This window comes from Microtetraspora sp. AC03309 (assembly GCF_020826795.1).
Taxonomy (GTDB): domain Bacteria; phylum Actinomycetota; class Actinomycetes; order Streptosporangiales; family Streptosporangiaceae; genus Microtetraspora; species Microtetraspora glauca.
In genome coordinates this window covers 114,671-160,775 of sequence record NZ_JADDIL010000007.1, presented here as the reverse complement: position 1 = coordinate 160,775, position 46,105 = coordinate 114,671, and the positions used below count along the sequence as shown (strand labels likewise).

39 protein-coding genes (1 of these 39 only partly in view) are annotated in these 46,105 nt (G+C 70.8%); 24 read left to right on the top strand and 15 right to left on the bottom strand.

The genetic code is table 11. From position 1 onward, the window contains the following. Positions 1–172: 172 nt before the first annotated feature. The 3 genes from hutI to IMZ11_RS06070 form a co-directional block, all read right to left on the bottom strand. A complete protein-coding gene (gene hutI, locus IMZ11_RS06080; protein WP_061257581.1) occupies positions 173–1,381 on the bottom strand; it encodes an imidazolonepropionase in 1,209 nt (402 codons plus the stop codon). A 782-nt stretch (positions 1,382–2,163) separates the two neighbouring features. Continuing rightward, a complete protein-coding gene (gene hflX / locus IMZ11_RS06075) occupies positions 2,164–3,567 on the bottom strand; it encodes a GTPase HflX (protein WP_228638307.1) in 1,404 nt (467 codons plus the stop codon). Positions 3,568–3,654: 87 nt separating this feature from the next. Next, complete coding sequence (locus IMZ11_RS06070) at positions 3,655–6,993, bottom strand: AfsR/SARP family transcriptional regulator (protein WP_228638305.1); 3,339 nt, start codon at positions 6,991–6,993, stop codon at positions 3,655–3,657. Between the two features lie 162 nt (positions 6,994–7,155). Here IMZ11_RS06070 and IMZ11_RS06065 point away from each other — a divergent pair, with 162 nt between their 5' ends. Further along, on the top strand, positions 7,156–8,529 hold the full coding sequence (locus IMZ11_RS06065) for an FAD-binding protein (protein ID WP_308066755.1): 1,374 nt from the start codon (positions 7,156–7,158) through the stop codon (positions 8,527–8,529). Positions 8,530–8,624: 95 nt separating this feature from the next. On the opposite strand, the gene IMZ11_RS06060 is transcribed toward IMZ11_RS06065, so the two are convergent. Further along, positions 8,625–9,305, bottom strand: a complete 681-nt coding sequence (locus tag IMZ11_RS06060; RefSeq protein ID WP_228638303.1) for a DUF4097 family beta strand repeat-containing protein — start codon at positions 9,303–9,305, stop codon at positions 8,625–8,627. A gap of 156 nt (positions 9,306–9,461) precedes the next feature. Between IMZ11_RS06060 and aceB the strand changes: the two genes are divergently transcribed. The 9 genes from aceB to IMZ11_RS06015 all read left to right on the top strand — a co-directional run bounded on the left by aceB (position 9,462) and on the right by IMZ11_RS06015 (position 19,863). Then, entirely contained in the window at positions 9,462–11,048 is a 1,587-nt protein-coding gene (gene aceB, locus IMZ11_RS06055) for a malate synthase A (protein WP_228638301.1), read from the top strand. A 377-nt stretch (positions 11,049–11,425) separates the two neighbouring features. Next, positions 11,426–12,883, top strand: coding sequence for an FAD-linked oxidase C-terminal domain-containing protein (locus IMZ11_RS06050; protein WP_228638299.1), 1,458 nt, complete (start codon positions 11,426–11,428; stop codon positions 12,881–12,883). Beyond that, positions 12,883–14,253: an FAD-binding oxidoreductase gene (locus IMZ11_RS06045; RefSeq protein WP_228638297.1), complete on the top strand. Its 1,371-nt coding sequence runs from the start codon at positions 12,883–12,885 to the stop codon at positions 14,251–14,253. The genes IMZ11_RS06050 and IMZ11_RS06045 overlap by 1 nt, the downstream gene beginning before the upstream one ends. Before the next feature lies 1 nt (position 14,254). Beyond that, entirely contained in the window at positions 14,255–15,493 is a 1,239-nt protein-coding gene (locus IMZ11_RS06040; protein WP_228638295.1) for a (Fe-S)-binding protein, read from the top strand. A 403-nt stretch (positions 15,494–15,896) separates the two neighbouring features. Next, positions 15,897–16,631 carry an IclR family transcriptional regulator gene (locus IMZ11_RS06035; RefSeq protein ID WP_228638292.1) on the top strand — a complete coding sequence of 245 codons (735 nt, stop codon included), beginning with the start codon at positions 15,897–15,899 and terminating at the stop codon, positions 16,629–16,631. A 37-nt stretch (positions 16,632–16,668) separates the two neighbouring features. Then, a complete protein-coding gene (locus IMZ11_RS06030; RefSeq protein ID WP_061257590.1) occupies positions 16,669–16,884 on the top strand; it encodes a DUF2277 domain-containing protein in 216 nt (71 codons plus the stop codon). A 268-nt stretch (positions 16,885–17,152) separates the two neighbouring features. Then, the gene (locus IMZ11_RS06025) at positions 17,153–17,815 is read left to right on the top strand and encodes a hypothetical protein (RefSeq protein ID WP_228638290.1); all 663 of its coding nucleotides are present in this window, start codon (positions 17,153–17,155) and stop codon (positions 17,813–17,815) included. A 348-nt stretch (positions 17,816–18,163) separates the two neighbouring features. Beyond that, entirely contained in the window at positions 18,164–18,799 is a 636-nt protein-coding gene (locus tag IMZ11_RS06020; RefSeq protein ID WP_228638288.1) for an RNA polymerase sigma factor, read from the top strand. Further along, positions 18,796–19,863 (top strand): CU044_5270 family protein, encoded by a 1,068-nt coding sequence (locus IMZ11_RS06015; protein ID WP_228638286.1) that lies wholly within the window; start codon positions 18,796–18,798, stop codon positions 19,861–19,863. The genes IMZ11_RS06020 and IMZ11_RS06015 overlap by 4 nt, the downstream gene beginning before the upstream one ends. Before the next feature lie 205 nt (positions 19,864–20,068). On the opposite strand, the gene IMZ11_RS06010 is transcribed toward IMZ11_RS06015, so the two are convergent. Together IMZ11_RS06010 and IMZ11_RS06005 are read right to left on the bottom strand one after the other, a co-directional pair. Further along, positions 20,069–20,851 (bottom strand): HNH endonuclease family protein, encoded by a 783-nt coding sequence (locus IMZ11_RS06010; RefSeq protein ID WP_228638284.1) that lies wholly within the window; start codon positions 20,849–20,851, stop codon positions 20,069–20,071. Between the two features lie 283 nt (positions 20,852–21,134). Further along, positions 21,135–22,523: a benzoate/H(+) symporter BenE family transporter gene (locus IMZ11_RS06005; RefSeq protein WP_228638282.1), complete on the bottom strand. Its 1,389-nt coding sequence runs from the start codon at positions 22,521–22,523 to the stop codon at positions 21,135–21,137. 86 nt (positions 22,524–22,609) lie between these two features. On the opposite strand from IMZ11_RS06005, the gene IMZ11_RS06000 reads away from it, so the two are divergent. After that, entirely contained in the window at positions 22,610–23,272 is a 663-nt protein-coding gene (locus tag IMZ11_RS06000) for an XRE family transcriptional regulator (protein ID WP_228638280.1), read from the top strand. 86 nt (positions 23,273–23,358) lie between these two features. Here IMZ11_RS06000 and IMZ11_RS05995 read toward each other — a convergent pair whose 3' ends face one another. From IMZ11_RS05995 to miaA, 3 genes are all read right to left on the bottom strand, one after another. Beyond that, the gene (locus tag IMZ11_RS05995; protein ID WP_228638278.1) at positions 23,359–25,692 is read right to left on the bottom strand and encodes a tetratricopeptide repeat protein; all 2,334 of its coding nucleotides are present in this window, start codon (positions 25,690–25,692) and stop codon (positions 23,359–23,361) included. Between the two features lie 32 nt (positions 25,693–25,724). Then, positions 25,725–26,543 (bottom strand): diaminopimelate epimerase, encoded by an 819-nt coding sequence (gene dapF / locus IMZ11_RS05990; protein WP_228638276.1) that lies wholly within the window; start codon positions 26,541–26,543, stop codon positions 25,725–25,727. 159 nt (positions 26,544–26,702) lie between these two features. After that, positions 26,703–27,686 (bottom strand): tRNA (adenosine(37)-N6)-dimethylallyltransferase MiaA, encoded by a 984-nt coding sequence (miaA, locus tag IMZ11_RS05985; RefSeq protein WP_374462197.1) that lies wholly within the window; start codon positions 27,684–27,686, stop codon positions 26,703–26,705. Between miaA and IMZ11_RS05980 the strand changes: the two genes are divergently transcribed. Next, the gene (locus IMZ11_RS05980; RefSeq protein WP_061257596.1) at positions 27,685–27,900 is read left to right on the top strand and encodes a hypothetical protein; all 216 of its coding nucleotides are present in this window, start codon (positions 27,685–27,687) and stop codon (positions 27,898–27,900) included. The two genes, miaA and IMZ11_RS05980, sit on opposite strands and share 2 nt — an antisense overlap. An 83-nt stretch (positions 27,901–27,983) precedes the next feature. On the opposite strand, the gene IMZ11_RS05975 is transcribed toward IMZ11_RS05980, so the two are convergent. Next, positions 27,984–28,511 carry a methylated-DNA--[protein]-cysteine S-methyltransferase gene (locus tag IMZ11_RS05975; protein WP_061257597.1) on the bottom strand — a complete coding sequence of 176 codons (528 nt, stop codon included), beginning with the start codon at positions 28,509–28,511 and terminating at the stop codon, positions 27,984–27,986. Between the two features lie 106 nt (positions 28,512–28,617). On the opposite strand from IMZ11_RS05975, the gene IMZ11_RS05970 reads away from it, so the two are divergent. Beyond that, complete coding sequence (locus IMZ11_RS05970) at positions 28,618–29,541, top strand: ribonuclease Z (protein ID WP_228638272.1); 924 nt, start codon at positions 28,618–28,620, stop codon at positions 29,539–29,541. Between the two features lie 280 nt (positions 29,542–29,821). Here IMZ11_RS05970 and IMZ11_RS05965 read toward each other — a convergent pair whose 3' ends face one another. Both IMZ11_RS05965 and IMZ11_RS05960 read right to left on the bottom strand, forming a co-directional pair. Beyond that, on the bottom strand, positions 29,822–30,616 hold the full coding sequence (locus IMZ11_RS05965; RefSeq protein WP_228638270.1) for a class III extradiol dioxygenase subunit B-like domain-containing protein: 795 nt from the start codon (positions 30,614–30,616) through the stop codon (positions 29,822–29,824). Between the two features lie 293 nt (positions 30,617–30,909). Beyond that, positions 30,910–31,521 (bottom strand): hypothetical protein, encoded by a 612-nt coding sequence (locus IMZ11_RS05960; protein ID WP_228638267.1) that lies wholly within the window; start codon positions 31,519–31,521, stop codon positions 30,910–30,912. 411 nt (positions 31,522–31,932) lie between these two features. Between IMZ11_RS05960 and IMZ11_RS05955 the strand changes: the two genes are divergently transcribed. Then, a complete protein-coding gene (locus IMZ11_RS05955; protein ID WP_228638266.1) occupies positions 31,933–32,913 on the top strand; it encodes a hypothetical protein in 981 nt (326 codons plus the stop codon). A 327-nt stretch (positions 32,914–33,240) separates the two neighbouring features. On the opposite strand, the gene miaB is transcribed toward IMZ11_RS05955, so the two are convergent. Further along, positions 33,241–34,728, bottom strand: a complete 1,488-nt coding sequence (gene miaB / locus IMZ11_RS05950; protein WP_228638264.1) for a tRNA (N6-isopentenyl adenosine(37)-C2)-methylthiotransferase MiaB — start codon at positions 34,726–34,728, stop codon at positions 33,241–33,243. A gap of 319 nt (positions 34,729–35,047) precedes the next feature. After that, entirely contained in the window at positions 35,048–35,893 is an 846-nt protein-coding gene (locus tag IMZ11_RS05945; RefSeq protein ID WP_228638262.1) for an SDR family NAD(P)-dependent oxidoreductase, read from the bottom strand. A gap of 125 nt (positions 35,894–36,018) precedes the next feature. Here IMZ11_RS05945 and IMZ11_RS05940 point away from each other — a divergent pair, with 125 nt between their 5' ends. The 6 genes from IMZ11_RS05940 (at position 36,019) to IMZ11_RS05920 (ending at position 41,797) form a co-directional block, all read left to right on the top strand. After that, positions 36,019–36,954, top strand: a complete 936-nt coding sequence (locus IMZ11_RS05940) for an RNA polymerase sigma-70 factor (RefSeq protein WP_255706076.1) — start codon at positions 36,019–36,021, stop codon at positions 36,952–36,954. Positions 36,955–37,231: 277 nt separating this feature from the next. Next, positions 37,232–37,666, top strand: coding sequence for an amino acid permease (locus tag IMZ11_RS45020; RefSeq protein ID WP_374462184.1), 435 nt, complete (start codon positions 37,232–37,234; stop codon positions 37,664–37,666). Next, on the top strand, positions 37,651–38,328 hold the full coding sequence (locus IMZ11_RS45015) for an amino acid permease (RefSeq protein WP_255706059.1): 678 nt from the start codon (positions 37,651–37,653) through the stop codon (positions 38,326–38,328). Before IMZ11_RS45020 ends, IMZ11_RS45015 begins: the two co-directional genes overlap by 16 nt. Continuing rightward, positions 38,325–38,861 carry a GPP34 family phosphoprotein gene (locus IMZ11_RS05930; protein WP_228638257.1) on the top strand — a complete coding sequence of 179 codons (537 nt, stop codon included), beginning with the start codon at positions 38,325–38,327 and terminating at the stop codon, positions 38,859–38,861. The genes IMZ11_RS45015 and IMZ11_RS05930 overlap by 4 nt, the downstream gene beginning before the upstream one ends. A 92-nt stretch (positions 38,862–38,953) precedes the next feature. Beyond that, complete coding sequence (locus IMZ11_RS46090; RefSeq protein ID WP_228638255.1) at positions 38,954–41,152, top strand: histidine kinase; 2,199 nt, start codon at positions 38,954–38,956, stop codon at positions 41,150–41,152. 3 nt (positions 41,153–41,155) lie between these two features. Further along, positions 41,156–41,797: a response regulator transcription factor gene (locus IMZ11_RS05920; protein WP_228638253.1), complete on the top strand. Its 642-nt coding sequence runs from the start codon at positions 41,156–41,158 to the stop codon at positions 41,795–41,797. A gap of 178 nt (positions 41,798–41,975) precedes the next feature. Here IMZ11_RS05920 and IMZ11_RS05915 read toward each other — a convergent pair whose 3' ends face one another. Beyond that, complete coding sequence (locus IMZ11_RS05915) at positions 41,976–42,620, bottom strand: hypothetical protein (RefSeq protein ID WP_228638251.1); 645 nt, start codon at positions 42,618–42,620, stop codon at positions 41,976–41,978. Positions 42,621–42,830: 210 nt separating this feature from the next. Between IMZ11_RS05915 and IMZ11_RS05910 the strand changes: the two genes are divergently transcribed. From IMZ11_RS05910 to IMZ11_RS05895, 4 genes are all read left to right on the top strand, one after another. Beyond that, complete coding sequence (locus IMZ11_RS05910; protein ID WP_228638249.1) at positions 42,831–43,586, top strand: amino acid ABC transporter ATP-binding protein; 756 nt, start codon at positions 42,831–42,833, stop codon at positions 43,584–43,586. 59 nt (positions 43,587–43,645) lie between these two features. After that, on the top strand, positions 43,646–44,506 hold the full coding sequence (locus IMZ11_RS05905; RefSeq protein WP_061257605.1) for a glutamate ABC transporter substrate-binding protein: 861 nt from the start codon (positions 43,646–43,648) through the stop codon (positions 44,504–44,506). Between the two features lie 80 nt (positions 44,507–44,586). Next, complete coding sequence (locus tag IMZ11_RS05900) at positions 44,587–45,255, top strand: amino acid ABC transporter permease (RefSeq protein WP_228638247.1); 669 nt, start codon at positions 44,587–44,589, stop codon at positions 45,253–45,255. Beyond that, positions 45,252–46,105, top strand: the 5' portion of a protein-coding gene (locus IMZ11_RS05895) for an amino acid ABC transporter permease (RefSeq protein WP_228638245.1). Its footprint extends 16 nt past the window's final position; 854 of the gene's 870 nt are visible here — the first part of the coding sequence; it begins with the start codon at positions 45,252–45,254; its stop codon lies beyond the right edge, outside the window. The genes IMZ11_RS05900 and IMZ11_RS05895 overlap by 4 nt, the downstream gene beginning before the upstream one ends.

Below are 46,105 nucleotides of genomic sequence, written 5' to 3'. Positions count from 1 at the left end.
GCCCCTGCCCCTGCCCCTGCCCCGAAGGCGAAGGTCTCCAGGAATCGCCTGGAGGAACGGACGGCGCCCGATTGGCCGGTGCCCACCGTGGCACGCGGGCCCGAGCACACCGCGGCCACTCCGCCGCACGTCGACGCGGCTCAGAGCGGGAACGGCGGGCGAGGGCCCCGGGTCACTGGACGGGAGTGCCGCCGCGCCACACCCTGCGCGGCTTGAGTCCGAACGACCAGGCGAAGGCGCCCTCGTGGTCGGCGTCCCACTGGACGATGTCGGCGAGCCGCCCCGGCGCGAGGACCCCGCGATCCGGTGCGCCAAGGACCTGCGCTCCGCCGAGCGTCGCGGCACGCAACGCGTCGCCCACGCTCATCCCGAACGCGGCCACCGCGAGGCTGATCACGAGCGACATCGAGGTGATGCCGCAGTGGCCGGGGTTGTGGTCGCTGCCGAGCGCGATCGGGACGCCCTGGGCGAGCATCCGCCGCACCGCGGGGAGCTGGCCGTGCTGGAGTGCGGTGCCGGGGCACACCACGGCGGGCACGCCGTACCGCGCCATCAGCGCGATGTCCTCGTCCGCGGTGTGATGCAGGATGTCGGCCGAGGCGCAGCCCATCTCAGCCGCGAGCTGGACCGCGCCGCGTCTGCTGTACGAGCCGGCGTGGATGCGGGGCATGAGCCCGACGTTGCGACCGGAGGCGAGGACCCAGCGGGCCTCGTCGGTGCCGAAGTGCCCCTCGTCGCAGTAGACGTCGACGCTGTCGGCCCCTGCCGCCGCCGCGTCGGCGCACCATGCGGCGGCCGCCTCGACGTAGTCCCGCTGGCGGCCGAAGTATTCCGGCGGGACGACGTGGGCGGCCAGGAACGTGACGTGCACCCGCGGCATCATCGGCTCTTTCTCGAGCTCGCGGAGCAGCCGCACGTCGGCCAGCTCGCCGTCGCGGGTGAGGTGGTATCCCGTCTTGGCCTCGACGGTGGTGGTGCCGCCCAGGAGCCATTCGCGCAGCCGCTCGCGGACGCCGTTGCAGAGCGTCCAGGGGTCGGTGCCGCGCGTGACGGTGATCGTCGAGAGGATGCCGCCGCCCGCCGCCGTGATAGCGGAGGGCGTCGAGCCGCCGGACCGCATCGCCATCTCGGCGTACCGGTTCCCGGCGTAGACGGGATGGGTGTGCGCGTCGATCAGTCCCGGGGTGACGAGCGCGCCGCCGAGGTTCTCGACGTGGTCGACGTCGACGATGTCGTCGACGACGCCGGGGACGCTCTGCGGGAGGTCCGCGGCACGGCCCACCCAGGCGATGCGGTCGCCGTGCACCAGGATGGCGGCGTTGCTGCACACATCATGGCCGGTCCAGAGCCGGCCGATGTTGGTCAGGAGGCGAACGGTCATCCGACCACCTGCTTTGAGGCCGGGGACAGCGAGCAGTCACCGCTCGCGGGCGATCCGCCCGCCGGGTCCACTCGGTGTCCGGAGGTCATCGGGGGTCTCCTGCCTCATCGCGCACTGCGTGCGATGGACCCTACCGCCAGGATCGAAATCCCAGGCGATTTCAGTCCAGTTACGTTATTTCACAGGTCGGCTTGCTGTACAGGGGTATTGAGAAGAACGCCGGTTCGCCTCTGTGGCCTCGGGATGGCCACGCCGTATCCCCGTCACATCCGGCCCCGTCTCAGCAGCTCAGAGACGGCGATCACGCTGGTCCCCCACGCGTAACAGCACTTAACGGTGTCACCATGTTACCCGCGCAGTATCTCTCGTAAGGCTTGCCAAATGATAGCAAGGTCAACGGGAATGGGCTAGCATTTCGGTTTTTCGCCCTTTAAGTCCTGCTTTTGCGCCAAATATCCAATAAGTCACGAAATGTCGAGACTGTGACTGGAGTGCATCCTGTGGCGGCAGCGGACAACGATAGCGGTCCCGGAAACGGTCACTCCCCGCATTCATCCCGAGGATGGGTGCGGGGAGCGACGACTGCGATGAGGGCCCGTTGGTGCGGGCAGCCACGCACGCGATAAGAGGCCGTTGGTGCGGGCAGCCACGCACGCGATAAGAGGCCGTTGGTGCGGGCAGCGACACCCGCGATAAGGGGCCGTTGGTGCGGGCGCCGACACCCGCGATAAGGGGCCGTTGGTGCGGGCGCCGACGCCCGCGATAAGGGGCCGGTGCCGAGATCAGACCGTCTCGACCGGCTTGGCCACCCGGTCGAGCTCGGCGTACAGGTCGCCGAGGACGCGAGCGTGCAGGATGGTGCCCTCGCCGGTGTGCTCCAGGGAGAGAACCTCGCCCTCCTCGTGCGCCCGCGCGACCAGGTCGCCCCGCTCGTACGGCACCAGCACGCGCACTTCGTGGTCGAGCCGCGGCAGTTCACGCTCGATCAGCGCCATGAGGTCGCGCATGCCGGAGCCGGTCCGGGCGGAGACGACGACGCTGTGCCGTTCCTTCATGGTCAGCCGGGCGAGCACGACGGGATCCGCCGCGTCGGCCTTGTTGACGACCACGACCTCGGGCACGTCCAAGGCGCCGTCGATCTCGGACAGGACCTCGCGGACCGCGGCGAGCTGGGACTCGGGGTCGGGATGCGAGCCGTCCACCACATGCAGGATCAGGTCGGCCTCCGCGACCTCCTCCAGCGTCGAGCGGAACGCCTCGACCAGCTGGTGCGGCAGATGCCGGACGAATCCGACCGTGTCGGCCAGCGTGAACAACCGGCCCTCGGGCGTGCGCGCCTTGCGCACCGTCGGGTCCAGGGTCGCGAACAGTGCGTCCTCGACCAGGACGCCGGCGCCGGTGAGCCGGTTGAGCAGCGACGACTTGCCGGCGTTGGTGTAACCCGCGATCGCCACGGCCGGGACCTGGCGGCTGCTCCGCCGGGAGCGCTTGGTCTCCCGCGCGGTCGACATCTCCTTGATCTGCCTGCGCAGCTTGGCCATCCGCTCGCGGATCCGCCGCCTGTCCAGCTCGATCTTGGTCTCACCGGGGCCGCGGCCGCCGATGCCGACGCCGCCCGCGGCGCGACCACCGACCTGACGGGACAGGTTGCCACCCCAGCCTCGCAGGCGGGGCAGAAGGTATTGGAGCTGGGCGAGCTCGACCTGGGCCTTGCCCTCGCGGCTCTTGGCGTGCTGGGCGAAGATGTCCAGAATCAGGGCGGTCCGGTCGATGACCTTGACCTTGACGATCTCCTCCAGCTGCCGCAGCTGGCCGGGGGTGAGCTCGCCGTCGCAGATCACGGTGTCGGCGCCGGACGCCGCCACGATGTCGCGCAGCTCGACCGCCTTGCCCGAGCCGATGTAGGTCGCGGGGTCCGGCCGGTCGCGCCGCTGGATCAGCCCCTCGAGAACATCGGATCCGGCGGTCTCGGCGAGAAGCTTCAGCTCCTGGAGCGAGTTCTCCGCGTCGACGATGGTGCCGCCGGTCCACACGCCCACCAGGACGACCCGCTCGAGCCGCAGCTGGCGGTATTCGACTTCGGTGATGTCTTCGAGCTCTGTCGACAGACCCGCCACGCGCCGGAGCGCTTGGCGCTCTTCAAGTTCGTAATCGCCGACGGCGAGGTCTTCGGGCTCGTTGCGCATATATGTCATCTCTACTAGACCAACACGTAGACACCCCTGGTGTCTTCCCCACGATGGTGACACGCCCGCCGCCGGTCATGCACCCCCTTATCCGCCCAGGTCAGGTTGTCCGCCCAGGTCAGCGAGGAGTCGCCGGCTCTCGCTCGACCAGTGCTCCAGTCCCAGCCGGTCGTGGACCTCCGCTGCCAGGTGGGCGTGGCGCAGGGCCGAGTCCCGGTCGCCCGTCGCCACCGCCAGCCTGGCCAGCGCCTGATGGATCGACCCCCACCCCGCGGTTCCGCTGCCGTTCACCGCCAGCCGGTCCGCGTACGGCAGCAGCAGCCCGTACAGCGACGCCGGGTCGGGGACGCCGAGCTCGGCCGTCACGTACGACCAGATGACGGCGGCGAACTCTCCGGACCAGTCCTCGGGGACCGGGGTACCCCATCGCGTGATCAGGCTCCTGGCCAGCGTCCGGTCCCCCACGTCGAGGGCCGCGAGCACGGCCATCGGGCGCAGCGGCTGCATGTACGGCTCCGCCGCACCGGCGACCAGCTCATCCACGATCTCGGCGACCCTGCCCTGCCCCCGGCGGCAGGTGTAGAGAATCGACAGCCGTACGTAGCTCAGCCCCCACATGGTGCTGTCGCCGAAGATCTTGTCCAGTTCGTCCGTCATGCGCTCGGCCTCGCTCCACCGGCCCTCCAGGGTCAGCCGAGCGGCCTGCGCCACTCTCACCATCGCGGTCAGCTCGGAACTCCTGACCTCCCGCAGCAGGCGTTCGGCGCGCGCCAGGTCCCGGTCCCACTCGTCCAGGTCTCCCATCCTGAACAGGCAGTGCAGCCGGTGCACCCTGGCCACGAGCTCGGCGGCGGCCGGGAGGCGGGGCACCGCGAGCATCTCCTCGACGGCCCGGCGCCGCTCGTGCTCACGCTCCGGCACCCAGGCCGCGATCAGGTAGTTGTTGAGCACCTGGAGGAGCAACGCCGGGTTCCCCACCCTCCGGGCGATCTCCACAGCCTCCGCCGCCATCGCCTCGCCCTCGGCCCGTCGTGGCCCGTAGTTCAGCTCGATGCCGAGCGTGCCGAGCAGCGCGGCCCGGTGGGCGTCGTCCAGCGGGCCCGCCAGGAGGTCTTCGAGCAGGGCGATCGCCCGGTCGTCGACCATGCCGTACGGCCGCCAGTTCCAGACGCTGAGCGTGCCGAACACGGTCACGGCCTCCACCAGCGTCACCCGGTCACCCTGACCCGCCGCCAGCTCGATGGCCTCCTCGATGGCGGAGCGGGCGCGCACGGTGTCGCCGATGTCCCGTCGCGCGCGGGCCAGTTCGACGAGCAGGCGGCACTTGCTGCCCGGGTCACCCTGCCCGAGCGCCAGCAGCGCCTTCTCCCAGAGCTCGACCGCCTCGACGTAGGCGCGCTGCGCGGTGGCCTGTCGCGCGGCCCTGGCGGCGTAGTCCACCGCCCTGTCGGCTCCGCCGATCCGCGCGGCCAGGGCGAAGTGGTGGGCGAGGATCGGCAGGCGCGCCGCACCGCCCCCACCCGGCAGCGACTCGAGCGCCTCACCGGCCCGCAGGTGAAGGCGGGCCTTCTCCAGGTGACCCAGCCCGGCATAGAGGGCGTCGCCGACCAGCGCGTGCGAGAAGCGGTAGTCGATTCCGTCACGGGTCTCGACCAGCAGCCCGGTGGCCACGGCAGGTTCGAGCCGCGACATCACTTCCTCGGCGGGGACTCCGGTGAACACCTCCAGCACGTCGAGGCCGACGTCGCGGCCGAGGACGGCGGCGGACCGAAGTAACTCCCGTGTCTTGTCCGGCAGCCTGGCGACCCTCCGGCCGATCACCTCGCGTACGCTTTCCGGCACCCCGAGCGACGCCGTGTCGAGCCGATGCTCACTGCCCAGGAGCCGGAGCAGCTCCCCCAGGTAGAACGGGTTGCCGCTGGTGCGCCGGAAGAGGACCCGCGCGAACGCGGGGTCGGTCAGGTCCCGCCTTTCCAGGAACGCCTGGACGTCCTCCTGCGTGAACGGGGGAAGCGACATGCGCTCGGTCCCCGGCTCACGGGCCAGCGCCGCGAGAGTCTCGCTCAGCTGTTCCGGGTCCAGGCCGGGCTCGGGCCGCAAAGTGGCCAGGACGAGTACCGACGCTCGGCTCAGGCTGTTCGCCATGTGGCCGAGCAACCGCAGTGAAGACGCGTCCGCCGCGTGCAGGTCGTCGAGCACGACGAGGGTGGGTCCGTCCGCGGCGGTCAGCGCCGAGAGCGCCCGCTCGTACAGTTCGAGGAGGGCCGCGCCCGGGTCGGCGGAACCGTCCGCCCCCTCTCCCGCGAGGAGCCGGACGGCCTGCGCGCCCCGCTCACCCAGCGCGCGTAGCGCCTGGAGCCACGGCCAGAACGGCAGCGTCCCGTGTCCCTCCACGCAACGCCCCCAGACGACGGATATCCCCCGCGCCTCGGCCTCTTCTGCGGCGATCTGGGCGAGGCGCGTCTTGCCGATCCCCGCCTCTCCGGTCAGCAGCATGACCCCGCCCCGACCGCGCCGTACGTGGCCGAGTCTGTCGGCGATGCGGCCCAGCTGGCTCGCCCGCGCGATGAGGGGTTCGGACTTCGGCTCGTACGGCTTCGGCTCGTACGGCTTCGGCTCGGCGGCCACGATCCTGGTCTGCTCCTTCGGTGCCTCCAGAAGCGCGGACTGGTCGAACACCGCCTGTTCGAGCCGCCGCAGATCCGGCCCGGGGTCGACTCCCAGCTCACGGGCGAGCAGGGCGCGGACCCGGCGAAGCGCCGCCAGGGCGTCCGCCTGCCGTCCCGCGCGGTAGAGGGCCAGCACGAGGAGCCCCCACGATCGTTCCCGGTACGGATGGGCCTCCACCATGCGTTCGAGGTCGGCGACGCACGACCCGCTGTCCCCCAGGGCGAGCCTGGCCTCGAACCTGTCCTCCGCGGCCAGGGCCCGCAGCTCGGTGAGCCGGGCGATCACCGGCTTGGCGAACTCCTGGCTCGCGAACTCCGCCAGCGGCTCGTCCCGCCACATGCCGAGCGCCCGGTCCAGCGCCTCGAGTGCCGGGCCGTACCGCCGCTCGGCGAGGGCGCGGCGGCCCTCCTCCGCCCAGGAGGTGAAGCACGACAGATCGACCTGGCGCGGAGCCAGGGCCAGCAGGTAGCCCGGTTCGCGGGTCAGCAGCACGGTGGGCGGCGTGCGCGGCGCGCGGTGCGGTTCGAGGACACGGCGCAGGTGCGAGATATAGGCCTGGAGCGCACCCGTGGCACTCGATGGCGGCTCGTCCGCCCAGACCTCGTCGATCAACCGGTCGAGTGAGACGATCCGCCCGGGTTCGAGCGCGAGCAGGGCGAGGACCGCCCGCTGTTTCCGCGACCCCAGATCCAGCGATTCGCCATCTCCGGAGATCACCTCAAAGGGCCCGAAAAGCCGGAAGAACAACGAACCCATGACTTTCCCATCTAATCGGCCACGCAAGCGTAGAGCCTCATCGGAAAGATCGGAACGCTCCACTTGGAGGCGGCTTACGGAACCCGTAAGCCGGAGACAGTAGGACGTCAAACGCTCTGACCCATTCTCGATCCCGGCGGAAGAAACTCCACGAGAGAGGTCATGAACGACATGGATGACATCAACGGCCTGGGGCACGACCTGCGCCGCGCTGTACGCGGCTCGGTCCTGGTCAGAGGTGACGAGGGCTTCGACTCCGCGCGTGCCGCGTGGGACCCGGCGATCGACCAGAAGGTGCTCGCCGTGGTGGAGGCGGAGGACGCCGCGGACGCCGCAGCCGTCGTGGCCGTCGCCCGGCTCGCCGGGGTCGGTGTCGCCACCCAGCCGTACGGCCACGCTCCCGCGGGCTTCGAGGGCACGATCCTGCTCAGGACCGGGAAGCTACGGAGCGTGGAGGTCGACCTCGACCGGCGGACCGCGCGCGTCGAGGCGGGCGCCACCTGGGGCGACGTGCTTTCGGCGGCCGGTAAGCACGGACTCACCGGGCTGGCGGGCAGCACCGCGGTCGTGAGCGCGACCGGATTCACCCTGGGCGGCGGCCTGAGCTGGTTCGGCCGCGAACACGGCTTCGCCGCCGACAGCGTCCGCGCCTTCGAGGTGGTGGACTCCCACGGCGACCGCGGCCGGGTGACGGCGGCCTCCGATCCCGACCTGTTCTGGGCGCTGCGCGGCGGGGGCGGCGACTTCGCGCTGGTGACCGCCATGGAGATCGACCTGCACCCGGCTCCGTGCCTGTACGGCGGGCGCATCCTCTGGCCGGCGGCGCGCGCGCAGGAGGTGCTCTCGGCGTTCCGCTCCGTCACCGCGAAGGCTCCTGACGAGCTGAGCGTGTGGTTCCAACTGCTGCAGTTCCCGCCGCTGCCGGAACTGCCCGAGCCGTTGCGCGGTCTGTCGGCGGTGACCATCGACGTGGCCTTCCTCGGTGATCCCGAGGAGGGACGGGATCTGCTTCGCGAGTTCGACGCCGTCCCCGGCGCGATCTTCGACACCCGGGGCCGGATGGAGGTCGCGAACCTCGCCGACATCTGCGCCGAGCCGACGACGCCGACGCCCTCCCTGTTCCGGGGCGAACTGCTGACCGCGCTCGACGACGCCGCGGCCGCGGCGCTGCTGGCGTCGTCGGGTCCGGGCACGGTCGCTCCGCTGGCCTGCGTGCAGCTACGCCACCTCGGGGGAGCGCTGGCCCGGCCGGCGGAGAACGGCGGCGCCTGCGGCCACATCGAGGAGCCGTACCTGCTCGGGATGTTGGGCGTGCTCGTCACCCCGGACGCGGCGGGGGCCATCCGGGACCGGCAGGCGTCGATCGCGCGGGCGTTGACGCCGTACACGAGCGGGCGCAAGCCGTTCACGTTCCTGGCTCACGAGGAGAGCGCGGCGTCCGCGTTCACCGGCGACGTGCTGGCGAGGCTGCGGGAGGTAAAGCGCGACCGTGACCCCCAGGGCGTCTTCCGCAGCAACCACCCGGTCCTGGCCTGACGACCCTCCGGCTCGGGTCCGGCCGCGTAAACGGCCGGACCTGCCGGAACGAACCCCCAGATCACCGGCCTTGTCCCGCCCGTACGGGCACGCGGTCAGGGCTTGAGCACCTTGATGTCGCCGATGCCGGTCGTGATGGTGATCGACCGTGACGCGGAGGGGTCCGAGACGATGCCGATCTCCTTGTCCCCCAGCCCGGTGTCCACGGTGAGCTTGTAGCTCTCCGCGGGGATCCACATCGTGGCGTCGCCCGTACCCGTCTCCACGTCCACCCTGTCGGGTGCGGAGGCGAACTTCAGCTTCACGTCGCCCGTACCGGTCTCCGCCGACACCTGCTTGCCGCCGAGCCCGCTCGTGTCCACGTCGCCGATGCCGGTGGTGAGCCGGACCGGGCCGGTCAGCGAGCGGATCGTGATGTCACCCGTGCCGGATTCGACCTTCACGTCCAGCCCGCGCGGCACGTCGACGCGGTAGTGGATCGCGCAGTTGTTGCAGTCGTACGCAAGGGTCAGGGTGTCGCCGTTCACCTTGTGCCCGTCGTGGGGCTTGTCCCCCGTCCACTCCACCGTCTCGGCGACCTGGATGCCCGACGCGTCGGAACCGTTCACCGTCACGTCACCGATTCCGGCCCGCACGACCAGCGCCGCGACCTTGTCGGTCACGTCGTAGTTCAGGGTCTCGCGCTCCTTCCAGGCACCGATCCTCAGGTCGCAGGCCGAGAGGGTGAGGCCGAGACCGAGCGCGATGCCGAGTACCGCGATGTTCTTCCTTCTCATGCCCCCGATTTTGCTGTGCCGTACGGCTCGCGCCCATCCGGGAATCCCCCTGCGCGCCCCTGAGGGCACCCCCGACATTGACCATGCTCCCGGCCGCAGAGTACCGTCAATTCCACAATTCAGAACTTTGTTTCCGCATAGTGGAAAGGAAGCCCGATGGCAGGCGTTGAGATCAGGGGTCCGCTGCTGGACAGGTTCGACGAGATCCTCACTCCCGAGGCCCTCGACTTCGTGGCTACCCTGCAGCGGGAGTTCAACGCGCGCAGGCTGGAACTACTCGCCGCGCGCCAGGCACGCCAGGCGGATCTCTCGGCCGGCGCCTCGCTCGACTTCCTCCCCGAGACCAGGGACGTCCGCGAGTCCGACTGGCGGGTCGCGCCTCCGGCCCCCGGTCTGGAGGACCGCCGGGTGGAGATCACCGGGCCGGTCGACCGGAAGATGACGATCAACGCGCTGAACTCGGGGGCCAAGGTGTGGCTCGCCGACTTCGAGGACGCCAACTCCCCGACCTGGGAGAACACCGTCAGCGGGCAGCTCAACCTCCGGGCCGCCCTCGACCGCACCATCGACTTCGCCACCGGCGGCAAGACGTACGCGCTGCGACCGGACGAGGAGCTCGCCACCGTCGTGGTCCGTCCGCGCGGCTGGCACCTGCCCGATAAGCACGTCGTGGTGGACGGAGAGGAGATGTCGGCCTCGCTGCTTGACTTCGGCCTCTACTTCTTCCACTGCGCCGAGCGGCAGATCGCCAAGGGACGGGGGCCGTACTTCTACCTGCCCAAGATGGAGTCGCATCTGGAGGCCAGGCTCTGGAACGACGTGTTCGTCCGGGCCCAGGAGCTCCGGGGCATCCCGCGCGGGACGATCCGGGCCACCGTGCTGATCGAGACCTACCCGGCCGCGTTCGAGATGGAGGAGATCCTCTACGAGCTGCGCGAGCACTCCGCGGGCCTGAACGCGGGCCGGTGGGACTACCTGTTCAGCGTCATCAAGAAGTTCCGCACCCGGGGCCGGGAGTTCCTGCTCCCCGAGCGCAACGCCGTCACGATGACCGCGCCGTTCATGCGCGCCTACACCGAGCTGCTCGTCCGCACCTGCCACAAGCGCGGGGCGCACGCCATCGGCGGCATGGCCGCGTTCATCCCCTCGCGCCGCGACCCCGAGGTCAACAAGGTGGCGCTGGAGAAGGTGCGCGCCGACAAGACCCGCGAGTCCGGTGACGGCTTCGACGGGTCCTGGGTCGCCCACCCCGACCTGGTGCCGATCTGCCGCGAGGTCTTCGACGGCGTGCTCGGCGACCGCCCCAACCAGCTCGACCGGCTGCGCGAGGACGTCCGGGTCACCGCCGAGGACCTGCTGTCGGTCTCCAAGACCCCCGGAGAGATCACCGAGGCGGGTCTGCGGAACAACGTGGACGTCGCCCTGCGGTACCTCGCGGCCTGGATGGGCGGGCTCGGCGCGGTCGCGATCCACAACCTGATGGAGGACGCGGCGACCGCCGAGATCTCCCGCTCCCAGATCTGGCAGTGGATCCACAACGACATCGAGCTCGCCGACACGGGCACGCTCGTGACCCGCGAACTCGTCGAGCGGATCATCGGCGAGGAACTGGACAAGATCGCGGCCGAGCCCGGATACGACGACAAGCTGTACGCCGAGGCCACCGCCCTGTTCAAGGAGGTCGCCCTCGACGACGACTTCGCCGAGTTCCTCACCCTCCCCGCGTACGCCCGCATGCCCTGACCCGGACCGTGGGCCTGAGTGCCGTGGACCCGAGTGCCGTGGGCCGGAGTGCCGTGGGCCTGTGGTGGACCCGCCGTGGGCCTGAACGCCGTGACCCGAACGGGTCGTGATCCGGAGCCGGTCCCCGCGCCGAGGGACCGGCCCCCGGCCGCACGTGAATGTTCGGGACCGTCGACGTTAGGTCGTGTCTGACAAATCAAGCCCTGCTGCGCACGGCCCAGATGGCACCTCGCTTCGTTGTCGTCGTCGGCCGGAGGCTCCGGCTCCGACCTCCTCCTTTGCCTCGCGAGGCATCCATCTGGATCCGCGCTCGCACCGGGCAGCATTTGTCAGACACTCCCTAGCGATGTCCGCTTTCGCGGTGATGGGATGGACTTATGACTGATGCGGTTCTTACCCGATTGGCTGGTCTGTTCGGGGAACTGCTGCCGGCCGACGCGGTGATCACCGACCCCGTGCGGCTGCGGACGTACGACTGCGACGGGCTGACCTACCACCGGGCGACGCCGGGGATCGTCGTCCTTCCCGACACCGCCGAGCAGATCGCGGCCGTGGTCCGGCTGTGCGATGAGTACGGCGTGCCGTTCGTGGCACGGGGCTCGGGGACCGGCCTGTCCGGCGGCGCGCTCCCCAGGACCGACGGCGTCCTGATCGTCACGTCCCGGATGCGGCGCATCCTGGAGATCGACCTGCCGAACCGGCGCGCGGTGGTCGAGCCGGGAGTCACCAACCTGGCGATCACCGAGGCGGTCCGCGACCAGGGGTACTACTACGCGCCCGACCCCTCCAGCCAGCAGGTCTGCTCGATAGGCGGCAACGTCGCGGAGAACTCGGGCGGCGCCCACTGCCTGAAGTACGGGTTCACGGTCAACCACATCCTCGGACTGGAGATCGTCACTCCCGACGGGGAGATCGTGGAGCTGTCGGCCGATGACCCCGGCTACGACCTGCTGGGCGCGTTCATCGGCTCGGAGGGCACCCTCGGCATCGCCACCAAGATCACCGTACGGCTCTCGCGGACGCCGGAGGCGGTCACCACCCTGCTCGCGGCGTTCACGGGCATCGAGACCGGCGGCCAGGCCGTATCCGCGATCATCGCGGCGGGCATCGTCCCGGCGGCCATCGAGATGATGGACGCGCTGGCCGTCGAGGCGGCCGAGGCCGCCGTCAACTGCGCATACCCCCAGGGCGCGGGAGCCGTACTCATCGTGGAGCTGGACGGGCCGCACGCCGAGGTGGCGCACCAGTTCGCCGAGGTGGAGCGGATCTGCCGGGAGAGCGGCGCGTTCGAGATCAGGGTCGCGGCGTCCGCCGAGGAGCGGGCCGCCATCTGGAAGGGGCGCAAGTCCGCCTTCGCGGCCGTGGGCCGGATCAGCCCGGCGTACATCGTGCAGGACGGCGTGGTCCCCCGCACGGCGCTGCCGGAGGTGCTGGCCGGGATCGACCGCCTCCAGGAGGAGTACGGCATCCGCGTGGCCAACGTCTTCCACGCGGGGGACGGCAACCTGCACCCGCTGGTCCTGTTCGACGACGCGGTCCCCGGTCAGGGCGAGCGCGCCGAGGCGGTCAGCGGGCGGATCCTCGACCTGTGCATCGAGCACGGCGGATCGATCACCGGCGAGCACGGCGTGGGCGTCGATAAATCCCGATATATGCCGAAGATGTTCACAGAGGAGGACCTGGACACGATGCAACTCGTCCGCTGCGCCTTCGATCCGCGCGGCCTGTCCAACCCGGGCAAGGTCTTCCCGACACCGAGGTTGTGCGGCGAGGTACCGGGCGTGCGCAAGGGCGTCCACCCCCTGGTCGAGTCCGGCCGGGCGGAGCAGTTCTGATGAACGACGACGCCGGCGCGAAAGAGACGCTCACGGCAGCGCTCACCGACACGGGCGTGGCGATCCGGCCCGCGGACCCGGACGACTCGGTCGCGGGGGTCCGGCCGCGATGGGTCGCCCTGCCCGAGACCGCCGAGGAGATCGCCGCCCTCATGCGGGTGACGTCCGCGCACGGCCTCGCCGTCGTCGCGGCCGGCGCCGGGACGAAGCTGCACTGGGGCCACCCCCCGGAGCGGTGCGACGTGCTGATCGACACCTGCTGCCTGAACGAGATCCTGGAGCACGAGGCGGGCGACCTGGTGGTGCGCGTCCAGGCCGGGGTGCCGCTGGACGCGCTGGCACGGGCGCTCGCCGCGAAGGGGCAGGAACTCGCCATCGACGTCCCGCTTGAGGGCGGCACGGTCGGCGGCCTGCTCGCCACCGGGATCGCCGGTCCCCGCAGGTTCCGGTACGGCACCGCGCGCGATCTGATCATCGGGATCACCGTCGTCCTCGCGGACGGCACGATCGCCAAGGCGGGCGGCAAGGTCGTCAAGAACGTCGCGGGCTACGACCTGGGCAAGCTGTTCACCGGCTCGTACGGCACGCTCGGAGTGATCGCCGACGCCACGTTCCGGCTCCATCCCCTCCCCACGGCACGGGCGTGGGTGACCGCCACCTTCGACCGGCCCGTGACGGAGACGCAGGGCACGTGGGAGGACGAGAAGGGCGTCACCTTCGACACCGCGTCCGTCGACGTGGCCGACGAGATCCGCGCGATCGTCCCGGCCGTCGCCGAGTCCCAGGCGGAGCCGAGCGCGATCGAGGTCGACTGGCCGGACGTGAACGGCCCCTGCGTGATCGCGGTCCTGGTCGAGGGGGCGGCCGCCGCCGAGCGCGCGCGGGCCGTACGGGACATGATGGGAGAGAAGGCGCAGGTGGCGGACGAGCCCCCGGAATGGTGGGGACGGCTTCCCGGTCTCCCTGGTCTCCCTGGTCTCCCTGGTCTCGCTGACCGGGCGGGCGACGAGGGCGTCCTGCTGGAGTTCAGGAACGTGGCCTCCCGGCTTCCCGGAACGTTCGTCGGCCCCTTCTCCACCGCCGCGACGACGGGCACGCGCCCGGCCGTACGCGGGTCCCTGGCCTCGGGGGTGCTCCATGTCGCCCTCCCGCCGGGGACCGAGCCGGCCGCGGCCGCGGCGTTCGTCGGCGCGCTCCGCGCCGAATGCGAGGACGCGGGACGGGTCGTCGTGCTCGCCGCGCCCGAGGAGGTCGCGCGGCGGGTGGACCGGTGGGGGCACGTCGGAGGGCTCACGCTCATGCGCCGGGTCAAGGACCGTTTCGACCCTGAACGCCGGATGTCTCCCGGCCGATTCGTGGGAGGGATCTGATGTGGACCCCGAGCTGATCAAGGATTGCGTGCACTGCGGGTTCTGCCTGCCCACCTGTCCGACGTACCTCCTGTGGGGAGAGGAGATGGACTCGCCCCGCGGCCGGATCCATCTCATGGCGCAGCATGTCGAGGGGACGCCGGTCACCGATGAGATGGCGGGCCACTTCGACGCCTGCCTCGGCTGCATGGCCTGCGTGACGGCCTGCCCGTCGGGCGTGCGGTACGACCGGCTCATCGAGGAGACCCGCGCCGTAGTGGAGCGGGAGCACGTACGCGCTCCCGAGGACCGCGCGATCAGGGAGCTGGTCTTCGCGCTGTTCCCCTACCGGCGGAGGCTGCGGGCGATGCGCCTGCCGATGCGCCTGGCGACGCGGATGCGGCCGTTCCTCGACCGGGTCCACCCGTCCCTCGGCGCCATGGCCGAGCTCGTTCCCCCACCCGCCCGGCCGATACGGCTGCCGCCGCGCGTGCACGCCCTGGGCCGGCGCAGAGCCACCGTGGGGATGCTCACGGGATGCGTGCAGAGCCAGTTCTTCCCCCGGGTCAACGCGGCGACGGCGCGCGTGCTCGCGATGGAGGGCTGCGACGTGGTGATCCCGCCGCGCCAGGGATGCTGCGGGGCGCTGTCCCTGCATTCGGGCCGGGACGCCCGCCGGTTCGCCAAGCGCACGATCGCGATGTTCGAGCGGGCCGGGGTCGACACGGTCGTGGTGAACGTCGCCGGCTGCGGGTCGAGCATGAAGGAGTACGCCGAGGTGCTCAGGGACGAGCCGGAATGGGCGGAGCGGGCCGAGGCGCTGCGCGTGCGCGACCTCGCCGAGTACCTGGTCGAGCTGGGCCCGGTCGCGCGGCGCCATCCGTTGCCGGTTTCCGTGGCCTACCACGACGCGTGCCATCTGGCCCACGCTCAGGGAGTGCGGTCCCAGCCGAGGGAGCTGCTGCGTGGGATCCCCGGCCTGGAGCTCCGGGAGATCTCGGAGTCCGCCATCTGCTGCGGGTCGGCGGGGACCTATAACCTGTTCCAGCCGGGGCCCGCCCGCGAGCTGGGCGACCGCAAGGCCGGGCACGTCATGGCGACCGGCGCCGAGGTGCTGGTGTCCGCGAACCCCGGCTGTTCCATGCAGATCGCGGCCGCCGTACGGAGGTCGGGGAAGGGCGAGATGAGGGTGGCGCACACCGCCGAGGTGCTCGATGCCAGCCTGCGCGGGCTCGGCGCCCGCGCGCTGGGACGCGCATGATCGAGCGAATCGCTGATCGCGCGGGTGCTCATTGCGCGTCCTCGACACGACCCGACTCCGAACCGCCAGGCGAGGAGACGGCATGAACGAGCGAAGCGAGCGAATCAATAGGCACAGCGCGTTTCGCGCGGGTGCTCATTGCGCGTCTTCGACACGACCCGACTCCGAGCCGCCAGGCGAGGAGACGGCATGAACGAGCGAAGCGAGCGAATCAATAGGCACAGCGCGTTTCGCGCGGGTGCTCATTGCGCGTCTTCGACACGACCCGACTCCGAGCCGCCAGGCGAGGAGACGGCATGAACGAGCGAAGCGAGCGAATCAATAGGCACAGCGCGTTTCGCGCGGGTGCTCATTGCGCGTCTTCGACACGACCCGACTCCGAGCCGCCAGGCGAGGAGACGGCATGAGCGTGCAGAGCGTCGATCGGGCGCTCGACGTGCTGGAGGCACTGGCCGATCATGGCGGCGAGGCCGGGTTGTCGGAGATCGCGGCCAGGACGGGCCTGCCGTACGGCACGATCCACCGGCTGCTCCAAACGCTGCTCGCGCGCGGTTACGTCCGGCAGGAGAGCGACCGCAGGTACGCCCTGGGCGGTGCCTTGGTACGCATCGGTGGAGCGGCCGAGCGGATGGTGGGCACGTGGGCGGAGCCCTACCTCGCCAAGATGGTCGAGTTGTCGGGCGAGACCGCGAACATGGCGGTGCTGGAGGGCGACTTCGTGGTGTACGTCGCCCAGGTGCCGTCGCCGCGCAGGTTGCGGATGTTCGCCGAGGTGGGGCGGCGAGTGCTCCCGCACAGCACGGCCGTGGGCAAGGTGCTGCTCGCCGACCGTCCGGATGCGGCGGCCATACTCGACCGGACCGGCCTGCCGCGCCGTACCGACCGGACGATCACCACGACGGACGACCTGCTGGCCGAGATCGGCCGGGTCCGCGACCGGGGTTACGCCCTGGACCTGGGCGAGGAGGAGAACGGCGTGCACTGCTTGGCTGTGCCGGTCCGCGTCGGCGGCCGGGTGCTGGCGGCGATGTCGGTGTCCGGCCCGGCTGAGCGAATCGACGCGCACGACCGTGAGGAGCTCGCCGCGTCCCTGCGCGCGGTCGCGGACGACTTCGGGGCGTCCGTGTTCGGCGCCTGACCCGCGCACCCGACCCGCGACCGAGGAGGATGGGGACATGTGCCGAAGCATCAAGACCCTGCGCCCCCCGTTCGCCGACGAGGTGACCGACGACGACATCCGGGCCGCCGCGCTGCAGTACGTCAGGAAGATCTCGGGGTTCCGCGCTCCCGCCGCCCACAACGCGGCCGCTTTCGAGCAGGCCGTCGAGGCGATCACGCGGGCCAGCGCCGACCTGCTCGCCTCGATCGAGGTTCGCGGGGCCAGGCCGTAGGCGCTGCTTCCTATGACGCCTTCGAGACGGCCGGACGGACGCCTTCGAGACGGCCGGTCGAGCGCCTTGGAGACGGCCGGTCGAGCGCCTTGGAGACGGCCGGTCGAGCGCCTTGGAGACGGCGGCTTTCCTCGTCGCGAGCTGCGGGGCTTCGAGCTGCGGGGGGCTTCGGAGCTGTGAGGCTTCGGAGTTCCTCGGGGTCTTCACGTGCGAGCCGCTCAGGTCGCGTACAAGCCGCCCCCAAGTCGTGCGGTCGAGACTGGGCCGCATGGGACTGTTTTCTAATTTCTTCCTGGTCCGGCGGCTTCGCAAGGGACCGACGCTTCTCCTTCCCTACGTCCCCGACGCCGAGGCGATGCTGAACACCGTACGGCTGCACGGTCCGGGGGCCAGGCCGTACGGCAACGGCCTGAAGGTCAGCGACAACGTATGGCTGCGCGGCCCGATCACGATGACGCCCGAGTTGGCGGCCAAGGCGGGCATCCCGGCCGGATGGCAGGTCGCCTACGTCGCGGCGAACATCGACGACGAGGAGGGCGGGGAGTACGACCGGCCCATGGCCGTCGCAGCGGGCCTGGCGGAGCGGTTGAACGGCCAGGTCCATCCTCACGCGCCCGACTCGCCCGCCGATCTGGCTGACGTCACCGGCGGGCGACGCGTCCCGGTCGCCGAGCTGGTCGAGCTGCTGGCCGATGAGCTCCCCGGCCTGACCGCCACGTCGGTGAACCCGTTGATCACCATGCTGACCAGCGAGCGAAGCCCGATCGAGATCCTGGTGGAGGCGGACGACGGCGAGGTGACGTACGAGATCTGCGTGGACGACGGCGTCAAGGGTCCCGATCTCGTCGGGACGGCCCGCCGGGCGGCCTTGGCGATCGCCGAGCGGGCCGGCGGGATCGCCAGGGACCACAACGGGTTCCTGATCAGATGAGCGGATCGGCCGCGGGAGACGGCCGGGGCACGCGCGGCGCGCGCTGAAGGCGCCGGGTGACCGGGACACGCGGCGTTGAAAGCGGGGGTGGCCGAGCCCAGTCGGCGTCCGCCCCAAAAAAGGGAGAACAGACGTGGAACTCGATCCGGGCGTCCGGCGGAGGTAGGGGTGAGGGGCGCGCGGGCGCCCACTTAGCCCTATGGAAGGATCGATCCTTCTCATGCCGACCGAAGCTGGGGGCCCTCCCCCGACCCTCTCGCGCCCCTCGGGTTCCCCGAAGGCCCCGAGTTCCCCGAAGGCCCCGAGTTCCCCGAAGCCCCTGAGATCCTCCGTGGACGGACACGACGGGTGGTGAGTTCAGCGGCTCCACATCCCTGGGGCCTGTTCACCACCTCCGAGGCGGAGCCGAGCGGGCCCAGCGACGCCGGGCTGATCCGCGCGTCGCTGGACCGGCCGGAGGAGTTCGCCGGGGTATTCGACCGGCATTCCGACGAGATCCACGCCTACGTCGCGCGCCGTCTCGGCCCCGAGCTCGGCCAGGCCGACGACGTGACGGCGGAGACGTTCCTCATCGCCTTCCGCAAGCGGCACAGATACGACCTGACCCGGCCGGACGCCCGGCCGTGGCTGTACGGCATCGCGGGCAAGCTGATCTCCGGCCATCGCAGGTCCGAGGTGCGCAGGCTCAAGTCTCTCGCCAGGGCCGCGGGCGGCGCGGAGGCGTCCGGCACGGAACTCCACGAGGAGGAGCGCAGCGCCGAGCGCGCGAGCGCCGCCGCCATGCGCCCCGCGCTCGCCGCCGCCCTGGCGCGACTGTCCGCGGCCGAGCGGGATCTGCTCCTGCTCGTCGCCTGGGCCGATCTCACGTACGAGGAGACGGCCGAAGCCCTCAAGATCCCCATCGGCACGGTCCGCTCCCGGTTGCACCGGATCAGGGCGAAGCTCCGCCGCCATCTCCACCTCTCCGAGGAGCCCGCCGCGTGAACGACGAAATCGACATGATCAAGCAGGCCCGGCCGGAGGTGACTCCGTACTCCGAGGAGGCCAAGCTGGCGGCCCGGCGTACCCTGACCGCCTCCGCCCCACCCAGGCGCAGGCCGTACGGCATCGCGCTCGTGGGGGCCCTCGCGGTCGCGGCGGCGAGCGTCGTCGCGGTCGCCACGCTCTTCCCCGGTGCGGGCGCCGACGACGGGCCGACGGTCGCCGTGGGCACGGCGAGCGCGGGCACCGGCGAGCGGGCCGCGATCACGCTGCCGAGGATCGCGAAGATGTCGGCGGAGGAGGTGCTGGGCCGGGCCGCCCGAGCCGTGACCGACCTGCGGCCGGGTGACGACCAGTTCATCAGGGTCACATCGCAGACGATGTACGGCGCGTTCCGGATGGGCGCGAACGTCAAGACCGGTGAGTCGATCGAGGAGAGCCGCTACCTCTACCGCTCCAAGCGGACGATCTGGCTTTCGGCCGACGGCACGAGGGACGGCGCCCTGAAGATCGAATACCTGGAGCCCCGGGCATACCCTGGCTGGCCGATCCCGAAGGAGGCCTACGACGAGCAGGGCACCGAATGGAACAGGCTGCCGGTCTGCGGGAACGTGTCGGAAACCGCGTACACCTCGCTGAAGAAACTGCCGGGCGACGCCGAAGGGATGCGCGCCCACCTCTACGCCAGGGATAACGGGGACAATTCGCCGGACGCCGGGGCGTGGACCGCCGTCGGCGACCTGCTCCGGGAGACCTACCTGCCCGCCGCGCAGCGCGCCGCGCTGTTCAAGGCCGCGGCGACGATCCCCGGCGTCACCGTGACCGAGGACGCCGAGGACGCGGCGGGACGCAAGGGCATCGGCGTGGGGCGTGAGTCGCTCGGCATCCGTGAGGACATCATCTTCAACCCGGAGACCTACGAACTCCTGGGTGAGCGGGGCATCGTGGTGGACGAGAAGGAGGCCAAGGCTCCGCTCGGCAGCCTGGTCGCCTCAACGGCCCAGCTGACGATCTCCGTCGACGACAAGGCGCCCCGGGTCGACGACCCGCACGTCGGCTGCGGCTGATCTTCCGCCTCCGCCGCCGGTTCACGAGGACCCGCTCTCCCAGGCCATAAGGGCGGGTCCTCGTCGTGTCCTGGGACAGGCGCACCGGCGTGACGACCTGACCCCGGTTCGCGAAGGGGTCACGCGCACCGGCATGACCAGCCGAACCGGTTCGCGAAGAGGCCGGGCGCACCGACATGGCCACCGGACCACGCCTGGCGGAAGGTCAGGCGCACTGCTCCAACATGGTCGACTTGTCCTCCTCGGTCACCGGCAGTTCGTACTTCAGCGCGACCTGGGCGAACCGGACGGCGTACGAGCAGCGGATCTCGTCGATGGGCGGAAGCCAGTCGGCGGGGCCCGAATCGCTCTTGGAGGAGTTCATCGGCCCGTCCACGGGCAGCAGGTTGAGCGGATCGTTGGCGATCTGCTTCCGCTTGGCGTCGCTCCACCGGGACGCGCCCATCTGCCAGTCGTAGGAGAGCGGCATGACGTGGTCGATCTGGATCTCGGCGGCCTTCTCCTTGCGCCACTCGATGGTCTTGCCGGTGTACGGGTCGTCCAGGGTCATGGAGATGAGGATGCAGGTCGATCCATCGCGGTATTTCAGCTTCTGGCCGTCCCGCCGGAGCAGGTCGTTGCGGGTGTCGCAGCCGTTGCGCCCGAAGGGGACGTCGTCCACGCTGTCGGCCCAGGCGTACCCGAACTTGTCCCGGTCGTAGCCGGTCTTCGTCCCGCGCTTCTTGGTGGGGACCTTCTCGATGAGCTCGCGGGCCTTCGCCTTCTCCTTGGCCGCCGTGATCGGCGCGAGCCCCGGCCTGGTCCCGTCGGGGTTCTCCAGCGGGCTGGCCCCGCGCCCGCCTCCGCCGGACTTCGACGTCGCCTTCGGCGACGCGCTCTTGGCGAGGTGATCGACTCCGATGTCCTGCGCGTCCAGCGGCCCGCATCCCGCCAGTACGGCTACCGCCACAGAGAAACCGAGGATCGCCCTGGATCCACGTGCACGCATCGCCACCCCTAGGTAAAGAAATTACATACCTAGGTATAGCAAAGCCCCAAGAAATAGTAATTATCGGCAAATGTCAGGTTCTGGAGTCAAGCCGCCCGAATCCGGCATAAGGGGCACAGCGTCACGAGTGGTGACAGGGTTCCCACGTCCCGACGGCGGCCACGCGCTCCTCGACCTCAGCGGTCCGCAGCCGTGGCCTTATCGGCGGTCACGCCGCGCTCCACGGCCTTCGCGGGCGGGGGGCGTCTCACCGCCTGGCGGACGGCACGGATCCCACCGGCGTTCAGGAGCCGTGGGCGCCGCCGGTGCCAGCCACCGGGGACGGCGGCGCCACAGGGGTCACGGAGGGCGCACCTGTCACGGAGGGTGTGGGTGGCATGGAAGTCGCGGAGGGCGTGGGCGTCGCGGGCGGTGTGGAAGTCGCAGGTGGCGTGGGTGGCGTGGAAGTCGCAGGTGGCGTAGAAGTCGCGGGCGGCGTGGACGTCGCGGAGACCGCCGCCTTGGAGCGGCCTCGCAGGCCGCCGGACAGCGCGCGGAACGCCAACCCGGCCACGAGCCCCCAGAACGCGGCCCCGATGCCGAACGGGGCGACCCCGGAGGCGGTCACCACGAACGTGACCACCGCCGCGTCACGCTGCCGCTCGTCCGCGACGGCGGCCTGGACCGCCGAGCCGAGCGTGGCCAGCAGCGCCAGCCCCGCGACGGTCTCGATGAGCAGCGGCGGGGACGACGCGATCAACGACACGGTCAGCCCGATGGACAGGCCGAGCACGATGTAGACGACGCCGCCCGTGACCGACGCGATCCAGCGCCGGTCCCTGTCGGGGTGGGCGTCGGGGCCGGCGGCCAGCGCCGTGGTGATCGCCGCGAGGTTGACCGCGTGCCCGCCGAAGGGGGCCACGGCCATCGTGGCGAGCCCCGTCGTCGTCAGGATGGGCCGGAGCCTCGGGTGGTATCCGTAGGTCGCCAGCATGCTCATCCCGGCCACGTTCTGCGAGGCCATCGTGACGATGAACAGCGGGATCGCGATGCCGATCAGGGCGCCGGCCGAGAAGGAGGGCGTCTCGACGGTCACCGCCGGCCACAAGCCCGCGCCGTGCTCCGCTCTCGGCTGGGTGAGCAGGATGACGGCGATCGTGACGAGCAGCGCCCCCGGCACGGCCCATCTCCTGGCGAAGCGGAACAGCACCGCCCAGGCGACGACGATCGGCATCGCGGACCCGGGAAACCGTACGACCGCCTGGACGGGGGCCAGGCACAGCGGCAGCAGCACCCCGGCGAGCATGGCACCGGCCAGCGGGGCGGGGATGGCGTGCAGCAGGCGGCTGAACCGGTCGGACAGCCCGGCAAGGACGAACAGCAGGCCGGTGACGGCGAACGCGCCCAGGGCCGCACGGTAGTCGGCCCGGTCGCCGGCGCCCTCCGACCCGACCGACACCAGCAGCGCGGCTCCCGGCGTGGACCAGGCGACGCTCATCGGCATCCGGTAGCGCAGACCCAGCCCGATCCCGAGCGCGCCCATCGCGAGGCACAGCACCAGCAGCCCGGACGTGGCCTGCGCCTGATCGGCGCCGACGGCCCGCAGCCCGGCCAGCACCACGGCGAACGAGCTGGCGAAGCCCACGATCGCGAGGACCACTCCGGCCAGGATCGGCTGCAGCACGCGTCCCATCACGAACTCCGTTCGTTCCGTATATGGAACAGCAGTCTAGGGCCCGTCGTTCCACAAACGGAACAGTCCGGCACGATACTGGTCGCATGAGGGAGCACTCCGCGGCGTTCGCGGCCGAGGTCGGGCAGCGCATCCGGCGGCTGCGCGCGCAACGCGGGCTGTCGCTCTCGGAGCTGGCCCTGCGGGCAGGCGTCGGCAAGGCCACGCTGTCCGGGCTGGAGGCCGGGATCCGCAATCCGACCGTCGAGACCCTGTACGCGATCACCGCCCAGCTCGACGTCCCGCTCGCGGCCGTGCTCACCGACATGCTCACCGAGTCCGGCGTGCCGCCCGACCATGCTGTGCCGTCCGATCCCGACGTAAGGCCGGAGCGGCCGGAGCGGCCAGAACCACCCGAGATCATCCACGGGTCCGCCGTCTCCGCCGCGCTCCTGGAGACCTTCGTGGACGGGCTCGTCACGACCGAGCTCTACCGGCTGCGGATCAGGCCGGGTCGGGTGCAGGTCTCCCCCGCCCACCCTCTCGGCGCCGTGGAGTTCCTCACCGTCTTCACCGGCACCGCCCGGGTCGGCCCGCTCGACCGTCCCATCGTGATCCCGGCCGGAGGCCACGCGAGCTGGGTGTCCGACGTACCGCACATGTACGCCGCGGAGACCGGCGAGGACGTGCACGCCTCCCTCGTCATCCGCCACACCGCCTCACGGACGGGCGGAGCGACGGCGAGGGGCGCCCGCACCGATCCGATCTGACCGGTAGGGACGCCCCTCGCGTGCTTCAGGACCGCGGCGAGGTCACGGAGAGGCCGTCACCGGCCGCCGTGACCTCCCGCGAGCCGTCAGAGGCCGTACTCCTTGGAGATGCGCTCGTGCCGCTCGACCTCGACGCCGACCTCGCGGGCCAGGTCCAGCCAGGCGAGCGGGTGCACCCACTGCTCGGTCGCGTCGTCGAGCGTGGCGTCCAGCTCCGCGGCGCTCACCGTCGGAGGCGCGGCGATCCAGCCGAACACGCCGGGCAGCTGCTCGCCGGTCCCGGGGTGCGTCACCTGGTAGTTCTCGTCGCTGTAGACCCACATGGGCCAGCCGCGCTCGGCGAGCAGCTCATTGAACTCGGTCCACTCCTCCTCGGAGGGGGCCGCGCCGTCGAAGAACCAGCTCGTGTATCCGCCGGGACGCAGCATCGACACACCCGCGAAGGGGATGACGAAGCTCTCGCGCTCCTGCGGGTCCTCCGGAACCGGCTCCAGCGGACGCGGGTCGATCACGACCACGTCCCCCGCGTTGTACTCCATGCCGCGCGGCTGCGGGATCGCCAGGCGCGCCGTGGCCGGACCGGTCCGTACGGCGAGCACCTCCCGCTGGCTGCCGTCGGGCGAGGGGAGGATGGCGCGGATCAGGTGCCACTCCTCCTCGATCGGCCCTTCCTCGGACTGGATCGGCATGCCGAGCTTGGCGGCGGCGGCGCGGACCGTGACCCAGTCCTCGGCGGCGGTGGCCAGGACGATGATGCGCCAGATGTCCTCTTCCTCGGCGTCGCCGGTGTCGAGGAGCGGCCGCATGATCTCGGCGCCCTTGGCGTTGTCGCCGAGCTGCTGCACGGCGCCCGACCAGAGCCGGCGCCCCTCCAGCGTGGACCCCGCGGCGACGGCCTTCTCGGCCTCGGCCGCGGTCTCCTCCCAGCGCTCGCGGGCACGGTGCAGCCGGGCGAGGGCGAGGTGGGAGTGCCGCTCGGGCAGGAGTGCGGCGAACCGCTCGACGCGCTCGTCCTGGTTCGCCTCGATGAGGAGGCCGGTGAGGTAGGCGATGTCCTCGTCACCCGCGGTGGCGGGGTCACCGTCCTCGACGATCAGCTTCCAGTAGATGTCGGCGCCCGTCCCGGCGTATCCCAGGAAGCCGAGCGTGGTGGCGTGGCGGCGGGTGGCCTCCAGCTCCGTGCCGGACACCGGCCAGAGCCAGCCCACCCACCGCTCCGGGTCGGCCGTACGGCCGTCGGCGGCGTCGAAGTAGGCGACCAGCTCGTCCTGCGGTCCGGGCGGGGGCAGGACGGGAGCGGCGTCCGCGGCGGCGCGCAGCGCGGCGATGCGCTCCGGGAGGCCGTCGGTGTTCCTGAGGTCGGCCAGCGCCGCCTCGGCCAGGTCGGCGAGCAGCCGGGCCTGCCACTGTCCCTGGCGGGCGACGGCCAGGTCGCCGGCCGCCAGCGCGAGCTCGACCCGGGCACGGTGCCCGCCCATCGTCTCGAAGTACGCGAGCCACTGCCGCAGCACCCGTCCGAGCTGCCAGCTGTTGGAGATCGAACCGCTGCCGGCCAGCTTCGCGACCGTCTGCGCCCACTCCACCCACTCACGCGGGTGCTCACCGACCACGTCGAGATCGGGAAGCGCCTCGACGGCCTCGTCCATGCGCTCGAGGCCGACCAGCACGACAGTGCGCAGCAGCGCCTCCCGGCGCGCCTTGGCCACCGGGTCGTCCGGCTTGAAGTCCGCCGCCGCGTCCAGCGCGGTCAGGGCGGCGTCAGCGCGCCCGTCGGCGAGCAGCGCCCGCGCGGAGACCGCGCCCAGCTCCCAGCTCGCCTCCCGGCCCGCCGCGCGCAGCCGGTCGACCGCGGCCTCGGCGTACGCGACCGCCTCGGCGGCCTTGCCCGCGTCCAGCAACGCGGCGACGTACTGGGTGGTGAGCCCCGGAAAAGCGAAGGAGTCCGGCTCGACGTCACCGAGCGCGGCGCCGAGGGCGGCCAGCCGCTCGTCGGCGTATCCGGGGCCGTCCGTGTTCGCCTGGGCGATCGCCAGTGCCTCGACCGCGGCGGACGCGGCCGGGCAGTCCCGCACGTCGTCTCGCTGGGAGAACTCGACAAGCTGCCGAGCGTCGTCCAGCGCGACCGCGCCGTTCGCCCGGTCGCCCACCCGGCCGATCATGTGCCAGTAGCGGGCGAAGAGCTCGAGCCACGGCTTGCCGAGCACCTCCGCCTGCTGGGCGATGGCCGGGGCGACGACGTCGAGCTGCCCGTACCGCCCTTCGAGGGCCTGCGCGGGGACGTCACCCAGCGCCACGGCCAGACCGGCGTTGCCGGCTTCGTGCAGTTCCCTCTGGGTGCCGCCGACCCAGGCCCAGATGTCCACGTCCATGGGCAGCCAGTCTGCCAGCTCACCGAGCATGCCCCAAACGCCGCGAGCCATGTCCTAACCGGCGTTGGCGAAACCCGTCACGATCAGCCGTCCAGAACGGCGGGCCAGTCTCCCGACGCGACCAGGACGGCCGGGCCGGCGAGATAGCTGGTCTCCTCGTCGAGCGTGACGGTCACGGTGCCGCCGAGCACGTGGACGGCCCAGGTACCGGTGCTCCGCCCGGCGGCGTGGGCCGCGGCCACCGCGGTCGCGACCGCCCCGGTGCCGCAGGAACGGGTCTCCCCCGACCCGCGTTCGTGGACCCGCATCGAGACGGCGTGATCGGCCACCGGATTGATCAACTCGATGTTGACGCCGTCGGGATAGACCTCGCGGTCGAACCCGGGCTGCGCGGTCAGGTCGAGCCCCGCCACGGGGTCGTCGATCAGGCAGGCCAGGTGGGGGTTGCCCATGTTCACGTTCAGGCCGTGGTACTCGCGGCCGTTCACCGTGGTCCGGCTCTCGCCCAGCACACGGGGCCTGCCCATGTCCACGGTGACGTCCCCCTCGGACGCCAGCCGTACCCGCTTGACCCCGCCACGGGTGGCGACGCCGAACTCACCCGGCGCGGCGAGCCCGGACGCGACGAGGTAGCGGGCGAAGACCCGCACGCCGTTGCCGCACATCTCGGCCACGCTGCCGTCGGCGTTGCGGTAGTCCATGAACCACTCGGCCATGGACGCCTGGTCGGCCGCCTCGGGGCACAGCTTCGTACGGACGACGCGCAGCACGCCGTCGCCGCCGATCCCCGCGCGGCGGTCGCACAGCGCGGCGACGGCCGCCGACCCGAGATCGAGCGCCCCGTCCGGATCCGGAAGGATGACGAAGTCGTTCTCGGTGCCCTGCCCCTTGACGAACCGCATAGCAGCGAATTTTAGTCGCAACGGCCTTCCGGAACCGCCGCCGGCAGGCTCGCCGGGCATGGGTCCGGCCACTCGGGACGGCCGCTCGGGACGGCCGCTCGGGCGGTCGCTCATCGGCCGTGGCCGCCCCGGCACCGTCCCCTCCCGACGCCGAGGCGGCTACGGCGTGATCAGGGCGAGCGCACGATCGGTCAGGTCGGGGGCGTCGAAGGGCAGCCACACGACCCGCGGATCGCGGCGGAACCACGACTCCTGGCGGCGGGCGAACCGGCGGGTGGCCCGGATCGTCTCGTCCTTGGCCTGCTCCTCCGTCCACTCCCCGCCGAGGAAGCGCAGGACCTGGGCGTAGCCGAGCGCGCGACTCGCCGTACGGCCCTCGGCCAGGCCGAGGTCCGCGAGCCGCCGCACCTCGTCGACGAGACCGGCGTTCCACATGCGGTCGACCCGGAGGGCGATCCGCTCGTCGAGCACCGGCCTCGGGACCTCCACCCCGATCTGCACGCTGTCGTAGACGGAGTCGTACGACGGCATGGTGGCCGAGAAGGGCCGCCCGGACAGCTCGATCACCTCAAGGGCCCGGACGATCCGGCGGCCGTTGCTCGCCAGGATCTGGGCCGCGGCCACCGGATCCTCCCTGCTGAGCCTCTCGTAGAGGGGCGCGGGGCCCGTCTCGGCCAGTTCCTTCTCCAGCCGGTCACGGATCGCCGGATCGGTCCCCGGGAACTCCAGGTCGTCCAGGGCCGCCCGGACGTAGAGCCCGGAACCTCCGGCGAGGATCGGAACCCGGCCCTCAGACCTGAGCCGGTCGATCAGCGGTCGGACCAGCCCCTGGTATTCCGCGACGCTGGCCGTACGGGTCACCGGCCAGATGTCCAGCAGGTGGTGGGGCACGCCCCTGCGTTCGGAAACGGTCAGCTTCGCCGTCCCGACGTCCATTCCTTGGTAAAGCTGCATCGAGTCGGTGTTGATCACTTCGCCGCCCAGCCGCAGTGCCAGATCGACGGCCAGATCGGATTTCCCGGCCGCCGTGGCACCCACGACGGCGATAACAGGTAGTCGCCCCACAACGGTAAGTCTCTCAACTCCTGGGTAAGGGGGAGCCGTACGATGCCTGGTCGCATCGAATCGGGGTGAAGTCACGATGTCGATCATCGACAAGGTCAAGGAAATGATCAGCAGCACGGCAGAGAAGCTGCAGAACATCCCGAAGCAGCGTCACGCGAGGAGCCAGGAGACCATGGGCGACGTGACAGGCCGAGGGCGCGACACTTTCGAAGGCACCGAGGGCAGGCTCGGCGAGGACACCGGCAGGAGGCCGGAGAGTCCCGGCGGAACCGGCGGGCCTGAGCCCCGCTGACCCTCGCCGGGGCCGATGCCCCGGCGGCCAAGGTGAGGCCACGGTGAAAGGTGCCGCTCCGGATGCCCCGGAGCGGCACCCGCTCACAGATCCCAGTCGAGCGTGGGCGGCAGGTGACCCTCGAGGGTCAGCAGCCAGCGCTTGGACTCCACGCCCTCGCCGCCGCTGAACCCGCCGAGGCCGTTGCCCGCGACGACCCGGTGACAGGGCACGATGATCGGTATCGGATTGCTGCCCATGATCGATCCGATGCCCCGGGCGGGCACACCGGTGCCGCTCCTGGCGGCCAGTTCGCCATAGGTCACCACTCGCCCGTACGGCACGGTGGTGTAGAGCGTGCCCAGCACCTGCCGCTGCAACGTGGACATCAGCCGCCAGTCGACCGCGACGCCGAACTCCCGCAACTCACCGGCGAAGTAGGCCGCGAGCTCCCCGCGTGCGGACGCCGTACGGGAAGGGTCGTCGGCGACGGCCATCTTCAGCCGCTCGGTGATGCGCGCCCGCGCGGCGGGGCTGTCCTGGAAGGACATGGCGGCGACGCCGTCCTCCGTCACGGCCGCGAGCACGTCACCGAGCTTCGTCGGAACGCTGGCGAAGGCGACTGTATCCATGCGTCCATTCTTCCGGGTCCGTCCCGCTCCGGGACCACCGTCGTGCCCGGGAGGCTCGCGACGGCCGCGAATGTCGAGGCGCCAGGGCGAGGCGTTAGGTTGAGGCGTGCATCGCGAACTCATCGTCCTGGGGACCGCCAGCGCCGTACCGACACGGCACCGCAACCACAACGGTTACCTGCTGCGCTGGGACGGCGAGGGATTCCTGTTCGATCCCGGCGAGGGAACCCAACGACAGATGCTGCACGCGGGAGTGGGCGCGCACGACATCACCTGGATCTGCGTCACGCACTTCCACGGCGATCACTGCCTCGGCGTTCCCGGTGTCGTCCAGCGGATCGCCAGGGACCGGGTCGGCCACACCGTCCACGCCGCCTACCCCGCGAGCGGGGAGACGTACTGGCAGCGGCTGCGCCACGCCTCGTCCTTCGCCGACACCTCGGTCATCAAGGCCCGGCCGGTGTCCGGCGAGATCATGCACCTGCCCGCGGGTCCGGTCACGCTCACCGCCCGGCCGCTCTCCCACCCCGTCGCGTCCTACGGCTACCGCGTGGACGAACCCGCCGGGCGGCGCATGTTGCCGAGCGAACTCTCCAGGCGCGGAGTGAGCGGCTCCCTGATCGGGGAGCTGCAGCGGCAGGGCACGGTGACCGCGCCCGACGGCTCGACCGTCCATCTCGCCGACTGCAGCCTCCCGCGCCCGGGACAGAGCGCGGCGTTCGTGATGGACACCCGGCTCTGCGACGAGGTGTTCGCCCTGGCCGAAGGGGTCGACATGCTCGTGATCGAGTCCACGTTCCTGTCCGCCGAGTCGGCTCTGGCCACCGAGTACGGCCATCTCACGGCGGCCCAGGCAGGCAAGGTGGCGGCCGAGTGCGGCGTGCGCCGTCTCGTCCTGGCCCACTTCTCGGAGCGGTACGCGGAGGCCGACGAGCAGCGCTTCCTCGACGAGGCGGCCGAGGCGTTCAGCGGCGAGATCATCGTCGCCCGTGACCTCATGCGGATCCCCGTGCCCAAGCGGGAGACCTGATCGGGCGGCGCCGCGACGTTGGGTTCAGCCGTTTCGCCTGGGCAGTGCCACGGGTTCGGCAAGCGGATTCCATGGGATCGGCAGGCCGGTTCCATAGGATCTGCGAGCGGCCGACTCCGGGATCCGCCGGGTCGCCCTCTCCACGGCCCGTTCGGCCACACCGACCTCCTGAGCGGCCCATTCGGCCACACCGACCTCCTGAGCGGCCCGTTCGGCCACACCGACCTCCTGAGCGGCCCATTCGGCCACACCGGGCCGCCCTCGTGATCACCTCACCGGATCACGCCCGGCTGCCCTCCTCAGCGGTCCACCGCGCCACGAAGTAGCCGACGCCGTAGGGCGCGTCCTGGTAGAGCAGCTCGCCACGCATTCCGCCTTCCGTGTCGCCTCGTACGCCGTCGGGCAGAGCCGCTTCGGGCGAACGAGGTCGCGGAGGCTCGGCCGGCGAGGTGGAACGATCGCCCGCCGCGGCGGCGAGAACCTGGAAGACGGCCCGTCCGGCAACCCACAGTTCCTCGGCCTCCGCCCGGTCGAGTGCGGCCAGCCGGTCCGTCCGGGCGTTCCCGATCGCGTCCGCCAGCATCTCGTCGTACGGCGCCGCCGCGGGATGCAGGTATCCCGGGGATTTCTCGGTCAGCCGCGCCGATCCGTCGCCCATCGCCAGGACCGCGACCCGGCCGCCCGCCCGGGAGATCCGCAGGCCGAGCGCCGCGCACTCCTCGGATGGCGCGTCGAAGGCGACCACTTCGAAGCCGACGGGGACGGCGGTCTCGGACAGCCCCGAGTGGTCGAGCACCCAGCGCCCGACGGTGAGCGACAAGGGAAGGACGGGCTCGCCCCGGCCCACCCGAACGTCCACGCCCCATGGCCGGAACGTCCCGGCGGCGTCACCGGGAAAGGAGGCGCTGCTGGCCGCACCGCCGAGGACGACCAGCAGATCGGGCCCGGATCGCACGAGCGAACGGACGGCCTCCGCGCACGCCGCACGAAGCGGATCGAGCTCGGACGCGGCCGAGCCGGCGAGCTCGGGGACGATCAGTGGCGGATGCGGGCATACCGCGGCGGCGACGAGCACCGCACCAGGCTATCCGTCGTGCCTCCGGACACCGTTCCCCGCCGAAGCCGCTCCGCTCCGCGAGGCACGCCCCCTGGCGGGGACCACGAGCCTTCCCCGGGTAGCGAAGCCGGAGCCCTGTGTCCTCCATCAGAACCTCCCGAGGGGACCGCCGCTTTCAGGCGACGGGGAAATCGGGAGCGGGAGAGATGTCGCGGCCCGAGCGTGCGATGGCTGCCGGACCGCACATCAGGGTTTCCTCCGAGATTTGTCGGTGCGTGCCGACAGCCGCCGGATGTCGGTGGGGCACGGCATCAGTAACCGCCGACCGGCTCTCCTGGCTCGACGACGCCCGCGTCTCCGGAACGGTCGACCGTGTCCTCGTCGCCCTCACCACCGCCGGAGGACGGCTTGGTCGGCGACTTGCCCGTGGCCGACGACTGCGTCTCGCTCGTGTTGGGCGTCTTCTTGCCCGTCGTGCCACCGGTACCCGAACCGGACCCGCTACCGCTGGACCCGCTGCCTCCGGGAGAGGTGCCGTTCCCGCTGTCTCCATCGGCGTCACCGGATGCGGCGGATTCCCGGGCACCGTCGTCCGACGCGGAGCCATCGCCCGGTGCGCCCTCGCCGTTCGACGCTGCCTCATCACCTGTGGCGGGCCGGCCGTCGGCGGACTCGCCGTTCGATACGGAACCGGCTCCTCGTGAGTCGCTCGCGACCGCGTAGACGATCCCGCCTCCGGCCAGGACCGCGACGAGCGCGGCGACCGCGATGACACGCCGGTCAGGCCCGGTCTTGCGCCGGGATCTCGGCGAGCTCGCGGAAGGCCGGCTCGCGGAAGGGGGGTTCGCGGCTGGCGGGGTCGTGGGAACGGGCCGGGTCGGCTCCCCGTCGGGGTGCGCCGACGGTCGATCGTGCCTATCCAAGGTGTGACTCCCTGCGGCTGGTCGGGGAAACCTCCAGGCTTCCGAAGGGTCCGGCCAGCCTAGCCACCACAAGGCGCCTTTCGCACATTAACCACTCAAATAACATCACTCCGCATGTAATGATCTTAAATCGCCCATCTTGGCCGCATCGCTTGCTCAACACCGCACGAACAGAAGGCGAGGCAGGGCTCGACGCGGCTTGCCGTCGAGCCCGAACGGCCGAGGCCGGTTGGGAGCAGGACACGACTGAGCCCGGGACACCGCCGAGGCCGGGACCGATGCCTGACACCCGTCGGTCGTCGCCCACCAACCGAGATTGGAGAATCCCCGCCGCCCGCGCGAACGGTGGACCACACTGGTCCCGCCTCGCGCGACAGAACCGGCGCGAACTGATCACGAAAGAGCCACGCTATGCCAGAATTGCCCGATCTTTCGGGTCTTTCGCCGTCGCGCCGGCCTCGATGGCGTACGGCGCTCGCCCTGACCGGGGCCACCGGCGTCGTCGCCGTGGCGGGGCTCGGCGTCTTCCTTGGCACCACCCGTGATGCCGACGGCGACAACGGCCACGGCTCGGACGGCGGGCCACGCCTCGGCGTGCTGGGTCAGGCGCGCGACTCGCGTCCCCTTGATCACATTCGCGATCCCCTTGGTCCCGGCACGGGCGGCGTGCAACCGGGTGGCGGCACGACCGGCGGGGGCGCTGCGGGCGGCAGCGCTGGTCCCACGGGCATGGGCGCGCCGGGCGGCGATGCGAGCGCGGCAGGCGGCTCGGGAACGGGCGGTTCTGGCGTGAACAGCTCTGGCGTGAACGGGTCAGGCATGAACGGCTCTGAGGCGGACGGCTCGACCGCGAACGGGGCGGGCGTCAACGACTCCGGCGGAGAGCGGGCGGGATCGGGGACACGGCCCGCACCCGGCACACCAGCGCCGGCGGGGCGACGCGATCCGGGGTGGCTGGAGACACCGGGGACGTCTCTGGGCCTCCTGATGACACCGAGGTCGATTCCGGTTCCCGCGACGCAGCTCCGGCTTCCCCCGGCGTCGGGCCCTGCGACGCGCCCTTCACCGGTTCCCATCCCGCCCCCGAGGCCGACCAGGGACGCGGGCGCCGACGCGCGGACGAAGGCGGCGGTCCCGGGAAAGCCGGCCCCCGCGCTGTCCGCGACACCGGGAACCGCAGCGAGGACGGCAGCGGCCCCAGAAAGGACCGCGATCATCGAGAAGGCCACCGTCACCGGCAGGACGGGAGTCGCCCGACGGACACCCGCCAAACCGTCGCACCGCGACGGGCCTCGGTCTCGTCCCTTCCCCGACCCCTGCGCGACCTTCCACGACGTACGCCGGGACTACTGCTACCAACTCCTCGACAGCTTCACGGCCCCGCGCCGCTGAAGCCGACCTCCCGGTCATGCCTGACGGACCGGAGGCGTCCTACGGTGATGCGGCCCGGAGCCGAGCCGTGGAACACTGTCGCTTCTCTGAAGAGTCGGGTGGGACGGCCGCCCCCACGACAGCCGTCCCACGACCACGATGCCGAGCGCCATGGCACTCCGCACCACGGCACCACACGCCACCGTATGGGGCTTCGCTGGGTCCCACCACAGCATGACGTGCCGCCCTGTGTGCCCACGCACCAACCCCAAGCACCGGCCCCCGACCGGCTGTGATCCGCGTCGCCCCAGCCGGGGCGCCACGGCCGCTGCCGGGGCCGAGCCGCCGCTATGGTCGGGCGGAGCAGGCCGAGGAGGGCTCGGGAGCCGCCGGAGGGCGGCCGATGGTCGGCATACCCAGATTGACCCCACGGCCCGTGTCAGGTGCGGCCTGTCGGGCCTCCCACGCGTCCCCGGCACGCGTACGCCGTACGGAGACGACCGTGTCGGCGACGAGGTGGTGAGGGGCGGCGTAGGTGACCTCGGCGGTCACCATGTCGCCCGGCCGGGCGTCCACGGCGGCGAGGTGCACGAGGCGGTTGTCGGCGGCACGACCGGACAGGCGGCGGGTGGCGTCGTCCTTGCGGCCCTCACCCTCGGCGATCAACACCTCCAGGGTGCGGCCGACCTGCTTCTTGTTCTCCTCCCAGGAGATCTCCTCCTGGAGGGCCACCAGGCGCTCGTAACGCTCCTGGACGACGGCCTTGGGCACCTGGTCCTCCATGGTGGCCGCCGGGGTGCCCGGACGGATGGAGTACTGGAAGGTGAAGGCGTTGGCGAAACGGGACGCCCGTACGACGTCGAGGGTCTGCTGGAAGTCCTCCTCGGTCTCGCCGGGGAAGCCCACGATGATGTCGGTCGAGATCGCGGCGTCCGGCATCGCGGCACGGACCCGGTCGATGATGCCGAGGTAGCGCTCCGCGCGGTAGGACCGGCGCATGGCCTTCAGCACGCGGTCGGAACCCGACTGCAGCGGCATGTGCAGCTGGTGCATGACGTTGGGCGTCTCGGCCATGGCGTGGATGACGTCGTCGGTGAACGCGGCCGGGTGGGGCGAGGTGAAGCGGACCCGCTCCAGCCCCTCGACGTCCCCGCAGGCGCGCAGCAGCTTGCCGAACGCGAGCCGGTCGCCGAACTCGACGCCGTACGTGTTGACGTTCTGGCCGAGGAGCGTGATCTCAAGGACGCCCTGGTCGACCAGCGTGCGGACCTCGTTCAGGATGTCGCCGGGCCGGCGGTCCTTCTCCTTGCCGCGCAGCGACGGCACGATGCAGAAGGTGCAGGTGTTGTTGCAGCCGACGGAGATGGCCACCCAGGCGGCGTAGGCGGACTCGCGCCTGGTCGGCAGCGTCGAGGGGAAGGTCTCCAGCGAGTCCTTGATCTCGACCTGGGCCTCCTGCGCGATGCGGGCGCGTTCGAGCAGCACCGGCAGCGAGCCGATGTTGTGCGTGCCGAAGACCACGTCCACCCAGGGCGCCTTGCGGACGATCTCGCCCTGGTCCTTCTGCGCGAGGCAGCCGCCGACGGCGATCTGCATGCCGTCTTTGGCCATCTTGATCGGCCGTAGGTGCCCGAGGTTGCCGTAGAGCCGGTTGTCCGCGTTCTCCCGCACGGCGCACGTGTTGAACACGACGACGTCCGCCGTCTCCCCCTCGGGGGCGCGGACGTATCCGGCGTCCTCCAGCAGCCCGGACAGGCGCTCGGAGTCGTGCACGTTCATCTGGCACCCATAGGTCCGTACTTCGTACGTGCGGGCGCCTGCTTCGGTGACAGTCATCTCAACCAACAAGGGTAGGCGCTTCGGCGACCCCGGAACGCCTCCACCAGACTCATCCCCGATCAGGGTAATGACCCGCCCATCTCGGCAAAGCCACGTCGACTGCTGTCTTACCGGGAGCCTCATCTCACCCCGCATCTGGCCCTCACCCCATAGCCCGTGACGTGCATGATCACGATAAAAGGGGCTCGATGAGCTGCAGGACAGGCCCCAACCCCGTCGGGACAATCCGGCTCACCGGCCGAGTGGATCGCCCGGACGCCCAGGTGGCCTGGGCGACCTGGGCGCCGCTCGCCGGTTGCGCGGCCTTTCACCTGGGTCAGCGGGCTTCGAGGCTGCCGTGTGCCTCGATTGAGAGGTCCTGCCAGTCGGCCCAGGTCTTGAGCCGGTCGGCGTAGGCCCGCTCGATCAATGGGTGGAAGCCCTTGCCGAACAGCACCCGCACCGGCGGGTTGGCGGAGTCCACGAGCTTCAACAGTGCCTGCGCCGCGGCGGCGGGGTCGCCTGCGGGCATTTTCCCCGTCATCGCCCCGAGGTACTGACGGAGACCGTCGTAGGCCGGGTCGGGCTTGGCCATGTAACCGTTGGCGAGCGGGTCGGGGTTGTTGCCGTCCCGGGTGGCGAAGCCGCCGGGCTCGATGATGGTCACCTTGACGCCGAACTCGGCGACCTCGCCGGCGAGCGCCTCGTTCAGGCCCTCCAGGGCCCACTTGGAGGCGTGGTACGCGCCCCCGAGCGGCATCGCGATGACCCCGGCGGCCGAGGAAAGCTGGATGATGTGCCCCGAACGCTGCTCGCGCAGGTACGGCAGCGCGGCCTGGACCACCCACACCGCGCCGAACAGATTGGTCTCGAGCTGGTCGCGCAGTTCCTGTTCTGTGAGTTCTTCGACCGCGCCGATCTGGGCGTAGCCGGCGTTGTTCACGATGACGTCGAGCCGGCCGAAGTGCTCCTTGGCGCGCTTCACGGTCTCGAAGACGGTGGCCCTGTCGGTCACGTCCATCTCCAGTGGAAGCACCGCGTCCCCATAGGTGTCGGCCAGCGCCCGCAGGCTCGCGGTGTTCCGGGCAGTGGCGGCGACTTTGTCGCCGCGCGCCAGGGCGGCCTCCACGAAGTTGCGGCCCAGGCCGCGGGACGAGCCGGTGACGAACCAAACCTTCTGCATGGTGTGCTCCTTGTTGCCGCTTTCAGCCGTTACAACCCCCTGGACGAGATAGCCCGGCAGAGATGTGAGATCGCCCGAGTGTGACCTGCGACACCATGTCACCTTTGTCCGGAGTGCTGATATCAATGGTCGGCGTGACTCGCGTCGAGGACTTCCAGGAACTGAGGCCGCTGCTTTTCGCGATCGCCTACCGCATCTTGGGCAGCGTGAGCGAGGCCGAGGACGCCGTCCAGGAGGCCTGGCTGCGCTACGACGGCTCCCCGACCCGGCCCGAGTCGCCCAAGGCCTTCCTGTCGGCCACGGTGACGCGGATCTCGATCGACGTGCTGCGCTCGGCCCGCGTCCGGCGTGAGGCTTACGTCGGGCCATGGTTCCCCGAACCGCTGCTGACCGACCCCTACCAGGACCCGGAGCGGTCGGCGGAGCTGTCCGACTCGTTGTCGATGGCGGCGCTGATCCTGCTGGAGCGACTCAGCCCGCTCGAACGTGCGGTCTTCGTGCTCCGCGAGGTGTTCGCCTTCAGCTACCGGGACATCGCCGCCGCGGTGGAGCGGTCGGAGGCGGCCTGCCGCCAGCTCGCGGTGCAGGCGCGCCGTCACATGGACGCGGGCCGCCCCCGCTTCGAGGCGGATCGCCGGGCCCGCGACCGGCTCGCCGGGCGGTTCTTCCGTGCGATGAGGGAAGGAGACGTCACAGGGCTGCAGGAACTGCTGGCCGCCGACGTCCAGCTGGTCAACGACGGCGCCGGCAAGATCGGGAGTACGATCCCTCTCTTCGGCGTCGCGAAGGTCGCCCGGGTACTGTCCGTCGCCATCCCGCCGTTCGCCCAGATCGGCGCGGTGCTGGAGGCGCACGAGGTGAACGGCCAGCCGGGCGTCATCATCCGCGACCGCGACGGTCACATCTTCAACGTCTGGACGCTCGACATCCTGGACGGTCGCATCCAGACCATCCGCTCGATCGTCAATCCCGACAAGCTCGCTCACCTAGGCCCGGTCGCCGACGCCCACGCGGTCATCCGCGAGAAGAAGCAGACCCGCCGCGACCAGCAGACGCCATGATGGGCGGCACGCGGGTGGCCGGGCGGAGTCCGGGTGGCCGCGGAATCGCGGCACGGGAAGCACGGGAAGCACGGGAAGCACGGGAAGCACGGGAAGCACGGTAAGACAGCGACGAGGCTCCCGGTCGAGGCATCGGATCCTGGTCGACCACTGTCTTACCGAGAGCCTCGTCATCCGCCACCGCTTCGCGCGGCCCCAACATGACCAGCGTCATCAAAATGAAAAGGGCTCCGTCTACAACTACGCGGGCCGTGGCATCGCCGCCCCGGTCGGATTCATGACCGGATGGGCCATCCTGCTCGACTACGTCCTCGTGCCCGGCCTGCTGTACCTGGTGGCGTCGATCGCCATGAACGCCACCGTGCCGCAGATCCCGGTGTGGGCATGGGTGATCATTTTCGTGGCGATCAACACGGTGATCAACCTGCGCGGCATCCGGATGACCATCTCGCTCACCAAAGCCCTGATCACCGCCGAGTTGGTCGTACTGGGCCTCTTCCTCTCGGTCGGCGTCTGGGCCCTCCTCCAGGGCAAGGGGCGCGGGTTCGATCTCACACCGCTGTTCAATCCGGACACCTTCTCCTGGCCGGTGGTGTTCGGCCCCGTCTCCGTCGCGGTGCTGTCCTTCCTCGGGTTCGACGGGATCAGCATGCTCGTCGAGGAGGCCAAGGGCGGCTCCGCCCAGGTGGGAAGGCCATGCGCCTGGCCCTGATCCTGGCCGGCGTGCTGTTCATCGTCCAGGTGTGGGTCGCCTCCCTGCTGGTCTCCGACCCGGCCGGCCTGCTGGCCCACGGCGACGAGAACGGCACCGCGTTCTACGACACCGCCGCGGCCTCCGGCGGGAGTCGGCTGGCGCACATCATGTCGGCCGCGACCGCGATCTCGTGGGGCCTGGCTGACACCCTGGTCGCGCAGGTCGCCGTCTCCCGCCTGCTCTACGCGATGGCGCGCGACCGGCAGCTCCCGTCGTTCCTGGCCAGGGTGTCGGTCAAGCACTCCGTGCCGGCCAACGCCACGCTGTTCATCGCCGCGCTGTCCACCGTTCTCGGGGTGTGGATGTCCAGCCGCAAGGACGGCGTCACCCTGCTCTCCAGCCTGATCAACATGGGCGCGCTGATCGCCTTCATCGTCCTGCACGTCTCAGTCATCGTGCACTACGTGATCCGTGGGCGGTCGACCGATCTCCTCGCGCATCTGGTCACGCCGCTGGTGGGGATGGCGATCCTCGTCTTCGTCGTGATCAACGCCAACATCCTGGCCCAGGTGTTGGGCCTGATCTGGCTCGGCGTCGGCGTCCTGGTCCTGGCCGGCCTGTACATTGCCGGTCGCCGACCCTCCTCAGCCGGCTTCGCCGTACTGGAGGAGTCACGGTGAGCGCCTTGAACCGGCTGCCGCTCTACCAGGACCTGTATCTCATCGCCCACGACCAGGCCGGCAAGCCGCTGATCAACCAGCCCTCGCTGAGTCTCGGGCCAGCCGGCGCCGTGCTGCTCGACCTGGCCCTGACCTGCCGTCTCGACATCACCCACGGCCGGCTCGCCGTCTACGACCTCAATCCCATCGGTGACATGGTCGCCGCGGGCGTCCTCACCCGGGTCACCAGGCGGCGCATGGGCGTGATGTCGCAGACCCGCTACCCGCCCACCGACGTCGCGCCGGTCGTGCGCGCGCGTTCCGGGGTGCACAACGCCGTCGAGGCCGTGGAGCAACCGGACGCGCGGTGCGCCGCGCTGTGCGGCCTGGTCGGTGTGCTGCGGGTGGAGGCGGCGCTCCACCTCGCCCAGCCGTCCGGCCAGCTCGTCGGCCGCCTGCGTTCCATCGCGCGGGAGTATCCCCGCCCGGTCAACGAGGTCATCGGCGTCGTCGAGACGCTCATCAGCGAGGCCGCCGTCGCCCTGTATCGGTGAGCGGCTGAATCTGACCCGCCCCGATCGGGACAATGTCCCATCTTTCTGGGCGAAGCCATCGATACCCTGAAACCGGACATCAGGGAGGTCACGTGCGGCGTGCGGCATGGCCCGTATGCGTGGCCACACTCCTGCTCACCACCGCCGCACTCGTCCTGGGCGTACGCAACGGGATGGGTCTGATCCCCCAGAGCCATCTGCTCTTCGTCGCCGCCTTCGCGGTCGTGGGCGGCCTGATCGGCGCGCGGCGACCGGACAACGCGATCGGTCTCATCATGTTGACCGGTGCCCTGTCCTTCGCCTTGCTCGACGGCTTCGGCCAGTACGCGATCTTCGCGCGATCCACCGGAGCGCCGCTCGCCGAGGCGGCCGCCTGGCCGCAGAGCTGGCTGTGGATCCCGGCGAACCTGTCGCTCTCCTCGATCCCCCTCTTCTTCCCCGCCGGAAAGCTCCCCTCGCCCAGGTGGCGGCCGCCGCTCGGCGCGCTGGGCGTGTTCTCCGTGGCGGTGATGGCGCTGAGCGCGTTGCGGCCCGGCCCCAACGACCAGGCGGGCCTCGGCACGGCGGTCGTCAACCCGCTCGGCGTACCGGCGCTCGCGGACCTCTCCCGGGCCGTGGACCCGGTGATGTCGGTGCTCTCCGGCCTGCTGTTCGTCACGGGCGCGGTGGAACTCGTCCGCCGGTCCAGGCACGGCGGGCGGCGGGAGCGCGACCAGGTCAAGTGGCTGGTGTACGCGGCGGGGCTGGCCGGTCTGATCGTCGCCGCCCGCCTGGTGGCCGGGCTCACGGACGAATATCCCGGCGCCGTCTGGCCGATGGAGAGCACGCCCTGGGAACTCGCGGGAACGCTGGCAGCAAGCCTGCTGCCGATCTCGGTCGGCGTGGCCGTGCTCCAGCACGGGCTGCTCGACATCGATCTCGTCATCAACCGGACGTTCGTGTACCTCCTGCTGTCCGGGTGCGTCGTCGGCGGGTATGTCGTGGTGGTCACCTACCTCGGCGCGATCTTCCGGTCCGAGGGCGCGCTGCCGGTCTCGATCGTCGCCGCCGGGGTGATCGCCCTGGTCTTCGCCCCGCTGCGCGACCGCGTCCAGCGCTGGATCAACCTGGTCATGTACGGCAGGCGGGACGATCCGTACGCCGTCCTGGCGCTGCTGGGCAAGCGGCTGGAGGAGACGGGAGAACCGTCCGCCGTGCTGTCGGCGGTGGCCCGCTCCGTGGCCGAGGCGCTGCGGCTGCCGCACGTCGCGGTCGAGGTGGCCGACGGCCCGTCGCACGCGCACGGCGTGCCCGCCCCCGATCCCGTACGGCTCCCGCTGGTCTATCACAACGAGCCCGTCGGTGAGCTCGTCCTGTCCCCGAGACCTGGTGAGAGCGGGTTCGGCCCGAGGGACCAGCGTGTCCTCGCCGACCTGGCCAGGCAGACGGGCGTCGCCGTCCATTCGATACGGCTGTCCGCCGACCTGCAGCGGTCGCGCGAGCGCCTGGTCATCGCCAGGGAGGAGGAGCGCCGGCGGCTGCGCCGCGATCTGCACGACGGCCTCGGCCCCACGCTCGCCGCGCTGACCATGCGGGCGGAGGCCGTCCAGGACATGGTCACGGACGAGGCGGCGAAGGCGATGCTGGAGGACATCATGGCTGACGCCCAGGCGGCCATGGACGACGTGCGCACGCTGGTGGACGGGCTGCGCCCGCCCGCGCTGGACACCCTCGGACTCCTCGGCGCGATCCGCTCTCACGTCGCGGGCCTGCCCCGGAGCCCGGAGGCGCTGCTGGACGTGCGGGTGGAGTCCGACGGTGAGCTGCCCGCCCTGCCCGCCGCCGTCGAGGTCGCCGCGTACCGGATCGCCGTGGAGGCGCTGGCCAACGTGCGCGGGCACGCCGGAGCCGCGCACGCCACGATCCGTCTGTCCGTGGCCGGGGCCCGGCTGCGCCTGGAGGTCACCGACGACGGGCGCGAGCCGTACGGCACGGCATCCGAGGAGAGGGGGTCCGGCATGGACGCCCAGGCCATGACCGGCACGGACGCCGGGGCTGTGACCGGCACGGGCGCCCAGGCCGTGACCGGCGTCGGAGCGGGCGTGGGAACCGCGTCGATGCGCGAGCGGGCGGCCGAGCTGGGCGGATCATGCCGGATCGAACCGCGGGCGGAGGGCGGCACCCGGGTGCTGGCCGAACTCCCGCTCGGAGCGATCCCGGAAGCCCGGCCGGACCGAGGAGATCCCGGAGATCCCGGGGCGGATCACGCCACTCCCGGGGTGAACCGGGAGAAATCGGAAGGAGAGCGGTAAGCGATGGAGCGGATCCGCGTGCTGCTCGTCGACGACCACGCCACGTTCCGGGCCGGGCTGCGCGCCCTGCTCCAGTCGGTGGAGGACGTGGAGGTGGCGGACGAGGCCGCCAGCGGCGAGCAGGCCCTGGTCCTCGTGACGAGAGTGCAACCCGACGTCGTTCTGATGGATCTGACGATGCCCGGCATGGGCGGCGTCGCCGCCACCGAGCGGATCGTGCGGGACTATCCCCACATCAGGGTCCTCGTGCTCAGCATGTCGGACGACGACGACTCGGTCCTCGCCGCCATGCGGGCCGGGGCCAGGGGTTATGTGCTCAAGGGAGCGCGGCGGGCCGAACTGGTCCGCTCGATCCACGCCGTGGCCGGGGGCGAGGCCATCTTCGGCCCCGCCCTCGCCGGGCGGCTGATGGACTACTTCTCCCGAGGGTCGGGCGGGGAGGAGAGCTTCCCCGAGTTGACCCGGCGTGAGCGGGAGATCCTGGGGTTGATCGCCTCCCACCTGACCAACCCGCAGATCGCGGTACGGCTCGGCCTGAGCCAGAAGACCGTGCGCAATCACGTGTCCAGCATCTTCACGAAGCTGCGGGTGGCGGACCGGGCCCAGGCGATCATCCGGGCGCGGGAGTCCGGCCTCGGCAAGTGACGGCCGGGCGGGCAGAGGGCCGGGCGGGGCACGAAGCCAGGTGGATGAGGGTTCGGGCGGGTCAGGTGGGCGGTCAGGTGAACGGTCTCGCGGATGAAGGGTCGGGCGGGTCCGGGTCAGGGTCAGGTGGAAGGTCAGGTGAACGGTCTGGCGGATGAAGGGCCGGGCGGGTAAGAGGTCACGCGGCCTTCCAGTCGGCCACGGGCATGCGGAGCACCTTCACGGCCACCCAGCCGAACGCGGCGAACTGGAACAGCGCTCCGATCGACTGGACAGCGGGTGTCTGGCCCATCGTCAGGAACGGCCCCATGACCCCCATGAGCGTCACCACGGGCAGCCACCACGGCCCCGCCTTGGCGAGGGCCAGGCCCACCATGAGCGTGAGCACGCCCACGTGGACGAGGAATCCCGGCAGCAGCATGCCGTACACGAACCCGCCGAGCGCGTTCGCCGCCTCGGTCACGCGTACGGCCTGCTCCGCCGGCAGGGTCTGGGCCAGCGCGAGGTCGTAGAAGTCGGTCGTGAAGAGGGCGATCGCGCTCGCGGCGCCGACCGCCCCGATCGCGGCGCCGATGTTCCCGGTCCGCGGCATGCGCGTACGCAGGAGATGGGCGAGCCCGAGTATCGCGGGGATCATGGCGATGGTGCCCCACTGGAACAGCAGGGCGCTCACCTGCACCTGCACCGGGCGGCTCGCGAAGACGTCGGGGGCGTGCGTCGTCCCCGGCGGCGAGGTGAGGAAGGCCGCGAGCTCCAGCAACGGCCAGACCAGCATGGCGACGCCGGCGACGTTTCTCCTGAACAGATCCGGATTTTTCAACATAAGTGACTCACCGCGGCTTTCTATGAGGGGCTTTCTCCGGTCGCCTTCGCGACGAACCCAGAGAAGCGCCACACCATCCCGGGACGGATGAGCCGTGGCCCCGGAGAGACCGGGAGGAATGTCCCGGCACATGGGCGTAGGGAGCCTGTGATCTGATCGGTACCCGCGCGGTAGTGATTTGGCGACGCTGACACCCCTACGTTGTTGACCATGACGGAGCCTGGTGACCCGCGCCCTCTTGTCAATCTGGAAGGCGTCAACAAGCACTTCGGCACGCTGCATGTGCTGAAGGACATCAACCTCAGCGTCGCGCGCGGCGAGGTCGTCGTCGTGATCGGGCCGTCCGGTGGCGGCAAGTCCACGCTGTGCCGCCTGGTCAACCGCCTGGAGACCATCGACGCCGGGAAGATCACGTTCGACGGCCAGGAGCTCCCCGCCGAGGGGAAGGCGCTGGCCAGGTTCCGCTCCGACGTCGGGATGGTCTTCCAGTCGTTCAACCTGTTCTCCCACAAGACCATCCTGGAGAACGTCACCCTCGGGCCGATCAAGGTGCGCAAGGTCTCCAAGAGCGAGGCCGACAAGCGCGGCATGGAGCTGCTCGAACGTGTCGGCATCGCCTCGCAGGCCGGGAAGTACCCCGCCCAGCTCTCCGGCGGCCAGCAGCAGCGCACCGCCATCGCCCGCGCGCTGGCCATGGACCCCAAGATGATCCTCTTCGACGAGCCGACCTCGGCGCTGGACCCCGAGATGGTCCAGGAGGTGCTCGACGTGATGACCGGCCTCGCCAGGGACGGCATGACCATGATGGTCGTCACCCACGAGATGGGGTTCGCCCGCCGGGCCGCCAACCGGGTCGTGTTCATGGCCGGCGGCGAGATCGTCGAGGAGGCCGAACCCGACGCCTTCTTCACCAATCCCCGGACGGACCGGGCGAAGGATTTCCTTTCCAAGATCCTCACGCACTGATCACGCAATCCTCCCCGGGCCGCGATCCGGCCCGGCGCACGGAAGAAGAGGTGGCAGTAATGCGAGCACGACGAATCTGGGCGGTTCTCGCCGTCGCCGCCACGGCCGCGAGCCTGACGGCCTGCGGCGGGGGCGACGAGAGCTACTCCAGCGTCGCGGAGAAGCTGGAGAAATCGCAGAAGGTCGTTCTTGGCACCAAGTGGGACCAGCCGGGGCTCGGCCTGAAGAAGGGCGCCGAGCCCGAGGGCTTCGACGTCGACGTCGCGAAGTACGTCGTCAAGGAGCTCGCCGGCGGCAAGGACGTGGACATCACCTGGAAGGAGTCCGCCTCGTCCAACCGTGAGGCGTTCCTCGCCAACGGCACCGTGGACATCATCTTCGCCTCCTACTCCATCACCGAGAGCCGCAAGGAGAAGGTGACCTTCGGCGGGCCGTACATCGTGGCGCACCAGGACGTCATGGTCCGCACCGACGACAGCGGCATCGCCAAGCCGACCGACCTGGCGGGCAAGCGGATCTGCCAGGCCGCCGGCTCCAACTCCTACAAGCGGATCACCGACCCGCCGCCGGACGGCGAGCTCGACCTCGACGCCCAACTCGTGGGCGCGGCGTCGTACTCCGAGTGCGTGGCCAAGCTCGGGGGCAACAACCTCGACGCCGTCACGACCGACGACCTGATCCTGGCCGGGTTCGCCGGTCAGGCCCCGGGCAAGTTCAAGATCCTCGGCCAGCCGTTCACCGACGAGAAGTACGGCGTGGGCCTGAAGAAGGGCGACACCAAGACCTGCGAGGCCGTGAACGCCGCCATCACCAAGATGTACCAGGACGGCACCGCCCAGCAGCTGTTCACCAAGTGGTTCGGCCAGGCACAGGGTCTGAAGGCGCCCACCGGGGCTCCGACTTTCGAGCCCTGCGCCTGACCGTGTCCCAGGACACCTGACATGGCCGCCGCCGCGCCGGTCCCCCAGCCGGCGGCGGCCTCCTCAACCGGTGGAGCACGATGGACGATCTGATCAAATACGCGCCGGACCTGCTGGCGGGCTTCCTGGAGAACGTCAAGCTCTCGCTGATCTGCGCGGTCCTCGCGCTGGTCCTGGGCACGATCCTGGTGTCGATGCGGGTCTCGCCGACGCCGGTGCTACGCGGGGCCGGCACGGTCTACGTCAACATCGTGCGGAACACACCGCTGACCCTGGTGCTGGCCTTCTCCTCACTCGGCCTCAGCGACACCATCGGCCTGTCCTTCTCGGCGACCCCGACTACCAACAGCTTCTGGCTGGTGGTCTTCGGGCTGTCCGCGTACACCGCGACCTTCGTCTGCGAGGCGCTGCGCGCGGGCATCAACACCGTGCCGCTCGGGCAGGCCGAGGCGGCCCGCGCCATCGGGCTGACGTTCCTGCAGTCCCTGCGGCTGATCATCCTGCCACAGGCGTTCCGGACGGTCGTCGCGCCGCTGGGCAGCGTGATGATCGCGATGATCAAGAACACCACCGTGGCGATCGCCGGAGGCTACCTGATGGAATCGGCCTTCGTCATGAGGGACACCTTCGACGACACGGGCGTGTCGATCCCCATCTTCGTCGGGCTGGTCATCGCCTTCATGGTCGTCACCCTGCCGGTCGGGTTCGTCACCAGCCGCCTGGCGGCGAAGCTGGCGGTGGCCCGATGAGCACGAACATCCTCTTCGACGCGCCGGGCCCGCGCGCACGGCTGCGCAACAACATCCTGACCCTGCTGTCCGTGGTCGTCCTGGCCTCCGCCGCGTACTACGTCTACGCCAGGTTCGACGCCAAGGGGCAGTGGGAGGGCGAGATCTGGAAGCCCTTCCTCGACGTCTCCACCTGGACCGAGTACATCGTCCCCGGTCTGCTCGGCACGCTGAAGGCGGCCGGTATCAGCGCGGTCTGCGCGCTCGTCTTCGGCGCGATCTTCGGCCTGGCCCGGCTCTCCGACCACCGGTGGGTCCGGGGCGTCGCGGGCGCGGTCGTCGAGACGTTCCGCGCGATCCCACTGCTGCTGCTGATCTTCTTCCTGTTCTTCCTCGCGCCGAGCGTGTTCGGCGGCGGCGACTACACGCTGATCGCGCTCGTGGCCGGGCTCACGCTGTACAACGGGTCCGTGCTGGCCGAGATCGTCCGTGCCGGGGTCCGCGCCGTGCCGTCCGGGCAGGCCGAGGCGGCGCAGGCGATCGGGTTGCGTAAGAGTCAGGTGATGCGGCTCGTCCTGCTCCCGCAGGCGGTCACCGCCATGATGCCGGCCATCGTGAGCCAGCTCGTCGTACTGCTCAAGGACACCGCGCTGGGGTACATCATCGCGTACGTCGACCTGCTCAACATGGGCTTCAAGCTGATCCCGGCGGTGCACTTCGGGTCGCTCATCCCCGCCGCGATCGTCATCGGGGTCATCTACATCGGGCTCAACATGTCGCTCAGTGCCCTCGCCACCTGGCTGGAGAGGCGCACCAGGCGCAGCAACCGTACGGCCGCGCAGCCGATCATCCCTCCCGTAGACACCGGAGC

Excerpts from the sequence above, each read along its gene's own strand:
- hutI (WP_061257581.1), bottom strand. The coding sequence starts at position 1,381 with ATGACCGTTCGCCTCCTGACCAACATCGGCCGGCTCTGGACCGGCCAT.
- hflX (WP_228638307.1), bottom strand. The coding sequence starts at position 3,567 with ATGCGCAACGAGCCCGAAGACCTCGCCGTCGGCGATTACGAACTTGAA.
- IMZ11_RS06070 (WP_228638305.1), bottom strand. The coding sequence starts at position 6,993 with ATGGGTTCGTTGTTCTTCCGGCTTTTCGGGCCCTTTGAGGTGATCTCC.
- IMZ11_RS06065 (WP_308066755.1), top strand. The coding sequence starts at position 7,156 with ATGAACGACATGGATGACATCAACGGCCTGGGGCACGACCTGCGCCGC.
- IMZ11_RS06060 (WP_228638303.1), bottom strand. The coding sequence starts at position 9,305 with ATGAGAAGGAAGAACATCGCGGTACTCGGCATCGCGCTCGGTCTCGGC.
- aceB (WP_228638301.1), top strand. The coding sequence starts at position 9,462 with ATGGCAGGCGTTGAGATCAGGGGTCCGCTGCTGGACAGGTTCGACGAG.
- IMZ11_RS06050 (WP_228638299.1), top strand. The coding sequence starts at position 11,426 with ATGACTGATGCGGTTCTTACCCGATTGGCTGGTCTGTTCGGGGAACTG.
- IMZ11_RS06045 (WP_228638297.1), top strand. The coding sequence starts at position 12,883 with ATGAACGACGACGCCGGCGCGAAAGAGACGCTCACGGCAGCGCTCACC.
- IMZ11_RS06035 (WP_228638292.1), top strand. The coding sequence starts at position 15,897 with ATGAGCGTGCAGAGCGTCGATCGGGCGCTCGACGTGCTGGAGGCACTG.
- IMZ11_RS06030 (WP_061257590.1), top strand. The coding sequence starts at position 16,669 with ATGTGCCGAAGCATCAAGACCCTGCGCCCCCCGTTCGCCGACGAGGTG.
- IMZ11_RS06025 (WP_228638290.1), top strand. The coding sequence starts at position 17,153 with ATGGGACTGTTTTCTAATTTCTTCCTGGTCCGGCGGCTTCGCAAGGGA.
- IMZ11_RS06010 (WP_228638284.1), bottom strand. The coding sequence starts at position 20,851 with ATGCGTGCACGTGGATCCAGGGCGATCCTCGGTTTCTCTGTGGCGGTA.
- IMZ11_RS06005 (WP_228638282.1), bottom strand. The coding sequence starts at position 22,523 with ATGGGACGCGTGCTGCAGCCGATCCTGGCCGGAGTGGTCCTCGCGATC.
- IMZ11_RS06000 (WP_228638280.1), top strand. The coding sequence starts at position 22,610 with ATGAGGGAGCACTCCGCGGCGTTCGCGGCCGAGGTCGGGCAGCGCATC.
- IMZ11_RS05995 (WP_228638278.1), bottom strand. The coding sequence starts at position 25,692 with ATGGCTCGCGGCGTTTGGGGCATGCTCGGTGAGCTGGCAGACTGGCTG.
- dapF (WP_228638276.1), bottom strand. The coding sequence starts at position 26,543 with ATGCGGTTCGTCAAGGGGCAGGGCACCGAGAACGACTTCGTCATCCTT.
- IMZ11_RS05980 (WP_061257596.1), top strand. The coding sequence starts at position 27,685 with ATGTCGATCATCGACAAGGTCAAGGAAATGATCAGCAGCACGGCAGAG.
- IMZ11_RS05975 (WP_061257597.1), bottom strand. The coding sequence starts at position 28,511 with ATGGATACAGTCGCCTTCGCCAGCGTTCCGACGAAGCTCGGTGACGTG.
- IMZ11_RS05955 (WP_228638266.1), top strand. The coding sequence starts at position 31,933 with ATGCCAGAATTGCCCGATCTTTCGGGTCTTTCGCCGTCGCGCCGGCCT.
- miaB (WP_228638264.1), bottom strand. The coding sequence starts at position 34,728 with ATGACTGTCACCGAAGCAGGCGCCCGCACGTACGAAGTACGGACCTAT.
- IMZ11_RS05945 (WP_228638262.1), bottom strand. The coding sequence starts at position 35,893 with ATGCAGAAGGTTTGGTTCGTCACCGGCTCGTCCCGCGGCCTGGGCCGC.
- IMZ11_RS05940 (WP_255706076.1), top strand. The coding sequence starts at position 36,019 with ATGGTCGGCGTGACTCGCGTCGAGGACTTCCAGGAACTGAGGCCGCTG.
- IMZ11_RS45020 (WP_374462184.1), top strand. The coding sequence starts at position 37,232 with ATGACCGGATGGGCCATCCTGCTCGACTACGTCCTCGTGCCCGGCCTG.
- IMZ11_RS45015 (WP_255706059.1), top strand. The coding sequence starts at position 37,651 with ATGCGCCTGGCCCTGATCCTGGCCGGCGTGCTGTTCATCGTCCAGGTG.
- IMZ11_RS05920 (WP_228638253.1), top strand. The coding sequence starts at position 41,156 with ATGGAGCGGATCCGCGTGCTGCTCGTCGACGACCACGCCACGTTCCGG.
- IMZ11_RS05915 (WP_228638251.1), bottom strand. The coding sequence starts at position 42,620 with ATGTTGAAAAATCCGGATCTGTTCAGGAGAAACGTCGCCGGCGTCGCC.
- IMZ11_RS05910 (WP_228638249.1), top strand. The coding sequence starts at position 42,831 with ATGACGGAGCCTGGTGACCCGCGCCCTCTTGTCAATCTGGAAGGCGTC.
- IMZ11_RS05905 (WP_061257605.1), top strand. The coding sequence starts at position 43,646 with ATGCGAGCACGACGAATCTGGGCGGTTCTCGCCGTCGCCGCCACGGCC.
- IMZ11_RS05900 (WP_228638247.1), top strand. The coding sequence starts at position 44,587 with ATGGACGATCTGATCAAATACGCGCCGGACCTGCTGGCGGGCTTCCTG.